At 45.6% G+C, this 42,464-nt stretch carries 38 protein-coding genes, 1 tRNA gene and 3 pseudogenes; 20 read left to right on the top strand and 22 right to left on the bottom strand.

Annotation, left to right across the window (positions count from 1 at the left end; translation table 11 throughout):
• The first annotated feature begins 627 nt into the window (after nucleotides 1-627).
• Nucleotides 628-2,349: a gamma-glutamyltransferase gene (gene ggt / locus E5S67_RS17430; protein WP_172189388.1), complete on the top strand. Its 1,722-nt coding sequence runs from the start codon at nucleotides 628-630 to the stop codon at nucleotides 2,347-2,349.
• Between the two features lie 497 nt (nucleotides 2,350-2,846).
• Nucleotides 2,847-3,731 carry a choice-of-anchor L family PEP-CTERM protein gene (locus E5S67_RS17435; RefSeq protein ID WP_172189390.1) on the top strand — a complete coding sequence of 295 codons (885 nt, stop codon included), beginning with the start codon at nucleotides 2,847-2,849 and terminating at the stop codon, nucleotides 3,729-3,731.
• Nucleotides 3,732-4,146: 415 nt separating this feature from the next.
• Here E5S67_RS17435 and E5S67_RS17440 read toward each other — a convergent pair whose 3' ends face one another.
• The 4 genes from E5S67_RS17440 to E5S67_RS17455 form a co-directional block, all read right to left on the bottom strand.
• On the bottom strand, nucleotides 4,147-5,100 hold the full coding sequence (locus E5S67_RS17440; protein ID WP_172189392.1) for a pentapeptide repeat-containing protein: 954 nt from the start codon (nucleotides 5,098-5,100) through the stop codon (nucleotides 4,147-4,149).
• A 305-nt stretch (nucleotides 5,101-5,405) separates the two neighbouring features.
• Nucleotides 5,406-6,254, bottom strand: a complete 849-nt coding sequence (locus tag E5S67_RS17445) for an alpha/beta fold hydrolase (protein ID WP_172189394.1) — start codon at nucleotides 6,252-6,254, stop codon at nucleotides 5,406-5,408.
• Nucleotides 6,255-6,447: 193 nt separating this feature from the next.
• Nucleotides 6,448-7,173 carry a DUF3120 domain-containing protein gene (locus E5S67_RS17450; RefSeq protein ID WP_172189396.1) on the bottom strand — a complete coding sequence of 242 codons (726 nt, stop codon included), beginning with the start codon at nucleotides 7,171-7,173 and terminating at the stop codon, nucleotides 6,448-6,450.
• Nucleotides 7,166-7,750 (bottom strand): hypothetical protein, encoded by a 585-nt coding sequence (locus tag E5S67_RS17455; RefSeq protein ID WP_172189398.1) that lies wholly within the window; start codon nucleotides 7,748-7,750, stop codon nucleotides 7,166-7,168. The genes E5S67_RS17450 and E5S67_RS17455 overlap by 8 nt, the downstream gene beginning before the upstream one ends.
• 579 nt (nucleotides 7,751-8,329) lie before the next feature.
• On the opposite strand from E5S67_RS17455, the gene E5S67_RS17460 reads away from it, so the two are divergent.
• The gene (locus tag E5S67_RS17460) at nucleotides 8,330-9,580 is read left to right on the top strand and encodes a ferrochelatase (protein ID WP_172189400.1); all 1,251 of its coding nucleotides are present in this window, start codon (nucleotides 8,330-8,332) and stop codon (nucleotides 9,578-9,580) included.
• A 373-nt stretch (nucleotides 9,581-9,953) separates the two neighbouring features.
• Here the strand turns inward: E5S67_RS17460 and E5S67_RS17465 are convergent, their stop codons facing one another.
• Nucleotides 9,954-11,714: a HAMP domain-containing methyl-accepting chemotaxis protein gene (locus E5S67_RS17465; RefSeq protein ID WP_172189402.1), complete on the bottom strand. Its 1,761-nt coding sequence runs from the start codon at nucleotides 11,712-11,714 to the stop codon at nucleotides 9,954-9,956.
• A gap of 150 nt (nucleotides 11,715-11,864) precedes the next feature.
• The gene (locus tag E5S67_RS17470; RefSeq protein WP_172189404.1) at nucleotides 11,865-13,535 is read right to left on the bottom strand and encodes a HAMP domain-containing methyl-accepting chemotaxis protein; all 1,671 of its coding nucleotides are present in this window, start codon (nucleotides 13,533-13,535) and stop codon (nucleotides 11,865-11,867) included.
• A gap of 185 nt (nucleotides 13,536-13,720) precedes the next feature.
• Between E5S67_RS17470 and E5S67_RS17475 the strand changes: the two genes are divergently transcribed.
• Nucleotides 13,721-14,161 (top strand): DUF433 domain-containing protein, encoded by a 441-nt coding sequence (locus tag E5S67_RS17475; RefSeq protein WP_246276837.1) that lies wholly within the window; start codon nucleotides 13,721-13,723, stop codon nucleotides 14,159-14,161.
• 120 nt (nucleotides 14,162-14,281) lie between these two features.
• Here the strand turns inward: E5S67_RS17475 and E5S67_RS17480 are convergent, their stop codons facing one another.
• The 3 genes from E5S67_RS17480 to E5S67_RS17490 all read right to left on the bottom strand — a co-directional run bounded on the left by E5S67_RS17480 (nucleotide 14,282) and on the right by E5S67_RS17490 (nucleotide 16,425).
• Entirely contained in the window at nucleotides 14,282-14,686 is a 405-nt protein-coding gene (locus tag E5S67_RS17480) for a type II toxin-antitoxin system VapC family toxin (RefSeq protein ID WP_172189406.1), read from the bottom strand.
• Nucleotides 14,686-14,910 (bottom strand): DUF2281 domain-containing protein, encoded by a 225-nt coding sequence (locus tag E5S67_RS17485; protein ID WP_172189408.1) that lies wholly within the window; start codon nucleotides 14,908-14,910, stop codon nucleotides 14,686-14,688. Before E5S67_RS17485 ends, E5S67_RS17480 begins: the two co-directional genes overlap by 1 nt.
• A gap of 240 nt (nucleotides 14,911-15,150) precedes the next feature.
• Nucleotides 15,151-16,425, bottom strand: coding sequence for an aminotransferase class V-fold PLP-dependent enzyme (locus E5S67_RS17490; RefSeq protein WP_172189410.1), 1,275 nt, complete (start codon nucleotides 16,423-16,425; stop codon nucleotides 15,151-15,153).
• 95 nt (nucleotides 16,426-16,520) lie between these two features.
• On the opposite strand from E5S67_RS17490, the gene E5S67_RS17495 reads away from it, so the two are divergent.
• The 4 genes from E5S67_RS17495 to E5S67_RS17510 all read left to right on the top strand — a co-directional run bounded on the left by E5S67_RS17495 (nucleotide 16,521) and on the right by E5S67_RS17510 (nucleotide 20,491).
• Entirely contained in the window at nucleotides 16,521-18,404 is a 1,884-nt protein-coding gene (locus E5S67_RS17495; protein WP_172189412.1) for a TM0106 family RecB-like putative nuclease, read from the top strand.
• An 88-nt stretch (nucleotides 18,405-18,492) separates the two neighbouring features.
• On the top strand, nucleotides 18,493-19,620 hold the full coding sequence (locus E5S67_RS17500; RefSeq protein WP_172189414.1) for an esterase-like activity of phytase family protein: 1,128 nt from the start codon (nucleotides 18,493-18,495) through the stop codon (nucleotides 19,618-19,620).
• A 56-nt stretch (nucleotides 19,621-19,676) separates the two neighbouring features.
• A tRNA-Asp gene (locus E5S67_RS17505) sits at nucleotides 19,677-19,750 on the top strand.
• A gap of 78 nt (nucleotides 19,751-19,828) precedes the next feature.
• The gene (locus tag E5S67_RS17510; RefSeq protein WP_172189416.1) at nucleotides 19,829-20,491 is read left to right on the top strand and encodes a Uma2 family endonuclease; all 663 of its coding nucleotides are present in this window, start codon (nucleotides 19,829-19,831) and stop codon (nucleotides 20,489-20,491) included.
• A 58-nt stretch (nucleotides 20,492-20,549) separates the two neighbouring features.
• Here E5S67_RS17510 and E5S67_RS17515 read toward each other — a convergent pair whose 3' ends face one another.
• Nucleotides 20,550-20,759 carry a hypothetical protein gene (locus tag E5S67_RS17515; RefSeq protein ID WP_172189418.1) on the bottom strand — a complete coding sequence of 70 codons (210 nt, stop codon included), beginning with the start codon at nucleotides 20,757-20,759 and terminating at the stop codon, nucleotides 20,550-20,552.
• A 99-nt stretch (nucleotides 20,760-20,858) separates the two neighbouring features.
• The gene (locus E5S67_RS17520) at nucleotides 20,859-21,356 is read right to left on the bottom strand and encodes a thiol-disulfide oxidoreductase DCC family protein (protein WP_172189420.1); all 498 of its coding nucleotides are present in this window, start codon (nucleotides 21,354-21,356) and stop codon (nucleotides 20,859-20,861) included.
• Between the two features lie 324 nt (nucleotides 21,357-21,680).
• On the opposite strand from E5S67_RS17520, the pseudogene gltX reads away from it, so the two are divergent.
• Together gltX and E5S67_RS34450 are read left to right on the top strand one after the other, a co-directional pair.
• A pseudogene (gene gltX, locus E5S67_RS34445) lies at nucleotides 21,681-23,123 on the top strand (glutamate--tRNA ligase); the annotation flags it as partial.
• Nucleotides 23,124-23,471: 348 nt separating this feature from the next.
• Nucleotides 23,472-23,906, top strand: coding sequence for a CAAD domain-containing protein (locus E5S67_RS34450; protein ID WP_339382899.1), 435 nt, complete (start codon nucleotides 23,472-23,474; stop codon nucleotides 23,904-23,906).
• 99 nt (nucleotides 23,907-24,005) lie between these two features.
• On the opposite strand, the gene E5S67_RS17530 is transcribed toward E5S67_RS34450, so the two are convergent.
• The 3 genes from E5S67_RS17530 to E5S67_RS34460 form a co-directional block, all read right to left on the bottom strand.
• Complete coding sequence (locus E5S67_RS17530; protein ID WP_172189424.1) at nucleotides 24,006-27,662, bottom strand: CHAT domain-containing protein; 3,657 nt, start codon at nucleotides 27,660-27,662, stop codon at nucleotides 24,006-24,008.
• A gap of 157 nt (nucleotides 27,663-27,819) precedes the next feature.
• The gene (locus E5S67_RS34455; protein WP_339382900.1) at nucleotides 27,820-28,584 is read right to left on the bottom strand and encodes an RNA-guided endonuclease InsQ/TnpB family protein; all 765 of its coding nucleotides are present in this window, start codon (nucleotides 28,582-28,584) and stop codon (nucleotides 27,820-27,822) included.
• A gap of 42 nt (nucleotides 28,585-28,626) precedes the next feature.
• Nucleotides 28,627-28,923 carry a helix-turn-helix domain-containing protein gene (locus tag E5S67_RS34460; protein WP_339382898.1) on the bottom strand — a complete coding sequence of 99 codons (297 nt, stop codon included), beginning with the start codon at nucleotides 28,921-28,923 and terminating at the stop codon, nucleotides 28,627-28,629.
• A gap of 403 nt (nucleotides 28,924-29,326) precedes the next feature.
• Here E5S67_RS34460 and E5S67_RS32525 point away from each other — a divergent pair, with 403 nt between their 5' ends.
• Entirely contained in the window at nucleotides 29,327-29,527 is a 201-nt protein-coding gene (locus E5S67_RS32525; RefSeq protein WP_216670537.1) for a hypothetical protein, read from the top strand.
• A gap of 64 nt (nucleotides 29,528-29,591) precedes the next feature.
• Here the strand turns inward: E5S67_RS32525 and E5S67_RS17540 are convergent, their stop codons facing one another.
• Nucleotides 29,592-30,863: an acetylornithine/succinylornithine family transaminase gene (locus E5S67_RS17540; protein ID WP_172189426.1), complete on the bottom strand. Its 1,272-nt coding sequence runs from the start codon at nucleotides 30,861-30,863 to the stop codon at nucleotides 29,592-29,594.
• Between the two features lie 128 nt (nucleotides 30,864-30,991).
• On the opposite strand from E5S67_RS17540, the gene E5S67_RS17545 reads away from it, so the two are divergent.
• Nucleotides 30,992-32,269, top strand: coding sequence for a RuBisCO small subunit-like domain-containing protein (locus E5S67_RS17545; RefSeq protein WP_172189428.1), 1,278 nt, complete (start codon nucleotides 30,992-30,994; stop codon nucleotides 32,267-32,269).
• A 91-nt stretch (nucleotides 32,270-32,360) separates the two neighbouring features.
• Here the strand turns inward: E5S67_RS17545 and rbsK are convergent, their stop codons facing one another.
• Complete coding sequence (gene rbsK, locus E5S67_RS17550) at nucleotides 32,361-33,281, bottom strand: ribokinase (RefSeq protein WP_172189430.1); 921 nt, start codon at nucleotides 33,279-33,281, stop codon at nucleotides 32,361-32,363.
• A gap of 303 nt (nucleotides 33,282-33,584) precedes the next feature.
• Here rbsK and nblR point away from each other — a divergent pair, with 303 nt between their 5' ends.
• The 4 genes from nblR (at nucleotide 33,585) to E5S67_RS17565 (ending at nucleotide 36,133) form a co-directional block, all read left to right on the top strand.
• A complete protein-coding gene (nblR, locus tag E5S67_RS17555; RefSeq protein WP_172189432.1) occupies nucleotides 33,585-34,280 on the top strand; it encodes a response regulator transcription factor NblR in 696 nt (231 codons plus the stop codon).
• Between the two features lie 126 nt (nucleotides 34,281-34,406).
• Entirely contained in the window at nucleotides 34,407-34,943 is a 537-nt protein-coding gene (locus tag E5S67_RS17560) for a DUF192 domain-containing protein (RefSeq protein WP_172189434.1), read from the top strand.
• Nucleotides 34,944-35,608: 665 nt separating this feature from the next.
• A complete protein-coding gene (locus tag E5S67_RS34055) occupies nucleotides 35,609-35,740 on the top strand; it encodes a hypothetical protein (RefSeq protein ID WP_281363550.1) in 132 nt (43 codons plus the stop codon).
• 180 nt (nucleotides 35,741-35,920) lie between these two features.
• On the top strand, nucleotides 35,921-36,133 hold the full coding sequence (locus tag E5S67_RS17565; RefSeq protein WP_172189436.1) for a DUF2949 domain-containing protein: 213 nt from the start codon (nucleotides 35,921-35,923) through the stop codon (nucleotides 36,131-36,133).
• A 55-nt stretch (nucleotides 36,134-36,188) separates the two neighbouring features.
• Here the strand turns inward: E5S67_RS17565 and E5S67_RS17570 are convergent, their stop codons facing one another.
• Nucleotides 36,189-37,346 (bottom strand): pyridoxal-phosphate-dependent aminotransferase family protein, encoded by a 1,158-nt coding sequence (locus E5S67_RS17570; protein WP_172189438.1) that lies wholly within the window; start codon nucleotides 37,344-37,346, stop codon nucleotides 36,189-36,191.
• 78 nt (nucleotides 37,347-37,424) lie between these two features.
• On the bottom strand, nucleotides 37,425-37,670 hold the full coding sequence (locus E5S67_RS17575; protein ID WP_041623669.1) for a DUF5340 domain-containing protein: 246 nt from the start codon (nucleotides 37,668-37,670) through the stop codon (nucleotides 37,425-37,427).
• On the opposite strand from E5S67_RS17575, the gene E5S67_RS17580 reads away from it, so the two are divergent.
• On the top strand, nucleotides 37,669-37,857 hold the full coding sequence (locus tag E5S67_RS17580; protein ID WP_172189440.1) for a hypothetical protein: 189 nt from the start codon (nucleotides 37,669-37,671) through the stop codon (nucleotides 37,855-37,857). The genes E5S67_RS17575 and E5S67_RS17580 overlap by 2 nt on opposite strands.
• Nucleotides 37,858-38,020: 163 nt before the next feature.
• Here the strand turns inward: E5S67_RS17580 and trpC are convergent, their stop codons facing one another.
• From trpC to E5S67_RS17600, 4 genes are all read right to left on the bottom strand, one after another.
• Nucleotides 38,021-38,920, bottom strand: coding sequence for an indole-3-glycerol phosphate synthase TrpC (gene trpC / locus E5S67_RS17585; protein ID WP_172189450.1), 900 nt, complete (start codon nucleotides 38,918-38,920; stop codon nucleotides 38,021-38,023).
• Between the two features lie 58 nt (nucleotides 38,921-38,978).
• Nucleotides 38,979-39,383, bottom strand: a complete 405-nt coding sequence (locus E5S67_RS17590) for a helix-turn-helix domain-containing protein (RefSeq protein ID WP_172189442.1) — start codon at nucleotides 39,381-39,383, stop codon at nucleotides 38,979-38,981.
• The gene (locus tag E5S67_RS17595; RefSeq protein ID WP_172189444.1) at nucleotides 39,367-39,666 is read right to left on the bottom strand and encodes a type II toxin-antitoxin system HigB family toxin; all 300 of its coding nucleotides are present in this window, start codon (nucleotides 39,664-39,666) and stop codon (nucleotides 39,367-39,369) included. Before E5S67_RS17595 ends, E5S67_RS17590 begins: the two co-directional genes overlap by 17 nt.
• Before the next feature lie 76 nt (nucleotides 39,667-39,742).
• Complete coding sequence (locus E5S67_RS17600; RefSeq protein ID WP_172189446.1) at nucleotides 39,743-41,194, bottom strand: helix-turn-helix domain-containing protein; 1,452 nt, start codon at nucleotides 41,192-41,194, stop codon at nucleotides 39,743-39,745.
• 668 nt (nucleotides 41,195-41,862) lie between these two features.
• Between E5S67_RS17600 and E5S67_RS34785 the strand changes: the two are divergent.
• The 3 genes and pseudogenes from E5S67_RS34785 to E5S67_RS33435 all read left to right on the top strand — a co-directional run.
• Nucleotides 41,863-41,970: pseudogene (locus E5S67_RS34785) on the top strand (prepilin-type N-terminal cleavage/methylation domain-containing protein); the annotation flags it as partial.
• A 15-nt stretch (nucleotides 41,971-41,985) separates the two neighbouring features.
• Nucleotides 41,986-42,174 carry a type IV pilin-like G/H family protein gene (locus E5S67_RS33430; protein WP_246276838.1) on the top strand — a complete coding sequence of 63 codons (189 nt, stop codon included), beginning with the start codon at nucleotides 41,986-41,988 and terminating at the stop codon, nucleotides 42,172-42,174.
• 47 nt (nucleotides 42,175-42,221) lie between these two features.
• A pseudogene (locus tag E5S67_RS33435) lies at nucleotides 42,222-42,464 on the top strand (hypothetical protein); the annotation flags it as partial.

Below are 42,464 nucleotides of genomic sequence, written 5' to 3' on the forward strand. Positions count from 1 at the left end.
GGTTTTCTTTTTCACCCTCATTCTCTCCTGCCGCGGTGGCTCTAGTTCTTCTTTGGCCACCGTTCTCATCTTTGGTTAGTCTAAACTACAGCAAATAAACATAACGTGGGGAGAGGCGGGTTTTGCACGCATAAACTGGCTATTAGTATACATATTCCGCGCTTTCAGAGTCCTACAATACCTACAAAATATTAAGTTTTTTGGCAGTTCCCTACTTATCAAGAGTGGGTAAATCCTGTTTTATTGATTAACTCACCAGTCCAACAACTGCAAAAATACGGATCGCCTACGTCTGCTAGGTGTTGCATTGCAATAGCAGTCACCTAAAATTTTGAATGCATTGTTTTTGATGTGTCATCTACTAATTTTTTTCTGCATTCATCAGCTTTGTTGAAATCACTATTTTCTCAATAAAAATGCTTTTTCAAAATTGTTTAATTATTAAGTTGCCATAAGCTGTCCCTCATTTCTCTCTTCCTCTTTCACCGCGATCGCCTCCCAGGCTCATATCGTTTCCCCGTCTGCCATAACAGGTAATTTATCTGCGGTTGAGATGGGTAGCGCTCGGTATTAGCGAAGATGAGTGTAAAATTATACTGTAAAAAATTCTCGAATCACCCGTAAAAAATGTTGCCAAAGTTTTTGAGCAAAGTGCAAATTTATACTTGTTTTCTAACAGTCTTGGTTTGCGGCGGCTGCCAGCAGCCGCCGCCAAACTTGCAGCAGCGCAGCAAACAGGGCATGGCTGTTTCGGCTCACCCTCTGGCGAGCGCTGCGGGGCTGGACCTGCTGCAACAAGGGGGCAATGCAGTGGATGCGGCGGCTGCTACGGCTTTGGCTATTTCGGTGGTGGAGCCTTTTTCGGCGGGTATCGGCGGCGGGGGTTTTTTGCTGCTGCGGCGGGCCGAAACGGGGACTGTGCAAGCGCTGGATTTCCGGGAACGAGCTCCGAGAAGGGCCGCGCGGGATATGTACCTCGACAAGCAAGGCAAGGTGCGCCAAAGGGCAAGTCTGGACGGGCATTTGGCGGCGGGGATTCCGGGCACTGTTGCTGGACTTTATACGGTGCAGCGGGAGTATGGTAAGTTGCCTTGGGCTGCGGTGGTGGCGCCGGCGATCGCCCTGGCTGAAAAAGGCTTTCCGGTAAGTTCGCGGTTTACCGCGGCTACCCAGCAACGACAGGATGCTATCAAAAAAAACCGGGCGGCGCGGGAGGTTTTTACTAGTGGTGGCATTTTATACCAGCCGGGTGAGCTTTTGATCCAGCGGGATTTGGCGCGGACTTTGCGGCAGATTGCTGAAAATCCGCAAAGTTTTTATAGCGGGGACATTGCGCGGGCGATCACCGCCGACATGGCTAAAAATGGCGGCATTATCACTCTCGAAGATTTGAAAAACTATACGCCGATTTGGCGAAATCCAGTTTGTGGCAACTTTCGGGCTTACGAAATTTGCGCGATGTCGCCTCCTTCTTCCGGCGGCGTTCATTTGTTGCAAATCTTAAATATTCTGGGAGATACCGATCTCAAGAGGTTGGGGAGGCAAAGTCCAGATACCCTACATTTACTGGCGGAGAGCATGAAGATTGCTTATGCTGACAGGGCTGAGTATTTGGGCGACCCGGATTTTGTGAGTGTACCGGTCAAAGCTCTGACTAGCAGCAATTATGCCAAATTGAGACGATCGCAAATCCAAATGTCAAAAGCCAGACCCTCTAGCGAGATAAAAGCTGTTGACGCTGAAACTTTGAACCGTCTGCTGTGGGAGTCTCCGGAAACTACCCACCTGACGGTAGTTGACAAAGAGCGCAATGTAGTAAGCTTAACGTTTACGGTGAATGGGGGTTTTGGGGCTGGAGTCGTAGCTGCGGGTACGGGAATTTTGCTCAACAACGAGATGGATGATTTTGCCGCAGCGACTGGAGTGCCGAATTTGTTTGGTTTGGTGGGCGGGGAGGCAAATTCGATCGCCCCGGGGAAGACTCCTTTATCCAGCATGACGCCGGTCATCGTGACCGAAAATGGCAAATTCCGTCTGGCTGCTGGGGCTCCCGGAGGCAGCACGATTATTACCACGGTGCTGCAAATTGTACTGAACGTATTGGTTTACGACATGAATGTCGGCGATGCTGTGTCTGCACCTCGCGTACACCACCAGTGGCAACCGGATCGCCTGATGGTGGAACGGGGAGGTTTTGAGACTGCGACGCTTTCGGAGTTGCGGCGGCGGGGACACCTGATTGTGGAAAGCGACGGCTGGGGCAATGCCAATGCGATCGTCCTGACTGGGGATGGTTGGTTGGAAGGGGCTGCCGATCGGCGCGGGGAAGGAGAAGCAAGGGGGTTTTAGTAATCAGTCAGTCGATTAGAGATTTTTGATTTTAGACTTCGGCGAGGCGTCGAGCCGCGCTCAATCGAACGATTTTAGATTTACTCCACAGATGAATCTGCGAGCTTGAACTAGGTCGAAAATTACGATCTCTCCACGACAGGAGTCTGGGGCTTGTATGCGTTTTTGGGCGGAGTCATTAGTCATTAGTCATTAGCCATTAGTCATTAGTCATTAGTCATTTTGGCGATCGCAAACGGTATCAAAATCCGGTTTCTTTGGTTTCCAGTGCATAAGTCCTAAAATTATTAGTTTGTGTACGTGTGTTTTTCCATGCGTATTTTTGCAGTGAGGTTTATGTGTTGACTAACTGCCAGCAATTATCAAAAAACTGAATTTCAAAAAGCGTAAATTTACTTAGATGTAAAGTTATTGTAAAGGCACTAGACATTGATAGCTAAATAATGTAAAAATCAAGTTAAGCATAAAATCATGTTTGTATTTTTACGGAAAAACTTATGATAATTACTCACAAAATTTCTGCCTTAACTGCTACGTTAACTACTGCTATGAGCTTGTGGACAGCACCAGCAATGGCATTTTCGGTAGGGGCAACTAATAACATTGAGACTTTGAAAAATAATTTGTTGGGGGCTAATACAGTGGGATTGAGTAATTTCTCTGTTTCAATAATGGGTAATTCGGCTGCTTTTGGTACTTTTACTAATGACCCCTTCGGTTTGACATCAGGTGTTGTTCTCAGCACTGGTAAAGTCGCCGATCTACCCGGTCAGAATCGGAAAGATAACGTCGTCGTGCTGACCAACGGCAGCGATTTAAACACGGACTTTGGCGCTAAAGGTGAAAAGGGGGATTTTACCGAGCTAAACCTCAGCTTTTTTGCTAATAGCACGGTTGAAAAGTTGTTCTTTGAATATGTATTTGCTTCGGAGGAGTTTCCTGAGTTCGGCGGTTCTGAATTTAATGACGATTTTGAACTGCTACTGAACGGCACTAATTTGGCGAAATTGAGCGACGGAAAAACAGTTACGATTAATAATCTTGTTCCCGATCCAAATAATCGCTCTAAAGATCACCCAGACTATATTGACAACCCAAGTTTGACAGGTATTGCTGCTAACATCGTTAAGCTGGATGGCTTTACTAAAGTTTTAGGTTTTGAGGGTTTGCTCAAGAAAAATCAGACGAATGTTCTCAGCATCCGCATTAAAGATGTGGGCGATGGCAATTTAGATTCTGCTGTATTTATTAAAGGCGGTTCTGTGGGGACGGTTCAACCTGAACCGGTTCCAGAACCGATGACTGTGGGGGGTTTGATGGCCGGAGGTGCTATGCTGGCTGTTGGAAAAAAGTTACGCGCTCGCCGTGCCGGAAGTAATTAATAACGGAAAGAAGAAGGAAGAAAGAAGAAGGAAAAAAGAGGATGCGTTTGGCGGTTGCTGTAATATGAAGCTCTATTAACCGTGTTGGAGGCAGACACGGGCTTTGATGAACCAGAAGACTTCGTTGCAGTCCTTGAACCGGATAAAAAAACTCGGTTTGTGCGATCGCGAACTGGTAATATCATCTCAAGTAATTTCACCGCTATGGGTGCGCATCGAGGAATGCAAGTCCTGATAAAATTCAGACGACGAACGTCCTCACTACCAACCAATTTGATTGCGGTTGTTCTAGCGGACATAATATAAGTTTTGATCCAAAATTCGCGACGAAGGGCGGATTTTTGTGTTTTTTTGGTTGCAGCCAATATTTCGGGTAAAACCCGGGCCTACAGCAACTGACTACAAACTAAATCGTTTAGCTGTGAACCGTACCGTCGGGTAAGATTGTACCTGTTAATGTAGTTCGAGTGAGTTTTACCATAACTCGATCGCCGTAACCGATTTTCGCTCCTGTTAAGTCCGCACCGCTCAAGTCTGCACCGCTCAAATCTGCTCCAATTAAGTTGGTTTCTCTCAAGTTGGCATTGATCAAACAAGCCCCTAACAAATTAGCCCTGAACAAGTTTGCTTTGTGCAAATTCGCGCCTGTGAGATTGACGTTGTGTAGAAAAGCATCGCTTAAGTCGGCTTCACTCAGGTTTGCATTGCTCAAGTTTCTCCCTGAAAAATCCTTTTCTTTTAAGGAAGCTCCTTGGAAGTTGGAACCGCTCAAATCGGGAGCTTGCGGCGCAGCTTGGCGGTAAGACTGAGATGGCTGCTGCGGGGGCGATTGGTAGCGGGACGCATCTGAATAAGGCCCTGAAGGATTTCCAGCATAATTGCCAGCATATTTTCCTGGAGAGGTTTCAGAAGAGTAGTGGGGTTCTTTTGGGCTTGCCGGCGGTGGCTGGGTGTTTTGGTGTTGGGTGTTTGGATACTGAGTATTTCTGTACTGATTGTTTTGGTACTGATTGTTTTGGTACTGAGTGTTTTGTGGCTGAGTGTTTTGTGGCTGAGTGTTTTGTGGCTGAGTGTTTTGGTACTGAGTGTTTCTGTACTGAGTATTTTGTTGCTGCGTGTTTCTGTGCTGAGTATGTTTTTGCTGAACGTTCTGATTCTGACCTCTTGGTTGAATCGATCGCAATTGTTCGCGAGCTTGATTAATTTCCTTAATCTTTTCTTCAGCTTTCTGTAGTAGTCGGGGATTGTCTTTGGGGATGCGATCGGGGTGCCAAATGAACGCTAAATCCTTGTAGGCTTGGCTAATTTCTTCTCTGGAAGCTCCCGGCAACAGTTCCAGCACTTTATAGTATTGGTCGAGGTCGTTCATTGTACCACCTTTCGCTTTAAGAAATTAGGAATTAAAAATTAAGATCAGAGCAAAAGCCACTGTCAGTCGATTTGAGATTTCAGACTTCGGCGTGACACGTTCGGCGAGACGTTGGGTTATCGCTCAGTCGAGCCGTCGAGCGCTCAGTCGAACGATTTGAGATTTACTCCACAGATGAATCTGGGAGCTTGAACAAGAGTCTAAAATTTTAGGCTGCTGGCAACTCCTGTTGTTGGCAAGTATCCGTTTTTGGGCGGGGTCAAAGCTTGCTTGTCCGATCGTACATTAGATGAACAATAACTCAGCTAAGCCGCTGCTGGCAAAAAGTCTCGAATTCGCTGCAAGTATGTTGCTGCATCCTCCAGCATCGGAAAGTGAGCCGTATTGGGAATTATAACAAATTCTACTTTTTTGCTGAGGGAGGCCGCTTGCTCTCCCATGATGGCAGGGATAATTTGGTCAAATTCTCCGGCCACAAGCAGTGTGGGAACACTCAGCCGCGCAAATTCTTGGGGCATTTCCTCGGCTGCTCTTTTGCTAACAGCCGTCACCATTGTACCTATAGCAGCTTGCTCGTCTGCCATTAAAAAATCCTTGAGAAACGCCAGACTGACCTCTGTGGGAAGCGAACGGCGCAAAAACCGGGCCATAAATAGCCGATCGGCAAACGGGATCGATGCCAACCAAGATGGCCTAAATTTTACCACATAGCCGCCGAATTTGTGAAAGGTTGTAAAGGATTTCTCATCGTATTCAAAAATCCCGCTGCAAGTGAGAATTGCTTTTTCTACTTTTTCGGGATAAAGATTGAGAAATAAAGTAGCAATTGATGCACCTGTAGAGTGAGCATTGAGAAAGACGCGACTTAAATTCAGAGATTCTAATAATGCAGCTAAGTCGCGGGCGTAGGTTTCGAGTTCGTAGCTGGACTCAGGAGGCTCTTTTGGCAAGGGCGATCGACCAAAACCTCTCATATCGTAGAGCAAACAATCAAAATCATCCGCAATAGCCCGTGCCGTGCTTTCCCAGTAGCGCGCTGATCCCGCCCAGCCGTGCATAAATACCATCACTGGTTTGCCGCTGGGTTGGGCACTGTTATCTGCCGTTATCCACTCGTAATAATGTTCTACACCGCGAATTGAAATGAGAGACATGATCTTGATTTGGGATTTTAGATTTTAGATTTTAGATTTTAACTCATAATTGTTCACTAAATACCCAAATTCCCGACTTCTTTAATAAATCGGGAATCTCAAGACTAGATCTCTCAAAAAAGCTGCGTTAATCTGCGTCAATCCGCCCACATCTGCGGTCAAAAATTACCAACATAAGAACCAATCATAAATCTTAAGCCGCAGAAGCAGCCAGCCAAAATAAACCATCTACCAAAAGCGTGCTTAACACCGCTCCGCTAAACGCGCGCCAGTGCAGGTGCGTGCCGCGCAAACTCAGCAAACCGACTGTTAGCAACACAGCGATTAAAACTAGAGCGCAACCTATGCCCCAAGGAGTTTCGATTTGACCGATCGCACTTTGAAAAATCGGCATTGCTAATTCCGGTTCCGCGTGCATCACTTGGCGCCAGTAGGGCATCAACCCAGTTAAGTAAAAATATAAATCAGTAATGGCAGTACCCAATAAAGAACCTAAATAAAAATAGCTGCCAACTTTCCCCCAAGATTTGCCCAAGCACCAAATAGCAAAAGGCAAGCCAATTGCTTCTATAGGTAGATGTAAAATAGGTTCCCATCTGAACCAGCCCCAATAGATAGAACCTGCCAGCCAGCATCCGGCAAATCCTAATAATAAATCTCCCCAAAGTTGTGTTTTGGAGCGGAAAATGAGGATTAAACTAAGTACGAACCAGGGGATAGTTGATAGCAAACTGATGGTTGGATATAAACGCACTAAGGGTGCTTGCACGAATACTGGAATTGAAACTAAAAATGCTGAGGCGCTAAATATTAACCACTGTTTGAGGCTGTTTGTTGTGCCGGAAGTGACAGAATTGTCGAGGCGGGCGATGGTGGCAATAGGTGCGATCGCTGAGGATACTAAATTTAGATTAAACAACTGATTGGACTCCGTATTGTTTCAATAGATGGACTAAAAATTTTGCTGCGGTTGTGGGTGCGATAGTCTCAATGCCCGCGGCGGTTTGGCTGACGTGCCAGCCTTTTGCCGTTTGGGGAGCTCGCCATAAATCCAAATGTTCGATCGGCGGATCTGCATAAAAGCTCTCTCCACCGCTGCCGAGAATTGCCGAACTCCAGTGCGTAAAGCGATCGTGGCTGATTCGGTGGATGGGAAAATTGCCCGCAAGAGGTACTCCCCAACCGTCTAAGGCAAAAAAAGCCCCGACTTTGCCACCGAGTTGCTGCCACATCCAAGCCGCCCCCATCGCCCCGGCTACTCCTGCCGAAAAGCTGACAAATACTAGGCTTTCTCCTGCTAACTCTTGGCTGTACAAAAAGTGCAATATGTCAAAAGCTGAAAAAGGCGGATATTTATGAGCGGGAAAAATCTTGACACGATCGACTATTTGCTGGTTTTGGCGATCGGCTGCCAGTCCCCAAAGCCCCGAAAGTCCCGCCAGGAAACAGTCGGTTAGCTTTGGTTCGTGGACTCCGGGGCAAATTACCAGTCTCATAGTTCGTCAAGAAAGTTAATATAGTTCGCAACATAACTTTATCATATGCCTACTATATCATATACTACCCCAGGGGATAGGGTGTTAAAGTTATAATAGAGTCAAGTTTGAAGAGTATCCCCCCAAGTTAAAAGCTGGGAACGCTCCAAACCGCATTAATCTGAGGCAAGGTCAGGGAGTCTTAAGAAAACATGAAACTTATCCCCCCCTGCCCCATCCCCTGTCAAGCTTAGCAAAGGCTGATTCTAGTTTTAAGCTGTTCTGTATTTAGATTTAACTTTTCCGGCAGCGTCGAAGCCCGGCCCAAAAAAGCTTAAAGAAACAGGATTGTGAAAATTAGAGGCCTGCCAGCTTAGCTGCCCTACAAATTTCGGGTCAAGGTCAAAAAACCGACTTAGGACTGATGCTCATCAATCCGGTTTCTAGGATAAATAAGAGGTTTGACCGGGAAGTATGGGCGCAGAAATCGGGAATCAGCCCCGCGCACGTCACTCGTGCGATCGCAAACAATGAAAAATCTCCGATTCCCCCTTCATCCTGCCTGGATCTCTTAGAATAAATAAAATTGAGGAATACAAAGTGGTTGCTTCTCCAGAAAAAATCGATTTAAAAACATCTGCAGCACCCGCAAGTAACGATCGGGTTGCTGTATTGCTGATGGGTTACGGCGAAGTCGAAAGCTACGACGATTTTGCCAACTACAACGAACAAGCTTTAAATTTGCTGACGGCAAAGTTTGCGCCAGTACCGCTTTGGATTTATCCGCCTCTGGCGAAGATTTTAGCAATCTTTGACTTGCACGAGTGGAGTCACCAACACGGTCAATTCGTTTCGCCGCACAATGCCATTTTTGAACAGCAGCGCGCCGGGATTGAAAAGAATTTACAGGAGAAATGGGGCGATAAAGTAAAAGTATTCAAAGCTTTTAACTTTTGCGCGCCGTTTTTGCCGGAACAAGTAATCCCTCAAATTCAAGCAGAAGGATTTGACAAAATTCTGATTTATCCGCTGTTGGTAGTTGATTCTGTTTTCACCAGCGGCATTGCAGTCGAACAGGTGAATAAAGCTTTAGCGCAAACCTTTGACGGCAAAGAACATTGGGTAAAAGGACAGCGCTACATTCCTTCTTTTTACGATGAACCTGCTTACATCCAGCTAATGGCGGATTTGGTTGAAGAGGAAATTAAGAACGATTTAGCTGTAGCACATTTGCCTTCTCAGATTGGGATTGTGCTGATGAATCACGGTTGTCCGCACAAGGCGAAGGGCTTTACTTCGGGAATTGTGGAAAGTCAAGCTTTGTACGATCGCGTGCGGGAACGTTTGATGTATCGCTATCCTTTGATTTCGGTGGGCTGGCTGAATCACGACACGCCGCTGATTGAATGGACGCAGCCGGATGCGACATTAGCTGCGAAGAATTTGATCGATTTGGGTGCAACTGCGATCGTCTTTATGCCGATCGGATTTGCGACAGAAAATCACGAAACTTTGTTAGATGTAGACCACATTATTGAGTCTTTGCAGAAACAGCGTCAAGGAGTTACTTACCGCAAATTGCCTTGCGTTAACGACCATCCAGAGTTTCTGAAAATGGCGGCCGAGTGGGCAAATCCGCAGATTGAAGCGTTGTTGAGTGAAACTGCGGTTGCTGTTAATCCGAGTTTGGCTGCGGCGCACCGCGAGCACGCGCATGCTCACGGGGAACACGGGCATTCTCATGGGGATCACGGTCATTCTCATGGCGGGCACGGGCATTCTCATGGCGGGCACGGGCATTCTCATGGTGAACACGGGCATTCTCATGGCGGGCACGGGCACAGTCATTAATTAGTTGAGTTAAAAAGTCGATAGCCCTTTGCTTTTTTAGAGAAAGGGCTATTTTTTGGCTTATTTATGGTACTGTAAAACTTAACAATGACAACTACAATCTTGTTGGGTAAAAAAATGGGAATAATCTCAGTGACGTAATAGATCGCTGGAAATCGCTAATAACCCGCAACTTGGCTTCTTATACAAAATACAGATTAGAGATTAGAGTATAATAAAAATTATTTTCTCGTACATTCCTGGTTTCCTATCAAATCTGCGCTTCATCGGAATAGTAAAGTGGCAACCAAATATAAGCGCAATTTTCAGTTTTTTGACTCACAGTGAACTGTTAACAATCGTGAGGAGTGCAACCGGAATCGATATAATCTTTCTATTTGGCACTCAATACTTTAAGATTTTGAGCTGCATCGTTTAGTAGTTGAGTACCTACCTTAGTTTGATTAATACCGCTAGCAGTTTGTTTAGCTCCCGAATTGATAGTATTCATTGCTTCAACTACTTGTTGGACGGCTAATGCTTGTTGCATGGCATTGAGAGAAATTTGTTGATTTTTCAAAACGATATCGTTGATAGAAGCGAGAGTCATTTGTTGATTCTTCAAAACGCTATTGTTGATAGCGACAATCGTCATTTCCTGATTCTTCAAAACGATATCATTGATCGACTGTGTTACCTCTTTAAAAGCTTGGGCTGTATCTTGAGAAAGTTTGATACCTTCTTTGACAGTTTTCGTGCCTTCATCTGTAGCGATGACTGTGGAATTGATCGCGTTCTGGATATCAGTAATGATGGTATTAATTTTCTCGGCAGATTTTTTGCTCTGATCTGCGAGTCGGCGAATTTCATTAGCTACAACTCCAAATCCTTTACCGTGTTCTCCAGCCCGAACAGCTTCGACTGAGGCATTCAAAGCTAACATATTCGTCTGATTAGCTAAATCTGTTACAGTGCCTGTAATGCTGCCAATCTGAGTAGTCTGCTCGCTCAATCGCATAATCTGTGCGGCGATCGTCGCCACTTTTTCTCTCAACTCAGACATTCCTTCTAGAGATTTCTCCACTACCTTATTGCCATCTTCCGCCTGGTTTAAAACTTGACGTGCCCCTGTGGCTCCTTCCTCCGCCTGGTTTAAAACTTGACGCGCGCCTGTGGCTCCTTCCTCCGCTAGGTTTAAAACTTGACGTGCATTATCCAGCGCTGATTCTGCTTGCTCTGCTGATTGGCGCGATGATGCTCCCAATTCATCCATTGTGGAAGTAGTTTCATTCACCGCCGTTGCTTGCTGATTGACGATCCGTTCTTGCTGCTCAACTGTAGCGGCAATTTGGCTGGAAGAACTGACTATCATATTGACAATGCCTTTGAGGGCTTTGTCGATGGGCTTAGCGATCGTAATGCTCAAGAATATTCCCAAAATAATCGCTGTCACCGGACCTAGAATCATCCCCACAACAACCCAGAATCCAGTCTGATGTAGATCCCGATCGGCTGATTGCTTAGTCTTGTCTGCAATTTCTTGATTGAAGGCTATAACTGATTTAATTGAATCTGTAGCTCTCTTAAATAAAGGCTCCTCTGTACTTGAGCCATACTCATCCATTTTGGTACGGAGTTCCAGTGCTGTTTTAACTGTCGCGATTTCTGGTGAATTTCCCTTACCCTGAGTAATTAGCTGAACCTGCCTTTTCCAGGGATTGCGGATGCCAATTTGGTTATAGTCTTGTTCTATATTCAGCAATTTTTCATGGGCTTTCTTCCAAGCATCCCAGTTTTGTTGAAATTCTTTGTAGTTTTTATCTTCCTCTGGGGTATTCGGGATCTTTTCGTATTTTTGAAAGTTTTCGTTGATTTGTTTCCAGGCATTCTGAATTCTAGCTAATGCCTCTTGCCTTTCTGGATTAGTCATTTCTGGATCGAAGAGTAATTGCTCTGATGCCTGAATTTGAGTCTTTCCTTCGTTGATATTCCACAATGCAGTCACACTTGGCAGGCTATCCTCACCGAGGGTATTGATGTGTACACTTAGCTTGGAAACCCCGCTCCACCCTACCCCAGCAAACACGAAGACGATCAACCCCATTAATATAAAAGCGCTGATTAGTTTTGTTTGTAAGTTCATGTTGCGAAACATAGTTGTTCTCCTGGCTGTGGCTGGCTATAGCTGAATTAAATTATAAGCTTAAGCACTATGATCGTATTAATATCCATAATTTATCTTTACAGATTAGGAATTAGAGGGAAAAAAAATATTTTTCCGTACATTCCTGCTCCCATAATCTCTCTATTTAGCACTCAATGCTTTAAGATTTTGAGCCGCACCGTCTAGTAGTTGAGTACCTATCTTAGTTTGATTAATACCGGTAGCAGTTTGTTTAGCTCCAGAATTGATAGTATTCATTGCTTCAACTACTTGTTGAACTGCTAATGCTTGTTGCATGGCATTGAGGTAAATTTGTTGATTCTTCAAAACGATATTGTTAATAGCTGTTATCGTCATTTCCTGATTCTTCAAAACGATATCATTTATCGACTGTGTTACCTCTTTAAAAGCTTGGGCTGTATCTTGAGAAAGTTTGATACCTTCTTTGACAGTTTTCGTGCCTTCATCTGTAGCAATGACTGTGGAATTGATCGCGTTCTGGATATCAGTAATAATGGTATTAATTTTCTCGGCAGATTTTTTACTCTGATCTGCCAGCCGGCGAATTTCATTAGCTACAACTCCAAATCCTTTACCGTGTTCTCCAGCCCGAACAGCTTCGACTGAGGCATTCAAAGCTAACATATTCGTCTGATTAGCTAAATCTGTTACAGTGCCTGTAATGCTGCCAATCTGAGTAGTCTGCTCGCTCAATTTCATAATCTGTGCGGCGATCGCCACCACTTTTTCTCTCAACTCAGACATTCCCTCTAGAGATTTCTCCACTACCTTATTGCCATCTTCCGCCTGGTTTAAAACTTGACGTGCGCCTGTGGCTCCTTCCTCCGCTAGGTTTAACACCGCACGGGCATTGTTAGATGCTGATTCTGCTTGCTCTGCTGATTGGCGCGATGATGCTCCCAATTCATCCATTGTGGAAGTAGTTTCATTCACCGCCGTTGCTTGCTGATTGACGATCCGTTCTTGCTGCTCAACTGTAGCGGCAATTTGGCTGGAAGAACTGACTATCATATTGACAATGCCTTTGAGGGCTTTGTCGATGGGCTTGGCGATCACCACAAAGAATATTCCCAAAATAATCGCTGTCACCGGACCTAGAATCATGCCCATAACAACCCAGAATCCAATCTGATTTATATCCCGATCGGCTGATTGCTTAGTTTTGTCTGCAATGTCTTGATTTAAGGCTATAACTGATATAACTGAATCTGTAGCTCTCTTAAATAAAGGCTCCTCTGTACTTGAGCCATACTCATCCATCTTGGTACGGAGTTCCAGTGCTGTTTTAACTGCCGCGATTTCTGGTGAATTTCCTTTACCCTGACTAATTAGCTGAACCTGCCTTTTCCAGGGATTGCGGATGCCCATTTGGTTATAATCTTGTTCTATATTCAGCAATTTTTCATGGGCTTTCTTCCAAGCATCCCAATTTTGTTGAAATTCTTTGTAGTTTTTATCTTCCTCTGGGGTATTCGGGATCTTTTCGTATTTTTGAAAGTTTTCGTTGATTTGTTTCCAGGCATTTTGAATTCTAGCTAATGCCTCTTGCCTTTGTGCATTAGTCATTTCGGGATCGAAGAGTAATCGCTCTGATGCCTGAATTTGAGTCTGTCCTTCGTTGATATTCCACAATGCAGTCACACTTGGCAGGCTATCCTCACCGAGGGTATTGATGTGTACACTTAGCCTGGAAACCCCGCTCCACCCTACCCCAGCAAACACGAAGACGAGCAACCCCATCAATATAAAAGCGGTAATTAGCTTTGTTTGTAAGTTCGTGTTGCGAAACATAGTTGTTCTCCTGGCTGTGGCTGGCTATAGCTGAATTAAATTATAAGCTTAAGCACAATGATCGTATTAATATCCATAATTTATCTCCATTGTTAGTCATAAACTACGAACCCCACTGACTGCCATTCACGCTGACATCCCACACCTTAAACTTACCCGTTCAGCTACAGCAAGAAGCTGAAAAATTGGCGACACTCCAAGGCATTTCCCTCTATTGGTTTATCCTCTGGGCTGTAGCCGAAAAAGTCGCTACCCTCAACCAGCGGAATGACGATCGCACTTTTCCTGAAATTACCTATGTGCGCGGCGCTAGCGGCGAATTCGTCCCCGTTTTGCGCGGCAATCGTTTGCGGGTGCAAACAGTAGTCATTGCAGCCCATAAATGGGGTTTTTCGCCAAACAAAATTGCCACTGAGTATGATTTAAATGAAGCTCAAGTGAACGATGTTCTCGCTTTTTACGCGGGCCACTCTCAAAAAATAGATGCCTCTATTGACGCTGAGCAAATTATCGAACCCGTAACTCGTCGGCGTTATTCCCTTGAGGATTTGGTTGAGGCGATCGCGCCTGAGAATATTCATAATGAGATTGACAGTGGAGTTGCTGTGGGGAACGAAGTGTGGTGACACAATATTGCTATTTGTATGGTGCGTCGCTGTGAGATTTTCCTGCTAGTTGAAATAGCTACCGGGAGCGACGCACCCGAAGGTATTACTGTAGGGAACGAATAAAGTTTCCTGTCATACTCACCAAATTGTTTGAATAGTAGTTAACGCTTGAATTTTTGCGTCGCGGGTGACTAACGGAAGACTCAAAGATAAAGCAGTGGCGGCAATAATCCTGTCTGGCATATCAGGAACCGTTGCCCTGTCAATTTGTTGAATAGTTGCCGAGATATTGCGATCCAAAGGTGCTAACATAATCCCCACATTTGGATCGTCTGCAGCATTTAAAACTCGTGTCAGCACCTCCGCTGCCAAACGCCCTCGCTCAATCAAGTAAGAAATTTCTACAATTGTAATTGCGGAAAAGTAGATAAAATTTCCCTCATTAACCGCTTGTTCTAATGCTGTTAATGCTGCTGGCGACAATCTTGGCAGTTCAAAAATGTACCAAATTAGGGTATGGGTATCTGCTACGACTGAGGGCATCAAACAATCTCCCTGGGAAAATTCCCCCACATTTCTTGTCGGGCTTGGGCGATGTCTTCTTCCGTAATATCTACTTTTAAGTCAGCACACAACCCTTTGGCACTCTTTAGGGGTCGTTTAGCCATAGTTTTTTGTTGAAGAAATTCAGCAAAATCTAAAACTTCTTGCTGTCGTTCAGGGGGCAATGCCCGCAACTTATCTAAAACTGCTTGCTCTAAATTCATCGTTTATTGCCCTCCGTAATTACTCTAAAATTATCTTCACGCTTTTACTTACCAAATTCAAAAAATGTGCTTGCAACATACTTACCATATTATATGGTAAATTCCATAAAAAACTAACGCCTCTTGCATCCTAGTTTGAAATAATATTTTTCCGGGTGGAGTGCGCTCGCCCCTAATTTTGTAGGTGCGTCGCTATGAGATTTTCCAGCTAGTTGAAATAGCTAACGCTGGTGCCGCACCCTACGCTATGGCGATCGCCCCAACCAACGTATCAATCTCCGCCTCAGTTGTAAAATAGTGAACACAAGCCCGCACACAGTCAGGAGAAAGGATAGTCCTTACCATAATCCCCTGTTTCTCCAACAAATCGACAAGCTTTTTGTGCGGCATCCCATTAGTTAATCGAAACGAAACCAAACCAGCTTCCGGCGCAGATTTTCGCAAACATTCCACATCGGGAAGTTCCGACAAACGCTCCCAGAGATACTTACTCAAACGGCAGATTTCTGCATACCTTTCCTCGATCGTACCCCATTCATGTTGCAGGGCGATCGCACTCCGCAAACCCGCATACAAAGGATAAGCCGAAGTCGCAATTTCATAGCGCTGCGATCCAGGCTTCCAACCAAGGACTTTAGCATTAGCATCCGTCACAATTCCCCGCCAACCGATAAACACCGGATGCAAATCTGCCAAAGCTTCCGTACTCACATAAAGCCCGCCCAAACCTTCCGGGCCGCACCACCATTTATGACCAGTAAAAGCATAAAAATCAACCCCAGATTCAATCAAAGTTAAAGGCAAAACGCCCACAGATTGAGCCGCATCAACTAACACTCTAACTTTGTGATTCTTTGCAGGCAATTCCTCTCTTCCCCCCCCTTGAATCAGGGACAAATCTTCTTGCCCATCCCCTTGAATCAGGGACAAATCCTTTTGTCGCCCCCCTTGGCAAGGGGGGGTTAGGGGGGGTTCATGACATACTTTCACAATCTCAGCCAAAGGCAAAACTTGGCCCGTATTCCACAAAATGTGACTGATAACCAACAAGCGAGTATTTGGCTGCAAACTATCAGCAATCACCGCCACCGGATCACCTTCATTCAAAGTAGCCGCCAACGGACAAACCGAAACCTCAATGTTGAAACGGCGCTGAAGTTCCATTACACTAGCTACAATGCCGGGGTGTTCGCAATCAGAAAGCAGCAAATGGTCGCCTGCTTTCCAGTCAATGCCCCACAGCGCAATATTGCAGCCGACGGTGACATCTTCAGTCAGGGCGATGGTTTCAGGAGGTACCGCCAACTCTGATGCGATCGCACGTCGCGTCAGCATCGCCTCCTGAGCCACCCAAGCCCCCACCTCCCCCGAAAACGGCCCCCCAAGCTGTACCCGTTTGTAAGCACCATAAATCGCGTCTAAAGCAGGCTCAGGCAGCGGCCCTTGTCCGCCGTAGTTAAAATAAGCTTTATTGGCCAAAGCTGGGAATTGTTGCCGGTGATTGTCCTTTGTCATTTTTTTTGGGGAATTATTGATAGCGTTAATATTGAATAACTAATGCTGTGAATTTTATACCTTTTGCTTGATACTCTATGCCTTGCGAATACTAAATGTTAATAACTGACAAACTACTACTTTCCTATCAACGATGCCATCTCCGAGCATTTTTAGACACCTGCGGAGACTGGAAACAACTAGATCCCCCTAGCGACTTTTTGCTTAAACTGATGCGCGACAGCGCGACATACCAGCAGCAAGCTTTGGAACACGAGACTTACCAACAACCATATTATCCTAGAGGGGATTGGGAAGCCGGCGCGGCTGCTACATTGAGTTTAATGCAGCAAGGAGTCGATCGTATTTACCGAGGAGTTCTGATCCAGAGCGAATTCGGCCAAACCAACGGCCAAACCAACGGCGCAACAACTTCTCTGGTAGGAATTGACAGTCAATATTTCCCAGAATTTGGCGAACTCCCCGAAACTCCGGTTCATCTTTCATCCTCCAATCTTCACTCTTCAAACATTACCCTGATCTGCCGCCCCCATTTATTAATTAAACAGCCTGGACAATCAAAATTTGGCGATTGGAGTTATATTACTGCGGATATTTGGCTTAGCAAGCGACCAAAACAAGAGTATCAAATTATCGCAGCTTTTCACGCCCAAGTTTTAGCTTCCGTGCAGGAAACAATGCCAGAGACTGCGTGGCTGATGCTGCGAAAAAAAGGGCTGTGGTCGGTGAATCTAGACCAGCGAACTCCTCAGATGTTCGATATTTTAGACAACTGCATTCAGATGATAGAAAATCGGGATAAACCAGAGGTGTTCATTTCTCGGCAAAAGTGCAATCTTTGCGGTTGGTATACTATCTGTCACGCCGAAGCCGAATCTATTAAACATCTTTCGTTATTGCCTGGAGTTACTGCCAGCCGCTATGCTAGACTAAAAATTCTCGAAATTAATGATGTAGAATCTCTCGCTAATGCTAGTTCCGAACTGCTTGCTGAGTATCCAGAATTTCCCGACAGAGTTGCTTTTGATGTGGTGCAGCAAGCTCAATCGCACTTGCTAAATCAACCGCTGTTGCGGGAAGAAGGAAGAAGGAAGAAGGAAGAAGGAAGTTCGGCAACGGATTCTGTAACGGATGTAACGGATGTCAGCAAGAAGGAAGAACGAAAAGGGAAGAAGGAAGAAGGAAGGCACGATACGGATTTTGACACGGATACAGGGATTAACGATCGAGAAGAACGTAGAAGTGAGAATTTAGAAGAACTTAACTCATCTGAAATCGTACCAGATATTGTAGACAATATCTTGAATGAGATCGCAGTTGAAGAAGTAAAAATTAGACAAAATAAACCTGCGACATCTTCTATACCTGCGCCAATTCTCCGCAAGAAACCAATTCCCTATTTCCAATCTGTCTTTTTGCCGATCGCCCCAATCGAACTCTACTTTGATATTGAAGCCGAACCAGAGTTAAACTTGGATTACCTCCACGGAGTCTTAGTTGTTGACAGGTACAACAATACAGAAAAATTCCACGGTTTTTTAGCAGAATCAGCAGCAGAGGAAGGTGCAATTTGGGAGCAATTTTTAGAATTAATGTGGGCTTATCCCATTGCTCCTATTTTCCACTTTTGCGACTACGAAGTCAAGACTTTTAAGCGACTGGCTAAACTTTACAATACTCCAGCTTATTTGTGGAAACCCGTGCTGAAACGGTTTGTAGATATTCACAAACAAGTGACGCAAAAAGCGATTATGCCGGTGGAAAGTTACGCACTCAAACCAATTGCCCGCTGGCTGGGTTTTGACTGGCGAGATGCTAAGGCTAATGGTGCTCAGTGCGTCTGCTGGTACGACGATTGGCTCAAAACCGGCGATCGATCGCTCTTGGAGGCGATCGTCCGCTACAATGAGGACGACTGTCGTGCTACTTATGTGGTTAAAGATTGGTTGACCAATTTTTTGCTGAATCATGAGCCGTGATTTTGAGATTTAACGAACAGCGAAGGCGCGAATGGCGCGAAGGAAGAAAGGGAAAAAGTAGATAGGTAATCATGTATTTATTGGTAAAATGCGAAAGCTAGCAAAAGCAACTATATTTATTGTCTGTTTTTTCATGGCAGCAACTGTTGCTATTTGGGTAAACCAGTCAGCCAAATCTTTCGCCGTTACCAAAATAGATTTTATCGGCAGAGCAATATTTCCTACAGGTTCTCCTTTTCAGGGTACGGAAATTGGCGGACTTTCGGGCATTACTTATGATGCCGACAAACAAGTTTATTATGCCATTTCTGATGACCGCAGCAGCAAGGCTCCGGCGCGCTTCTATACTCTCAAAATCAACTTGCAATCTGGTAAGCTGGAAAAAGAGAAAATTACTTTTACTGGTGTCACTACTTTATTAGATGAAAAGGGTAAAAGTTTTTCGGAATTAAGTTTAGATCCGGAAGGGATAGTTTTTACTGGCAATAGCGTGTTTGTTTCTTCTGAGGGAGATGTCGATCGCAACATCAATCCTTTCATCAAAGAGTTCTCCCTCGATGGTAAACTGATGAAAACGCTGGCAATTCCTGAACTGTTTTTACCCGACGACAAAGGCAGTAAAGGCATCCGCAACAATCTATCATTTGAAAGTTTAACTTTAACGCCCGATCGCAAATATCTATTCACCGCTACCGAAAATGCGTTGGTTCAAGATGGCGCTGTACCTTCCCTGGAAACCGGGAGCCCGTGCCGGATTTTGCGCTACGATGCGGTGAGCGGCAATCCCGAAGCATCGTTTCTCTACATCACCGAACCGCTACCCGCTGGTGCAAATCCTGTGGGAAAATTAACTAGCAACGGTTTAGTGGATTTGGTGGCGATCGACGATAACCGCTTGCTGAGTTTAGAGCGTGCTTTCTCCCTGGAAACCGGAGTTACTGTTAAACTATTTGAGATTTCTCTGGAAAAGGGCGATCGTATTGAAGCACTCGAAAGCCTCAAAAGCCGTCTCCGCGAGGTTTCTCCCGCTCAAAAACGCCTGCTGCTGGATTTGGAAACCCTGAAAATTCCCCTAGACAACATTGAGGGGTTGACATTTGGCCCCGCCCTGGCGGATGCTAGCAGAGGTCTGATTTTGTTGAGCGACAACAACTTCAGTCCCCTGCAAGAGACTCAAATTTTGGGCTTTCAAATAAAAGTTCAAAAAACCTCTTGACAAAAGGTGAAGTTATAGGCATAATAGAAATTGTGCCTGAAAAAACGGCAAAACGAGGGACAGTAGTTCAATTGGTTAGAGCACCGCCCTGTCACGGCGGAAGTTGCGGGTTCGAGCCCCGTCTGTCCCGTTCTCTCGTAAATAGAAAGTTTAAAATACACAGTTTAAGCTTTTGGTATTTTATTAATTGAGTAAGGAGGAGCGAAATATGACCGTTACGCTCATTAACCCCTCCCCAGAAAAAACTACACAACGGGTGGTATTATCTAATATCAGTTGGCAAACTTACCAAACCTTATTAGCAGAAGCGGGAGACAAGAGATCCTCGCGTTTTTCGTATTCTCAAGAAGTATTAGAAATTATCATGCCATCAGATTTGCATGAAACTGTTAATTGTTTGTTGAAACAGTTTGTGACTACTTTAAGTGACGAATTAAAATTGAAACGCAAGGGATTTGGTTCGACGACTCTCAACCGTGAAGATTTAAAACAAGGTGCAGAACCGGATTCCTGTTTTTATATCCAAAATGTCGATCGCATTCGCGGCAGAAAAATTAACTTGTCAATCGACCCGCCACCTGATTTAATCATCGAAGTCGATCTCACCAGTCCATCTACTAATCGCTTTACTATCTACAAAAACTTAGGAGTGCCTGAAATTTGGAGATATCTCGGAGAGACTGTACAATTTTTTCAACTTCAAAACGGAGAATATGCAAGCTGTGAATACAGTGGCGCTTTTCCGATTGTTTCTTCAGGAATAATCAATCAATTTTTGCAGATGGCCGAGATGGAGGATGATACGACTATAATTGACGCTTTGCGAGTATGGGTCAGGCAGCAGTTGCGATCGCCCGATCAGGAGCAATAATACTAAACTTAATTTAACTAATTCCTTTCTCCCACAGACGATCGACTCCAAGCAGCGCTCAAAGGTGTTGGAGAATAAACGGGCGCGCTATCTGATAAGTCAAAACTAGAACGATGGGCACGAGGATCGGAATAGCCACTAACAATCCCCATTTGCCAAAGCTAATTTTTTGACCGTCCGATTTGAAGAGGACAATCACAGCGACAATTCCCATCAGTACCCAGAGGCCGCCGAAGCCAATGAAAACTGTATAGCCTGCATCTTGCATTTTCTTTCCCGCTTTTGATAGTAGTCGATCTTTAATGTTAGTTGCAGTCTGTTTCTGCTGACATCTTCTGATAGACCGATCGAACTTATTAAATATGACTCATTTCGAGTTGGGTTGGCAGCGGCCCTGACTTGCGCACTCGATCCGCTGAGTTCGATCGCTCATAATAGTTGCTAAATCCGGCCTTCCCGTCAGCATCAGCCGCCAGTCTGCCCAAATTCCGTACAGCCAATTAGCGATCGCCCCGAGCACTGGTAACTTAGTCACAGCATAAACCCATCCCATACCTAAAATCTCGTAAGTGCGGCGAAAAACCTCCACATTTTTAACCGTCGTACCGTCGGGTAATATCGCGTGAATCCGACCCATCGCCGTTTCGTAGTCGATTCCGCCGTGGGCCTCCGGGTTGTAGCCATCCTCCGCAATATCCACAAACGTCACTAAACCTCGCCCCGCGTCGCGTTTTTTTAAGAAATTAACCTCCCGCACGCACAGAGGACATTCACCGTCGTACAGCAACTCAATCTGCCAAGCAGGGGCAGCAGACTCGGGTGATGGCGCAACAGATTCGGAAAACTCAGTTTTAGCAGCAGACATAGGGAAATATATTTGAATGTCGTCGATCGCACACAAACATTTTACAAGAATTATTTGGTAGCCCTACGACAGTTATTTGTGCTTTAAAAATAGTCCCAAAGGTGAATCCAGTCTGGGCCGCCCGCAATGCTAATATCATCAAGATGCCGTCTGCTGCCTTGCCGGAGACTGTAGCCCGATCGCCTATTATCAAGCAATTCGAGGCAAACCACCTGCCAAGGACAAGTTTTAAGTCGGCAACAAAATATAATAAAATTTGAAGTCTTAAACATCAGCTATTCGCCCAACCAGCAAATCGACCCCAATCTAAAAGCAAAAATCTACATGAATGTCAGAGTCCGTCTAGCCCCCAGTCCCACCGGAAACCTACACATCGGTACCGCCAGAACCGCCGTATTCAACTGGCTGTTTGCCCGCAACCAAGGCGGCAAATTCATCCTGCGGGTAGAAGACACAGACGTAGAACGTTCTAAAAGCGAATACACCGATAACATCCTCGAAGGACTCACCTGGCTGGGTATGAACTGGGACGAAGGCCCGAGTTTTCAGTCACAGCGTCTGGAAATATACCGCCAAGCAGTCCAAACCCTTCTAGACAATGGACTCGCCTACCGCTGCTACACCACGTCGGAAGAACTCGACGAAATGCGGGAAGCACAAAAAGCCAACAAACAAGCCCCCCGCTACGACAACCGGCACCGCAACTTGACAAGCAAAGAGCGCGCAGCTTTTGAAGGCGAAGGGCGACAAGCTGTGATTCGGTTTATCATCGACGACGATCGCACCATCGCTTGGAACGACATGGTACGCGACACCGTAACCTGGAAAGGTAGCGACCTCGGCGGCGATATGGTGATTGCCCGTGCATCCAGCGGCGGCGTCATCGGCCAACCACTCTACAACCTCGCCGTAGTTGTCGATGACATCGACATGGGCATCACCCACGTCATCCGCGGCGAAGATCACATCGGCAATACTCCGAAACAAATATTGCTCTACGAAGCTTTGGGCGCGACAATCCCAGAATTTGCCCACACGCCGCTGATTTTAAACTCCCAAGGGCAAAAGCTTTCTAAACGCGACGGCGTAACCTCGATTTCTGACTTCAAAGATATGGGCTACCTGCCCGAAGCTTTAGTTAATTACATGACTTTGCTCGGTTGGACTCCGCCGGATTCAACGCAGGAAATATTTACACTGTCGGAAGCAGCAGAATTATTTACATTCTATCGAGTCAACAAAGCTGGTGCAAAATTTGATTGGGATAAACTCAATTGGCTTAACAGTCAATACCTGCACAAAATGCCAGTGCCGCAATTGACAGATTTGCTGATACCTTATTGGTGGCAGAAAGGCGGTTATGAGTTTGATTCGGAGGCAGACCGCCCCTGGCTCGAACAAATAGCTGCTTTAATCGGCCCGAGTCTCGTTCGCTTAACTGATGCTGTGGATATGTGTAAGGTATTCTTCTCCACCACGGTGGAATACGAAGAAGAAGCACTCGCACAGTTGCAGCAAACAGGGGCTGCACAGGCTTTACAAGCAGTTGTAGAAGCGATGGAAAGTCATTCCTCCCTGACATCAGCGGAAGCTCAGAAAATCACTAAAAAGCTCAGTAAAGAGAAAAATCTTAACAAAGGGCTAATTATGCGATCGCTCAGAGCCGCTCTGACAGGTGCAATGCACGGCCCCGACCTGATAGAATCTTGGGTAATCCTTCACCAGCGGGGGACGGCTAAAACCCGCTTGCTTGATGCCATTAGCAACTTGAATTTGCCGGCTGTTGGTGTCGCGGCCGAAACTCCTACCCCAGAACAGCAAAACGCGGAAACTGCAACCGAAACTTCTGTCGCACAACAGCCGGCAGCGTCCGTTTCACCAGCCGAAATACCAACTTCAGCACCAGAGCTTTCAGCAGTCGAAATATCGGCTCCTGAAGCAGTGGCGGCGCCCGTTTCAGCAGTCGAAATACCGACTTCAGAAACAGGCGAAGTGTCGGCTCTTGAACCAACCGACGGGGAGGTTGCAGCAGTCGAAATACCGGCTCTTGAAACAGCAGCAGCAGCAGTTGAAATACCTGCCGCCAACCAGCAAAAAACTATTGCGAGTGGAGAAATGACTTCATCAAACGAACCAGAAACAACCGTTATCATCACCGACATTCCTGCCGGAAATGAAGCAGACAGTTCGCTCGGTACAACAAAAGTTATAATTACCGACGAACCGCCAAGTCAGACCCAGCAGATCAAAGAACAAATTATCTCAATTTTGTCCGAGTTTCCCGCTTACATCGGCAGCTTTTACGAGCAATACAAAAGTCCCCTGACTGTTATCGGTGTAATTGTAGCCTCGATTATCTCTTTGAAAGTGCTTTTGGGGATAATAGATGAACTCAACGACATCCCCCTGCTAGCACCCACATTCGAGCTAATTGGTATCGGATACACCGGGTGGTTTATCTACCGCTATTTGCTGCGATCGTCCAACCGGCAACAATTAGGTCAAGAAATTCAAGCCTTGAAAGAACAAATTTTAGGCAAAAAATCCTAAACTTTTGCTGTAATTTGTTGAATTATTACCCGACATTGACAACTTTAAATAAGTTGTTAGTGTCGGGTTTTTAAATGACTAATGACTAATAATTGATAACTAAACCCCAGCAGCAGTAAAAGCCGCCCAATAATAAGGATTGGCAAAAGGATAAGGTTTGCGGTTGCGGATTTGCTGCAAAGAAGCCTCCGCAATCAGGCGAGAACTTTGAGAAAGCCGATCGAACATTTGCGAAATTTGAGGTTGGAAATCCGCCAGCAACACCTCCAATTGCTCGCCAGTCAAATCCCGCAGCCACCTTTGAGCGTCCGCCAGCGCGATCGCCGCATCTCCCACCTGCAACCTAGGAAACCGTCCGAGATTTTCATAAAACTTGCTCGTCAGCAGCAGCGTAGAAACATCGTTCACTTTCCAAAGACTGCTGACCACACTAGACGTGCCAGCATACAACAAGCCCGCCGACAAACCGACAAAATCTCCTCCAGCACCGCTAACTCCGCCGGCGGCAATTTCGCAACCCGATAAAGTAACTAAAAAATATTGCCGAAAATCCAAATTAAAAATTTCCTCCAAACTCAGAGACTCATTCCTAAAAAACACGCCAGATTTCAGCGGCAAAGCCAAATTCAGCAAACTCAAACAAGAAAAATGAGCACATTTTTTCTGCTGCAACTGCCCTATTGGCTGGGGGAAATCCTCATTATTAGTAGACATTCCTAGGGAAAAAGCCTCTTTAATTGCGGGCTTCTGGCGCACAACTTCTGCACTAGAAAAATACTGGGAAATATTGCCGATTTCAATGTTGCTGTAGAACGAATCTCTGGTGAAAGTTGGAACTGCCAAAAGGTGTTGCAAACGGGGTCTGTACCGACCAATAGCTGCTTCGCGCGCACTTTGTCTCAACAGCAATAGCTGACAGCTAGGAGCATAGCGAATTCCTCCAGCAAATCGATCGATCAAATAAGCAGCAGGCGCTGGAACCTCGCCCAAAGCCGAACTTTGAGCAAAATCCGAAACGCTGTGAGTCTCCAGATCGAAACCGCTGCGATCGCTCAACCCAGACCTAAAAATTCCCCCGCCGTCCTCAAACCCGTCTCTCACCCCCAGAGGCAAAGCGTGGAGCGGCAAAGCGTGCAAAAATCGGTGCGGCACAAAAATCAGCCGATCGCAATTCTCTGGAATCAGCGCCACCACTCGATCGATTTCCAGCAGCGCGGCCAAGCGTTTGAGGCGAGCCGGGAGATGATTGATCCAGCGACCTTTTTGTTCGGAATAAGCGCTGAGATACTCCTGGGCCCAACTTTCGGCAGCCAAAGCATTTGCCGGCGAACACAGGTGAACGGCCGGATATTGTGCACTCTTGACCACCACAAAAGCAACTAGCACCTCCCCCAAACTCCCCCACACCACAGCAGCACAATTGGCATCAGGCAACAATTGGCGAATTTGCTCGAAAGCGATCGGTTCAACTTTGCGAGCTAGGCTGAAGAAAGGGTCGTTTGCCTGCACCTCCCGAGCAATCAACCCATCAAACTGCCGCCACAATTGATTTAAGTACACGAAGTCGGAGTTCGGGAGCAAACAAGCGCTGTTTAAACCTTGGCTGTCGCCTTCTGAAATCAAGGTAGTGCTCGGCTCGATCTCTCGCTGTTCTTGGTGCCGCTGTTCCCTGGCTATTTCAAGTTGCAGCGACTCCAACTCGCTTCGCACCGCTGCGGGAATTTCGGCTTTCGGAGTCAAGTGGCATTTAACAAGTAGTTCTACCAAATTCCGATTTTTGTGGCGTTCGGTGTATTCCAGGGCCTTAGCGCAATACTCAGGTTGGCTGGCGCCGAGATCCAGGCAAACTTGCACCAGGCATTTATAGAGTCCAGCCCAGGTGTGGGTTAATTTGACTTTTGCGGTGCTTGTCACATCGCCCAAATCGGTCACATCAACCTCTGGTTCGGATCGCAAGAATTCAACAGTATCGACAGCAGCAGTAAAAACGCCGTAGGCGCGAAGCAACTCGCCTCGAACTCGGTAAGCTTGACCCAAATAAAATAAAATTTCAGCCCAGCGGTGAGGATAGGTTTCGCGAGTGTAGACTTCGGCGGCACGGTGATAGCAGCCGATCGCACTTTCCAGGTGGGACGAGTTTTCCGTCTTCGTCAGTTCGGAAAAAGCCCTACCGAGATAAATTTGCAGCATTGCCCAGCGCTTGGGAGATCCCTGTCTGGTGTAGACTTGGCCGGCATTTTGATAGCAGGCGATCGCGCTTTTGAGGTTGCGGTTTTTTTCCCCTTTCAGGTGTTCGCAGAAAGCGCGGCCGAGGTAGGCACACAGCATCGCCCAGCGTTCGGGAGATTTTTGGCGGTTGCAAAACAGCAAAGCATTTTGATAGCAGGCGATCGCCATTTCCATATTTTCGGCTTTTTCCCCTTTCAGCCGGCGACTGTAGATCCTACCGAGGTAAGTTTGGATCGAAGCCCAGGCTTCTGGAAATTTGATGCGGGTGTAGACTTGTAAAGCATTTTGATAGCAGGCGAGCGCCATTTCCACATTTTCCACGGGATCGCCTTTGATGCGATCGATAAACACCCTGCCCAAATTCCTTTGAGTCGTCGCCCACTGCAGCGGAAAAGCTTCCTGAGTCCGCACTTGCAAAGCTCTCTGATAGCAGGTAACCGCGTATTCGAGATTTTCGGCTCGGTTGCCCCGCAGGAACTCGCAGTAAGCATTTGCCAAATTATTTTGAGTCGTCGCCCAGCGCCGGGGAAACAGCTTGCGGTTGTAGACTTGCAAAGCATTGTGGTAGCAAGCGACAGCCAATTCCAGATTTTGGGCTTTGCTGCCCCGCAGGCGGCGGCTGTAAGCGCGGCCGAGATTGTTTTGAGTGCTCGCCCACTCTTCCCCGAAAGTTTCGCGGGTGCGAACTCGCAGCGCGTTTTGATAGCAGGCGATCGCCTGTTCTAGATTTTCTGCCGGATCTCCCCTGAGGCGCTCGCTGTAAGCGTTGCCCAGATTGTTTTGCAGCGTTGCCCACTGTTCCGGGTACTGTTCGGGAGTGCGCACTTGTAGGGCATTTTCAAAGCAAGCGATCGCCTGTTCGATATTTTGAGCTTTATCACCTTTGGGGCGATCGCTGTAAGCGTTGCCCAGATTGTTTTGCATCACCGCCCATTCTTGGGGAAAGTCTTTGCGGGTAAACACCTTAGCAACTGTTTCGTAACCGGCAATTTCGATTTCCAAGTTATTAGCCTTGCTGCCGAGGGGAAACCGCCCAATTTTGTTGCTCAGATTGCCGATTAAAGCTGCAATGCGCCTTGTCTCGGATTCTTTGGCAGCAGAAAACACCAAAGTAGCCCAGTGGCGCAGCAGTTCTGCAAAATTCTGGTCGAGTTTGTCTAAATTGTTTGTCAGCAGCGAGTACAGGTGCTGCGAATCAGCGCCGCGCGCCACTGCCTGCAATACTTCTGCTAAAAAAGTCAGATATGCTGCCCCGGTTGCGGGCAATTTATAATTGCCCTTTGCAGCTTCTAAGGGTGCGATCGCCTTTTGGAAAAATTTTGCAGCTTTCAGCAAACTTTCTCGCGTCAGTGCCGGTTCTTCCAAATAAAGCGTTTGCACGAACCCAAAGTCGATCGACTTTGGGTTCGTTCTCAAAATCAAATCTATTCCTGAGTCCCCAGGATTTTCCAGCAGCGCTTGGAGCATATTAACATCTGTTTTGCGACGCTGTTCGTCCATCGTGCATTCCGCCAAACTATTAACCATAGGAGCGCTGCTTCCGTGCAACCAAGTGAACTACCCACCGCTAAATCGGAATACCGAATATAGTAGGGGCTTATGTACTCATAGGCGAGTGCCTCAGCTTGGACTTTCGTCTCAGCTTTGGTCTTACCTCGCCTTCTAAAGCAGAGACGGCTGCACCTTACGCCTTTAGTATAGTGATATCTTCTGCTATCATACTTATCGCTCCGTTCGCCTCCCGATCGCGATGATCGGTCGCACAGTTAGGACAAGTCCATTCCCTCGCATCTAAGGGCATCTCGGTCATTTGATGGAAACAATTAGAATATAGTTTAGAACTGGGAAACCATCTATCAATCTCAAGTAAGTTCCCGCCTTTGCGTTCCAACTTGTAGGCTAAGAAGTTGGTAAAAGTTCCCAAACCTTCATCTGATATTGGTTTCGCCAAATTTGGATTGCCAACCATGCCCAATACATTAAGGTTTTCTACTATGACTGCGAGGCTATCGCTGACCAATTTATAACTAAGTTTATGTATAAAATCTTGCCGCGAACTCTCAACCCGTTCGTATACCTTGGCAACAACTTTTCTATATTTGTACCTAGAATTACTTCTTGTCTGCTGGCGCCTTAACTTTTGCTGCTGGCGCTTCAAGTTCTTCTTGTGCTTGGCAAAATGCTTGGCATTGTCATGTTTAGATACTTTTTTGCCCTCGTTGACAATACCAAAGTGTTTCAATCCTAAATCAATGCCATAAATCCTACCTTCTTTTGTTGTCTGGTTCTCACCCTCAATTTCACTCTGTATAGATGCCAGATATTTCCCTGAACAATTTTTACTAATAATTAATGTCTGGATTTTACCCTCAATTAATTTATATATTTTGGTTTTACTATTCCAATACTGCCGAGAATCTTGACATTGTTTCCTCCAAAATAGGAGGATCGACGATACTTAAATGACTGTTTTCCCTCCTTAAATTTGAATTTAGTAAACCCAGCAAATGTATAAAAAAAAATTGTAGGTCGCGGTTAAGGTAAGCGCATTAGCTGGCAAAAATTGGCTGCAACACTCATCTAACCATGCACTGCCATCGGATTTTTTAGCAATAAAAAGTGTGTTGAGCCTGGAGCAGCAAAGTTTTTTACGAGTTGTCTTATAAACTTCAATTGATTTATTTAGACCAGAATTCCACCACCAACGCGCACAACCCAAAGTGGGAACTAATTGTATGTGTTGATTTTGGGTAGGATATAAACGAACTTGGATAGCTTTGTGTAGCAATCAACATCACCTCTTTGGTTCTTCTATTCTCTCACAATATACAGTTGATGAGCAAAGAATTACGGAAAAATTGGGTGACGGCGATTGCATTTTTCCTCTCTTGAAAGCTGTCCCAATAATTGCTCAAAGATGCAATGGTCGTCACCCGCCCTTCCCACTAAACGGAGTAGGGTGATAGTGGGAAGCCCGCAAAATAGTTAAACCAGGATTCACAAGTCCCAACAGACACGCGGATAGCGCAACTAGCACCTAGAATCACTAATAGTATTATGTTGCGCGCTGCTATTAAGTAAAATCCCGGTAAAAAGCGCCGTCAGTCTGTCGGGGCGGTTTTCATATCGTTTCCGGTTGCATCAATATTGTTCAAATATCCAAATGTCCAAACAGTAAACAGTCAACACTCATGAGGAGTGCAACCGGAATTGATATCACAGACAGTTATAAATTTAACAAACCCGCCCCGACAGATTTGCAGCGGGACGGGTTTACTTTTACCCCGATCGGACTTACGCTAAGAAACCCGGTTTCTGGGAAACTCTTGGGTTTAGTAACGAGAAATCTCGAAAGAAACCCGGTTTCTGAGGAAGAGTGTGTCCTGGACTAAGTGAGTTATCTAGGATATGGCGCGAGATTCAGCGCTACAGCTAACAAAAATCAACTAACTAGATTTACTGTACCGCTTGAGAGCGCAGCGCTGATTCCACAGCCAGCAGAGCTCGATCGACTTCAGCGGCAGTGACAATCAGCGGCGGGACAAACCTCAGCACTTTCGGCCCTGCGGGAACCAACAAAACTCCTGCGGCGATGGCAGATTTGACAATATCAGCGGATGTAAGTTCGATGTCAGCCTGCAATTCCATCCCAACAATCAAACCCCAGCCGCGCACTTCGGCAATTAAATGCGGATATTCGGCCGCCAACTTGTTGAGCCCTGCTTTCAACTGTTCCCCGCGCTGCTGCACGTTTTCCAGAAGGTTTTCCCGTTCTAAAGTTTGGCAAACGCACAAAGCTACAGCGCAAGCAAAAGGATTGCCGCCGAAAGTGCTGGCGTGGCTTCCCGGTTCAAATACATCGCAGGAAGATTTGCACAGCATAGCGCCGATCGGGATACCGCCGCCCAATCCTTTCGCAGACGTAAAGATATCCGGTTCAATGCCGAGGTTTTCGTAGCCCCAGTATTTGCCGCTGCGTCCCATCCCGACTTGCACTTCGTCGAGAATGAGCAAAATGCCTTTTTCGTCGCAAATTTCCCGAATTCGCTGGAAGTAGGCGATATCTCCGGGGCGAACTCCGCCTTCGCCTTGCAGCGCTTCCAGCATAATTGCTGCTACTTGGCGTTCGTCTTTGTCGAGTTGGTCGATCGCACTTTCGATCGCACTAATATCGTTGTAGGGCACGTAGTGAAATCCCGGCATTAAGGGACTAAAACCCTTTTGGTATTTAGGCTGTCCCGTGGCCGTAATTGTCGCTAAAGTCCGCCCGTGGAAACTCGCAACAGCGGTAATGATGGTCGGATTCGAGATATTTAATTTTTCGTGCGCGTACTTGCGGGCGAGTTTAATTGCTGCTTCATTAGCTTCCGCACCGGAGTTGCAAAAGAAGGCTCTGTCCGCGCAAGAATGGTCTACAAGCCACTTCGCCAGCTCGCCCTGTACGGGGATGTAATAAAGGTTAGAAACGTGGTGTAGGGTCTGAATTTGCTGAGTTACCGCTGCAATCATTGCCGGGTGGGCGTGTCCCAGAGTGCAGGTAGCAATACCAGCCACAAAATCGAGATATTCGCGGCCCTCGGTATCCCAAACGCGGCAGCCCAGGCCCCGTTCTAGGGCGATCGCAAAACGCCCGTAAGTTGTCATTACATAGCTGTCGAAGCTCTCAGAACTGAAGGGACTGGCTTCGGCTTGCACGGTTGGTTCTTTTAGTAAGGTTTCTGGACTCACGAATCGCTCCTTAACACATAATATGCAGACCTCGATTGTACGGTAAAAATCCAGGTTAGCGGTGCAGGCTGTTAGTTTTGTCATAAAATCATAACAGTAACAACAATTAATCCCTCACAAATCTACTGATGAGTTATTACATTTCTCCTAACTTTCTCGATAAAGTTGCGGTGCACGTCACTAAGAACTTTTTAAATTTGCCCGGGGTAAGAGTTCCCCTAATTTTGGGAATTCACGGCCGTAAAGGAGAAGGCAAAACTTTTCAAACCGAACTGGTTTTTCGGCGGATGGGCTTTGAACCGGTGATGATATCTGGTGGGGAATTAGAAAGTCCGGATGCAGGAGATCCGTCGCGTTTAATTCGCTTGCGCTACCGGGAAGCGGCGGAGCAAATTCGCGTGCGCGGCGAGATGTGCGCTATCTTTATTAACGATTTGGATGCTGGTGCTGGCAGGTTCGATACTACTACTCAATATACTGTCAATACTCAGATGGTCAATGCGACTCTGATGAATATTGCTGATAATCCAACTAACGTGCAGTTACCGGGAAGTTATGACAGTACGCCGCTGCACCGAGTGCCGATTATTGTCACTGGAAATGATTTTTCTACGCTATACGCGCCGCTGATTCGCGACGGGCGGATGGAAAAGTTTTATTGGGAACCCAGCCGGGATGATAAAATTGGGATTGTCGGGGGAATTTTTGAGTCGGACAAATTGTCAAAAACCGATATTGTGGCGTTAGTGGATAATTTTGCCGATCAGGCGATCGACTTTTTTAGTGCTTTGCGATCGCGCATTTATGACGAACAAATCCGCGAATTCATTCACAAAGTAGGAATCGAGCGAGTTTCCAAGCGTTTGGTAAACACTTTGGAAGCAGCGCCAGATTTCCACAACCCGAATTTCAGTCTCGCTCATTTAATAGAAATGGGCAGTTTGATGGTGGGCCAACAAAAGCGGATTAAGGAAATGCGCTTAGTAGATGAATACAACCAATCGCGGCTGTTTAACGTTAAAGGAACCCCCAATGCCCCTGCTGCTGCGCCAACGCAAAGTCAATTAAACGATCCGTCATCCAAATATTATAAGGCTTACGATGAGCCAAGTTCTGAAGGTGGTAACGGTCATGCAGCGCGACTGAGTTCCGAGGTATTAGAACAAGTAAAACAGTTGTTAGCAAGAGGCTGCAAAATTGGTATGGAATATGCAGATAATCGCCGATTTAAAACTGGTTCTTGGCAAAGTTGCGCGACGATTAACAGTGCACAGGAAAAAGATGTGGTTGCATCTTTAGAAACTTGTTTGGCGGAACATGGCGGCGAATACGTGCGACTGATTGGTATCGATCCCAAAGTCAAGCGGCGGGTAGTTGAAACAATTATTCAGCGGCCAGAAAAGTAGTTCAATTAGGGTGCGGAATGCCCACCTGAAAATTCCAGTAATGCGCGCTTGAAAAGTTAACGTAGGGTGCTCTTCGGCGCACCTTACAAATTTAAATTAAATTATCCAAAAATTTATCAAAAGTTGCCCGATCGGGCATAGCACCTTGAGCACCCACTTTAGTTGTGCACAGAGCGCCCGCTGCAGCGCCCCACCGCACCGCCTCTGACAAGGACAGACCGGCATCTAATGCGGAGGCCAACCCGCCGTTAAAAGCATCGCCAGCAGCCACAGTGTCGATCGCCTCCACAGCAAAAGCCGGTACAAAAAACGTTTCATCCGCAGTAACAGCAACAGCCCCGCGATCGCCCAATTTGACAATAACATTCTTGACACCGCGCTCCTGCAAGTGTTTGGCCGCTACAATCGCTGTTTCCGTGTCATTCACCCGAAAACCGACTAACTGGCCCGTTTCCACTTCATTCGGCGTGATAATGTCAATTAGCGGATAAAGTTCCAGTGGCAAATCCGCCCTAGCCGGTGCTGGATCGAGAATAACTCGCACCCCCGCTTGACGAGCAGCTTTCGCAGCTTTCTGCACAACTTCCAGGGGAATTTCTAACTGTAATAGCACAGATGTAGCTGCTGTTAACAGTTTTTTGAGACGTTCTAGATCTGCTTCAGCGACATTGTTATTAGCGCCCGGAATCACAATAATATTATTTTGACCTGTCTCGTCTACAGCGATAATTGCCACTCCTGAATGAGTGTTTGGGTCTATTAATACATTGTCTGTATTTACACCATAAGATTGTAGATTTGTCAATAATTCTTCAGCAAATTTATCTTTGCCGACGCGACCGATGATGTGGGTGGAAGTGCCGAGACGGGCGGCCGCGACGGCTTGATTTGCTCCTTTGCCGCCGCCGGCTGTGAAAAAACTGCTACCGATGATAGTTTCCCCTGGCTGCGGCAACCGGGGAGTTTTTGCTGCTAGGTCGATGTTGATACTGCCGAATACGATAATGGTCATAATTTAAATTGGGAATTGGGCATGAGGCATGGGGCATGGGGCCTTATAGAATTGGGAATGGGTAATGGTAGCAACTCGCAAATAACCCATAACGAATAGACATCTCCCATAATTATCGTGGAACAGGCAGGATGCTTGTTCAAATCCTGCTTTTAGGAGAAAAGTCTAATAACAACAAATAACAACAGTCAACGGCCAAAAAACAACAGCTAACAGCCAACAGTCAACAGCCAACAGTCAACAGCCAACAACCAACGGCCATCAAACGTGCTAGAACAGTTATGGTCTCCACCGGTCAATTCAATGGCTGCAATTACTCTCGATCGCAATCCCTGTGTCCTGCTAGTTGAAACAGACGAAGTTCTCGCCGGACACTTGAGTCTCGACTTAAAATCCTCCGGCTACGAACCGGTAGTGGCTTCTAATACCGCCACAGGCCAACATTTAGCTCATGAATTGCAGCCAGCTTTGATTGTAATCGATCGGATACTTGGTCCTGAGTCGGGGCTGTCACTGTGTTCTTACCTCAGAAGTATTGGCAATCGGGTGCCGGTGCTGCTATTGGTCGGTCGCGATACAGTTGACGATCGCGTAGCTTGTCTGGAAGCTGGCGCCGATGATTATTTTCTCAAACCTTACCGCACTGAGGAGTTTTTGCAGTTGGTGCGCTTGTATTTGCAGCCGGATAACACCAGCAACGAACAATTGAGGTTTGGCGATTTAGTTTTGGATTTGGCCTCTAGGCGGGCCCTGCGCAACGGACGGGCGATCGACCTGACGATGAAGGAATTTGAGCTGCTAAAGTATTTGATGGAACATCCCCGCGAGGTTTTGACTCGGGAACAAATTCTGGAAAATGTTTGGGGTTACGACTTTTTGGGCGAGTCGAATGTGATTGAGGTTTACATCCGCTATCTGCGCCTCAAGATTGAAGATGAGGGCGAAAAGCGCTTGATTCAGACGGTGCGCGGTGTTGGCTACGTGATGCGCGAATCTTGAAGCAGTCTGTTGACTGTTGACTGTTGACTGTTGACTGTTGACTGTTGACTGTTGACTGTTGACTGTTGGTTAGTTCCTATGTCCAATTGCCAATTCCCAATCTAAAATCTAAAATCTAAAATCATTATGAATTATTTAGGTAATTTGCTGAGTATTGCGGTAATTCTATTTTTGCTGGGATGTTCGCCGACTTTACCTGTTGCTAATACTGGTGCTACTGGTATTTTGGCGTCGCAGTCTCCGACGGCGACAACATCGGGTCAAGTGCTGCCTGTTTCTGCTAGAGCTCGGATAGCCGATCGCCCGTTAGCGGAGTCATCGAAGAGGATTGAACTCGAAGTGGCGAAAACTGTCGAACAACAGGCTATGGGTTTAATGTACAGAACTTCTTTGCCGGATGACAGAGGAATGCTGTTTGAGTTTAAATCGGCGCGGCAGGTCAATTTTTGGATGAAAAATTGCAAGATTTCTCTGGATATGATTTTTCTGCGGAATGGGGTGGTTGAGGCGATCGAAGTTTCTGCACCTCCTTGTACTGCCGATCCTTGTCCTACCTACGGGCCCAACACTGTTGTCGATCGAGTTATTGAACTCCGGGGCGGGCGAGCTGCTGAACTCGGTGTCAAAGTGGGCGATCGTATTGAAATCGAGTTTTTCCAGTAAAACTACGGATTGTTTCAGTTGGCGATTGTATAGGGGCTAGAAACCTGGTTTCTTGCGATATTTCTCGTTACTCAACCCTAAATTTCCTAGAAACCCGGTTTCTGAGGTCAACCTGCCTCAGCGAACTAAGTTTTGAGGTTGTAGTCTGAAACCCTTATTCTCCGGTTGGCAATCAAAAAATGTCCAAACTGTTGTTCTAGTAAAACCTGCACGCCAACACAATCCCCCGGTTTCCATCCCCCAGAGATCCGCCTGCCTTCGGAATACCCGATAAAATTTAGAAACTTTACAAATATTGATTAAATTTGTTAAAATTTTAATGTAAAATTCAATACAAACACCAACAGATTTGCTACGATGTCGATCTCAGCCAGTCTGGAGTTGAGCTTGTTTGCGGAAGCTGTAGATAGTTGGTCGCGGGTATGAGACGAGTCAGCGATTCGTTACCAATCCTGAGAGACGATACTCAGCCTCAAGAGGTAGCTGGACGAAAAGAAATTCTCTGGGACTTCTGAACTTCGAGCTAAATCTACTAAACCTATCGGAAGTAAAATGCTACAAGCCAAGTTATTTGGCAAAGTTAACTTCTGGTAGCAGGTTGGGGTTGAATCGAAATATCTAACCAATGTTTCGGAAGTAGATTTGCGGATTCTGCATTTGGGCAGATGAAGTTAAACTCTGAACCTGGTTTATTAGTTTTAGGTAGCAGAATTTATTCCGATTCGCGCTGCAAAGATGCCGAGGTATTCAGTTTAGATTCGATCGCGCTGGCAGCAGCAAAAGTGCAAAACCTTTAGCTTTTTGGAAAAGGTTGGCTTTATAGTCGCACTCAGCATTACATTTGGCAGTTTCAACTGCCAATACTGTTAAAACAGTTATCGACGGTTACAAGACAGATTTAAAACTGGCTTATTACTAATCACAAAACATCAGGTTCCCATTAGAAAATGGTGTCCTATACTTAGAGGTGAAATCAGATGGCATCCGCTACATACACTCGATTAATTCGATTTTTACAAGAAGATTTGGCAATTTCTCCCGCGTCAATTGCTGTCGCCGAACGTGGCGGTGACAAACAGCGCCAGCGCGATAAAGACCCGAATTCCTTGCCGATGGTTCTGTGGCAATACGGTTTAGTCACTCTCGAACAGTTGGATAAAATCTTTGATTGGTTATCCGAAGCATATTAAAAGGATTTTAGATTTTAGAGAGAATCCAAAATCCAAAATCCTTTAACAACTGAGATTAGGATTCAGCCAAGAATTTGGCAGCAGCGGCAACGCCGGCACCAGGAGTATAGCCTTCATGGCCCAATTCTCGCAAAACCGCCTCTAAAGAGGAAATTGCTGCTAGGATATCGCGATCGGACACAAAGCCCAAATGGCCGATTCGGAAGATTTTACCTTTCAAATGGTCTTGTCCGTCGGCCAGAGCAATGTCAAATCTTTTTCTCATCAACGTCCGCACTTTTTGAGCATCTACCGATTCGGGTGTCATAACCGAGGTAATCGCAGGGCTGGCGGCATCGTCAGCGGCAAACAAGGGCAAACCTAAAGCTTTTACAGCAGCGCGAGTAATTGTCATCAACCGTTTGTGCCGGGCGAAAACGTTTTCTAATCCTTCGGCTTTCATCATCTGCAATGTTACTTGCAGCGCAAAAAACATATTGACCGGCGGAGTAAAAGGAGTGGTATTTTTGGCAGCTTCTTTGCGGTATTTGCCCAAATCTAAATAATAGCGGGGCAGTTTCGCAGTTTTGTAAGCTTCCCAAGCTTTGGGACTGACGGCCACAAAACCCAAACCCGGGGGAATCATGTAAGCTTTCTGAGAACCTGAAGCAATGACATCGATGCCCCAAGCGTCCATCGGAATATTCACAGCGCCTAAGCTAGTGACAGCATCGACCATAATTAAAGCTTCACCGTGGGCTTTAACGTGGCGGTTGATGGTTTCGAGGTCGTTGAGGACGCCGGTGGAGGTTTCTGAGTGGGTGATGATGACAGCTTTGATTTGCTTCTCTGTATCTGCTTCGAGTTTTTCGCGGAAGTGTTCGGGGTTTAAAGGTTGGCCCCACTCAGCTTTAATAATTTCGGCGTTTAAACCGTAAGCTTCGGCAACTTCAGCCCAACGTTCACCAAATTTGCCGTTAGTACCGACTAAAACTCGATCGCCCCCACTCAGGAAATTAATTATCCCTGCTTCCATCGCCCCGGTACCGGAAACGGTTAAACTCAGCACGTCGCTGCTGGTTTGGTGCAACCATTTGAGATTTTCGGTACATTCTGCAAAAATCGCGTCAAATTCCTTGCTGCGGTGACCCATCGGGTGTTTTGCCATCGCTAACAATGCCGCTTCCGGCACCGGCGTCGGGCCGGGAATCATCAGCATTAATTTGTTGTCCATGATATTGTCCTAACTTTTCCTGTGGGAGTTATATAGAATAAATCAAATACGATACGTCACGTCGCTACTCTAAGTTTTTTAACTTTTAACTCCCTTGTGGTTAATTTCATTTAGAGACCAGCGATGTTCTACCGCTAAGTTCGATCGCTCGCAGCTTTGTTCTAATTGCTTTTGAATGGCAAGGGCTTTGCGCAGGGTAATAATAAGTTGGTGAACTTGTTGCTGCTGCGGCGATTGTGGACTGACAGCAAACATCGTTTTGCGTTCTAACAATTGAAGTAGCAATTCATAATGAATGTACGAAGGAAGGGGGATTGGCTCCATGAAAGCTAACATACCTCAGCGAACCGACACCCCATTGCAATTGCATGAGGCATCACAGGTGAACATTAGATGCCCGATTGTTTATTTGTTTTCTCACCGTACAAAAACCCCTGCTTTGCCGATCGAATATTCGGGGCTGGGTGCGTTGGACACGCTAAATCTTGCGATCGACAGGCTTACAGAATAGATTTAATTGCTTTCTGGCAAAATATTTCTATGCAATGTAGCTTTGAGTGCTATTTCTTTTTTACAGTAGCGCTTGAGTCGATGCAGGCTAGAAATTCTCATTATTTACCTACTTAATCACTTTTTATCAGAATTAAGGGTTGCTTGTCAAGCGGTCTCGCCTTTCACAGACCCGGATGCGCTTCCACAAGGGAGGCTAAAGCGACGCCTGGATCGGGCTGTTTGACCAGAGATTCGCCGATGAGGACGGCTTCTGCTCCGGCGCTGGCAAGTTGAGTTAGGTCGTCGGGAGTGTGGATTCCTGACTCGCTGACGATGAGGATGCCTTTTGCTTGGATTTCGGTTTGGCGGGAGGCTAATAGTTGGCTGGTGGTTTCTAGGCTGACGGAAAAGTCTGCTAGGTTGCGGTTGTTGATACCGATCAGGTTGACGCCTTCTAAGGTTAATACTCGATCGAGTTCTTCGAGAGTGTGAACTTCTATTAAAGCTGTCAGGCCCAAAGTCTTGACAATTTTGACAAAATATTGTAAATCTTTGTCAGATAGAATGGCGGCGATTAACAAAACAGCATCAGCGCCGTGAATCCGGGCGAGATAGATTTGGTAGGGATAGATAATAAACTCTTTGCAAAGCAGGGGTAAATCGACGGCGGCACGGATTTTAGCTAGGTTTTCAAAGCTGCCTTGAAAGAACTTTTCATCGGTGAGTACGGAGATGCAGCTAGCGCCGTTTTGTTGGTAAGCTAGGGCGATCGCCACTGGGTCGAAATCTTCGCGAATTACGCCTTTGCTGGGGGAAGCTTTTTTGACTTCGGCGATGATAGCGGGTGTGGTTTGGCCGTTTTTAAGGGCGGCAAGAAAGTCGCGAGTAGGCGGTGCGAAGGGGAGTTTTTTGTGAAGTTCGGATAACGGGGTGCGATCGCGCTTTTGGGCCACTTCAGCTTCTTTTTGCCAGACGATTTCTTCGAGGATGTGCTGGGGTTCGGCGTCGGGTACGGCGATTTGGTAGCTGAGGTAGAGTACGGAGACTGATGTGCTGGGGGGACGACGGCGGATTTGAAGCATGATAGGGGGATAAAGGGCGATCGTAACAAGTTTCAACGTATTATATAATGGTTTACGATTAATCAAACAGAAACAAACCCGGATTTACATGAAAAAAAATTCCCAAAGCCTCAGCTTGTTTTTTGCTAATTTCTAGCTGACCGTTAACGATTTCAGTTGCCGTCTCAACTGTGCCAAGAATTTCTACTAAATCTGCTAGTTCTAAACTTCTAGCATCCATTAAATTAAGAAGTCTTGAGTGGGGACTTGAAGCATTCAGTTGATAGTGAATTTCTTCATAGTCCTCAATTAGTTTGACTAAAAGTTCTAAGAGAGTATCTTCTTCGGGACTTAGATTTTTCCGAGAGAGCAAGTCTTCAACTATTTCTAAAAAAGTCTCGTTTTCATCTTCATTTTTGATAATTCGAGGTTGATATTGAGATAGCAGGCTGCTGTACCTGTCGGAGTCAAAAGTAAGGGTCATTTTTCCAGTTTTCTTTGTCATATTCTGCATTAGTCAAAATGTACTTGATATAAACAATCTGCTTTTGATAGTTAAGACTTACGATTAAGCGATAATTATTTCCTTTGATATTGAAAATTGTAAAATTTCCAACTGCTTCAGCTTGAGGATAAATAGTTTGAACTTCAATAAGTTTAATCCAGTTGGCTTGACTAGCAATCTTGTACCAATCATCGAGGGCTTCGCAGGAATCAGCATGATTTTGGCAGTAGTCTCTTAATTTTTTGCGGCTGATAACGTGCATTGAGCGATCGTTCAGATGTTTGGCAGATACCTAATTCTATCAAATTTAAGTGCGAACGGCTAAAACCCCAATTTTACTAAAAGGGCGATCGGGCTTCTTTTTCTATGTTTGGGCGGGAATAGTTAGTTTTGACATACTCTTTTAGTACGGGTGCAAGGGTAAAAAATGTGCGATCGCCCTCCTGGATTTTTTCAACTAATGAACGCCGCCCCAAGGATTGCATAACTTTCAAAAATTGCGATCGAGATAATTGCAGATTCTCTGGCACTTTTGAGAGGGAAACTGGCGCGGTTTCACTCGCTAGCCATGACATTACCTGTTTTTCTGACTCGGATAAGCGATTAAATGGCTGATGCAGTAAAGATTCTAAATCACCTAAAAATAGTGTATCATCCGACAAAAATTCCGATAGGCTGCCGTTAAATAAATCTTGAATCATTGTAGCAACTATTTTTAACCACAAGGGATTGCCGCTGTATTGTTCAATTAGTTCTGACCATTTTTCATGTTCAGCTAAACCTTTTTCTCTGATAATTTCCCCCGCTTCAGCACCTAAACCATTCAGTTGTAATGAGCGAATTGGCTGGTTTTTGCCTTCTAATGCGGCGATTTCTCTGGGCTTTTCCGAACAGATCAACACTAAACAACTATTGTGAGATAATTCTCCTACCTGTCTGAATAGTGTGCCGTAATCTTCATATCCAAGTTGGTAATTGCCAGCGAGTTGTCCGCTGCTATTTACCATTTGTACGTCATCGAGTATCAGCAGACAGCGGTATTTTTGCAAGTAGTCCAGTAGGGACAATCCCCCTGCGATCGCCCCTTCCTCTGGGGCGGGCACGCCGTCGGCATTTGGGGCGGACACGGGGGCACAGCCCCTACGGAAAGATTGAATGATACTGGTTTGAAGTATTCGCAGTGGTGGAGATGTGGCGAGACTTCGCCAGATGATGAAATCAAATTCATGTTTGATTTGTTCGACAAGTTGGGCGGCGAGTGCTGTTTTCCCAATGCCGACTATGCCGTGTATGGCGAGTAGGCGGGTGTTTTCGTGTAAAATCCACTGTTTGAGGGTGGTGAGAGAGGTGGTGCGATCGTAGAAGGTGAAGATTTTGGGTGCGTCGCTTAAGTCTAGATGGGATTGAGTTGGGGTTTGTTGCAGGTTTGGGGGAGATGCGGGCGATCGATTATTCATAACTTCTGAGCCTTGTATGTTACCAGTGCAAAAATTAATATTACTAACCTTTGTAAAAGGTGATGAACTAATAGATAAATAAGACCTTTGCAACGTACGTTTCAAATTAGATTTATTAACTTCTTGACCTAAAGCATTGGAAATAATTTGCCATAATTCCGAGGCGACATTTCTGACATGGCCTTCGGTACAATGTTCGTCTTCGGCAATCTCGCTATATTTTTGACCATCCAAGGTTCCTTTCAAAATGCTCTCTTGCAGGCGATCTATATGCTTACCCGTCTCTGAAAAACATAGACTATCTGTAAACTGCAATATATCTTTTAAGTCCATTGCTTTAATTTGTCAAGGATTTATATCATGTTATCACAAATATCTGACATTGGATGACATTAGCAACAGTAGATGACATTTGCTGATATTTGGGCTGACTAAATTAGTTACTTATTCTGACATATTGTAATTGGCATTTCTAAAATTTTAGTTGAATAATATTAATATAAAGTGTTCAAAGCTTAATTGTTTAAATAGGAGACCATAATTGATGATAAAACCAGCGCAATTTAGTAAAATAGCGATGGCTGCCTTAGTTGGTAGTGTAGTTCTTTTTTCTCACACTCAGCCTGCATCGGCTGGGTGGTTTACAAAAGATGAATACCTAGGTCGCCTTTCGACAGGAGACAATTGTAATTATTGGCGAGCACAGGGAAGACTATGTATGCCTACACCTCCTGATGCGAATAAGCTTTGTCAATGGAGATATGGTGGTAGCAATGTATGGGGCCAGTCTGTTTGGTTGAGTTATGACACAAAGTGTTACCGTTGGCGATGGTTTTGGCAGTAATTTTACCTTCATCTTGTCGCGGTTAACATTCTTATGGTTGTTAGTCAATCAGGATAAACACCAATATCTATAAGGCTGAAAAAGTTCCTACTACGAACATGGGCTTCCAGTAGGAACTCTTTGTGCCTAGTTAATTTTACTGTTTAATTAAGGTAAAATGGAATATATATTAAGAATTTTTTCTCGGCTTTCTCGCAAGCAAAACTCAGGTTTTACTCTAGTAGAGTTGTTAGTCGTTATCATAATTATAGGTATTCTCGCTACTATATCTATGGGGGGTATGTTGAAATTTATAAATAAAGCTAAACAAGTAGAGGGGATTACTTACGTTAATACTTGTCAGAAAAAACAACTAGCTTACTATGCTGAAAATACTCAGTTTACCGACTCCGTAGAACTACTGGGATTGCCCAAGGAAACCAACAATTACATTTTCAAAGTAGATATAGCGATCGCAAATGATTTGTAAATCATAAATAATGTATAATGAGGATGTAAACCTAAGTAGGAGTTGAGATGTCCCGAGAGAAATCGTCAGACAAATTCAAAGAAGATGAAGCCCAAGCTTTATTAGAACTCGAAAATTTTATTGCCGGCAATCCCGACCCAAGAGAACTAAAAAGAGCTTTAGCTGTTCGGATGCTAATTGAAGGGATATGTCGCGAAACTATAGCAATCCTAAATCAGTTGCAAATTAATCGGGCTTCACTAATCATGATTAAGTTGGTATTAATTCAGTTTTTTCAACAAAAAAGTTAT

Source organism: Microcoleus asticus IPMA8, assembly GCF_013179805.1.
GTDB lineage: Bacteria > Cyanobacteriota > Cyanobacteriia > Cyanobacteriales > Microcoleaceae > Microcoleus > Microcoleus asticus.

What these genes read in the sequence shown, in the direction of transcription:
- E5S67_RS17595 (WP_172189444.1), bottom strand. Translation starts at nt 39,666, where the DNA reads ATGCACGTTATCAGCCGCAAAAAATTAAGAGACTACTGCCAAAATCAT.
- E5S67_RS17490 (WP_172189410.1), bottom strand. Translation starts at nt 16,425, where the DNA reads ATGACAAAGGACAATCACCGGCAACAATTCCCAGCTTTGGCCAATAAA.
- E5S67_RS17560 (WP_172189434.1), top strand. Translation starts at nt 34,407, where the DNA reads ATGAATTATTTAGGTAATTTGCTGAGTATTGCGGTAATTCTATTTTTG.
- E5S67_RS17470 (WP_172189404.1), bottom strand. Translation starts at nt 13,535, where the DNA reads ATGTTTCGCAACACGAACTTACAAACAAAGCTAATTACCGCTTTTATA.
- E5S67_RS17530 (WP_172189424.1), bottom strand. Translation starts at nt 27,662, where the DNA reads ATGGTTAATAGTTTGGCGGAATGCACGATGGACGAACAGCGTCGCAAA.
- E5S67_RS17500 (WP_172189414.1), top strand. Translation starts at nt 18,493, where the DNA reads ATGCGAAAGCTAGCAAAAGCAACTATATTTATTGTCTGTTTTTTCATG.
- trpC (WP_172189450.1), bottom strand. Translation starts at nt 38,920, where the DNA reads ATGCTTCAAATCCGCCGTCGTCCCCCCAGCACATCAGTCTCCGTACTC.
- E5S67_RS17455 (WP_172189398.1), bottom strand. Translation starts at nt 7,750, where the DNA reads ATGAGACTGGTAATTTGCCCCGGAGTCCACGAACCAAAGCTAACCGAC.
- E5S67_RS17495 (WP_172189412.1), top strand. Translation starts at nt 16,521, where the DNA reads ATGTTAATAACTGACAAACTACTACTTTCCTATCAACGATGCCATCTC.
- E5S67_RS17445 (WP_172189394.1), bottom strand. Translation starts at nt 6,254, where the DNA reads ATGTCTCTCATTTCAATTCGCGGTGTAGAACATTATTACGAGTGGATA.
- ggt (WP_172189388.1), top strand. Translation starts at nt 628, where the DNA reads ATGTTGCCAAAGTTTTTGAGCAAAGTGCAAATTTATACTTGTTTTCTA.
- E5S67_RS34450 (WP_339382899.1), top strand. Translation starts at nt 23,472, where the DNA reads ATGACTTCATCAAACGAACCAGAAACAACCGTTATCATCACCGACATT.
- nblR (WP_172189432.1), top strand. Translation starts at nt 33,585, where the DNA reads ATGGCTGCAATTACTCTCGATCGCAATCCCTGTGTCCTGCTAGTTGAA.
- E5S67_RS17565 (WP_172189436.1), top strand. Translation starts at nt 35,921, where the DNA reads ATGGCATCCGCTACATACACTCGATTAATTCGATTTTTACAAGAAGAT.
- E5S67_RS34055 (WP_281363550.1), top strand. Translation starts at nt 35,609, where the DNA reads ATGAAGTTAAACTCTGAACCTGGTTTATTAGTTTTAGGTAGCAGAATT.
- E5S67_RS17515 (WP_172189418.1), bottom strand. Translation starts at nt 20,759, where the DNA reads ATGCAAGATGCAGGCTATACAGTTTTCATTGGCTTCGGCGGCCTCTGG.
- E5S67_RS17485 (WP_172189408.1), bottom strand. Translation starts at nt 14,910, where the DNA reads ATGAATTTAGAGCAAGCAGTTTTAGATAAGTTGCGGGCATTGCCCCCT.
- E5S67_RS17580 (WP_172189440.1), top strand. Translation starts at nt 37,669, where the DNA reads ATGAAAGCTAACATACCTCAGCGAACCGACACCCCATTGCAATTGCAT.
- E5S67_RS17545 (WP_172189428.1), top strand. Translation starts at nt 30,992, where the DNA reads ATGAGTTATTACATTTCTCCTAACTTTCTCGATAAAGTTGCGGTGCAC.
- E5S67_RS33430 (WP_246276838.1), top strand. Translation starts at nt 41,986, where the DNA reads ATGTTGAAATTTATAAATAAAGCTAAACAAGTAGAGGGGATTACTTAC.
- E5S67_RS17440 (WP_172189392.1), bottom strand. Translation starts at nt 5,100, where the DNA reads ATGAACGACCTCGACCAATACTATAAAGTGCTGGAACTGTTGCCGGGA.
- rbsK (WP_172189430.1), bottom strand. Translation starts at nt 33,281, where the DNA reads ATGACCATTATCGTATTCGGCAGTATCAACATCGACCTAGCAGCAAAA.
- E5S67_RS32525 (WP_216670537.1), top strand. Translation starts at nt 29,327, where the DNA reads ATGAGGAGTGCAACCGGAATTGATATCACAGACAGTTATAAATTTAAC.
- E5S67_RS17600 (WP_172189446.1), bottom strand. Translation starts at nt 41,194, where the DNA reads ATGGACTTAAAAGATATATTGCAGTTTACAGATAGTCTATGTTTTTCA.
- E5S67_RS17520 (WP_172189420.1), bottom strand. Translation starts at nt 21,356, where the DNA reads ATGTCTGCTGCTAAAACTGAGTTTTCCGAATCTGTTGCGCCATCACCC.
- E5S67_RS17465 (WP_172189402.1), bottom strand. Translation starts at nt 11,714, where the DNA reads ATGTTTCGCAACATGAACTTACAAACAAAACTAATCAGCGCTTTTATA.
- E5S67_RS17480 (WP_172189406.1), bottom strand. Translation starts at nt 14,686, where the DNA reads ATGCCCTCAGTCGTAGCAGATACCCATACCCTAATTTGGTACATTTTT.
- E5S67_RS17510 (WP_172189416.1), top strand. Translation starts at nt 19,829, where the DNA reads ATGACCGTTACGCTCATTAACCCCTCCCCAGAAAAAACTACACAACGG.
- E5S67_RS17570 (WP_172189438.1), bottom strand. Translation starts at nt 37,346, where the DNA reads ATGGACAACAAATTAATGCTGATGATTCCCGGCCCGACGCCGGTGCCG.
- E5S67_RS17575 (WP_041623669.1), bottom strand. Translation starts at nt 37,670, where the DNA reads ATGGAGCCAATCCCCCTTCCTTCGTACATTCATTATGAATTGCTACTT.
- E5S67_RS17590 (WP_172189442.1), bottom strand. Translation starts at nt 39,383, where the DNA reads ATGACCCTTACTTTTGACTCCGACAGGTACAGCAGCCTGCTATCTCAA.
- E5S67_RS17435 (WP_172189390.1), top strand. Translation starts at nt 2,847, where the DNA reads ATGATAATTACTCACAAAATTTCTGCCTTAACTGCTACGTTAACTACT.